The 57,671-nt window shown below is 44.7% G+C and carries 53 protein-coding genes, 7 tRNA genes and 1 riboswitch (2 of these 61 running past the window's edge); of the genes, 24 read left to right on the top strand and 36 right to left on the bottom strand.

Annotation, left to right across the window (positions count from 1 at the left end):
- The 3 genes from IHE35_RS13580 to xerD form a co-directional block, all read right to left on the bottom strand.
- Positions 1–224: the beginning of a homoserine dehydrogenase gene (locus IHE35_RS13580; RefSeq protein WP_242788104.1), read on the bottom strand. 1,081 nt of this gene lie to the left of the window's left edge; 224 of the gene's 1,305 nt are visible here — the first part of the coding sequence; its start codon is at positions 222–224; its stop codon lies off the left edge, out of view.
- A 127-nt stretch (positions 225–351) separates the two neighbouring features.
- Positions 352–1,167, bottom strand: a complete 816-nt coding sequence (locus IHE35_RS13575; RefSeq protein ID WP_242788103.1) for a DsbC family protein — start codon at positions 1,165–1,167, stop codon at positions 352–354.
- 98 nt (positions 1,168–1,265) lie between these two features.
- Positions 1,266–2,183, bottom strand: coding sequence for a site-specific tyrosine recombinase XerD (gene xerD, locus IHE35_RS13570; protein ID WP_099338063.1), 918 nt, complete (start codon positions 2,181–2,183; stop codon positions 1,266–1,268).
- A 172-nt stretch (positions 2,184–2,355) separates the two neighbouring features.
- Between xerD and IHE35_RS13565 the strand changes: the two genes are divergently transcribed.
- The 5 genes from IHE35_RS13565 (at position 2,356) to ftsW (ending at position 7,482) form a co-directional block, all read left to right on the top strand.
- Positions 2,356–2,616, top strand: a complete 261-nt coding sequence (locus IHE35_RS13565; RefSeq protein WP_242788102.1) for a FeoA family protein — start codon at positions 2,356–2,358, stop codon at positions 2,614–2,616.
- Complete coding sequence (locus IHE35_RS13560) at positions 2,613–4,469, top strand: ferrous iron transporter B (RefSeq protein WP_242788101.1); 1,857 nt, start codon at positions 2,613–2,615, stop codon at positions 4,467–4,469. The genes IHE35_RS13565 and IHE35_RS13560 overlap by 4 nt, the downstream gene beginning before the upstream one ends.
- A gap of 36 nt (positions 4,470–4,505) precedes the next feature.
- Positions 4,506–4,757, top strand: a complete 252-nt coding sequence (locus IHE35_RS13555; protein ID WP_242788099.1) for a DUF6587 family protein — start codon at positions 4,506–4,508, stop codon at positions 4,755–4,757.
- Positions 4,758–4,918: 161 nt separating this feature from the next.
- Complete coding sequence (murD, locus tag IHE35_RS13550) at positions 4,919–6,265, top strand: UDP-N-acetylmuramoyl-L-alanine--D-glutamate ligase (protein WP_242788097.1); 1,347 nt, start codon at positions 4,919–4,921, stop codon at positions 6,263–6,265.
- A gap of 20 nt (positions 6,266–6,285) precedes the next feature.
- The gene (ftsW, locus tag IHE35_RS13545) at positions 6,286–7,482 is read left to right on the top strand and encodes a putative lipid II flippase FtsW (RefSeq protein WP_242788096.1); all 1,197 of its coding nucleotides are present in this window, start codon (positions 6,286–6,288) and stop codon (positions 7,480–7,482) included.
- On the opposite strand, the gene IHE35_RS13540 is transcribed toward ftsW, so the two are convergent.
- The 7 genes from IHE35_RS13540 to IHE35_RS13510 form a co-directional block, all read right to left on the bottom strand.
- Positions 7,471–7,731, bottom strand: coding sequence for a zinc ribbon domain-containing protein (locus IHE35_RS13540; RefSeq protein ID WP_242788095.1), 261 nt, complete (start codon positions 7,729–7,731; stop codon positions 7,471–7,473). The genes ftsW and IHE35_RS13540 overlap by 12 nt on opposite strands.
- Before the next feature lie 49 nt (positions 7,732–7,780).
- A complete protein-coding gene (gene gluQRS / locus IHE35_RS13535; protein WP_242788094.1) occupies positions 7,781–8,713 on the bottom strand; it encodes a tRNA glutamyl-Q(34) synthetase GluQRS in 933 nt (310 codons plus the stop codon).
- Positions 8,714–8,715: 2 nt separating this feature from the next.
- Positions 8,716–9,243 carry an RNA polymerase-binding protein DksA gene (gene dksA, locus IHE35_RS13530; RefSeq protein ID WP_004810113.1) on the bottom strand — a complete coding sequence of 176 codons (528 nt, stop codon included), beginning with the start codon at positions 9,241–9,243 and terminating at the stop codon, positions 8,716–8,718.
- A 210-nt stretch (positions 9,244–9,453) separates the two neighbouring features.
- Positions 9,454–10,266 carry a 3',5'-cyclic-AMP phosphodiesterase gene (gene cpdA, locus IHE35_RS13525; protein WP_242788093.1) on the bottom strand — a complete coding sequence of 271 codons (813 nt, stop codon included), beginning with the start codon at positions 10,264–10,266 and terminating at the stop codon, positions 9,454–9,456.
- A 5-nt stretch (positions 10,267–10,271) separates the two neighbouring features.
- Positions 10,272–10,895: an NUDIX domain-containing protein gene (locus IHE35_RS13520; protein ID WP_242788092.1), complete on the bottom strand. Its 624-nt coding sequence runs from the start codon at positions 10,893–10,895 to the stop codon at positions 10,272–10,274.
- Positions 10,896–10,970: 75 nt separating this feature from the next.
- Positions 10,971–12,869 (bottom strand): phosphomethylpyrimidine synthase ThiC, encoded by a 1,899-nt coding sequence (gene thiC / locus IHE35_RS13515; RefSeq protein WP_242788091.1) that lies wholly within the window; start codon positions 12,867–12,869, stop codon positions 10,971–10,973.
- A gap of 86 nt (positions 12,870–12,955) precedes the next feature.
- A riboswitch (TPP riboswitch) is annotated at positions 12,956–13,086 on the bottom strand.
- 92 nt (positions 13,087–13,178) lie between these two features.
- Positions 13,179–14,219: a hypothetical protein gene (locus IHE35_RS13510; RefSeq protein WP_242788090.1), complete on the bottom strand. Its 1,041-nt coding sequence runs from the start codon at positions 14,217–14,219 to the stop codon at positions 13,179–13,181.
- A 293-nt stretch (positions 14,220–14,512) separates the two neighbouring features.
- Between IHE35_RS13510 and IHE35_RS13505 the strand changes: the two genes are divergently transcribed.
- Positions 14,513–15,856 (top strand): TolC family outer membrane protein, encoded by a 1,344-nt coding sequence (locus IHE35_RS13505; RefSeq protein ID WP_242788089.1) that lies wholly within the window; start codon positions 14,513–14,515, stop codon positions 15,854–15,856.
- 301 nt (positions 15,857–16,157) lie between these two features.
- On the opposite strand, the gene IHE35_RS13500 is transcribed toward IHE35_RS13505, so the two are convergent.
- Positions 16,158–17,960 carry an ABC transporter ATP-binding protein gene (locus tag IHE35_RS13500; RefSeq protein ID WP_242788088.1) on the bottom strand — a complete coding sequence of 601 codons (1,803 nt, stop codon included), beginning with the start codon at positions 17,958–17,960 and terminating at the stop codon, positions 16,158–16,160.
- Positions 17,961–18,110: 150 nt separating this feature from the next.
- Between IHE35_RS13500 and IHE35_RS13495 the strand changes: the two genes are divergently transcribed.
- On the top strand, positions 18,111–18,734 hold the full coding sequence (locus IHE35_RS13495) for an alpha-ketoglutarate-dependent dioxygenase AlkB (RefSeq protein ID WP_242788087.1): 624 nt from the start codon (positions 18,111–18,113) through the stop codon (positions 18,732–18,734).
- A 95-nt stretch (positions 18,735–18,829) separates the two neighbouring features.
- Here the strand turns inward: IHE35_RS13495 and ruvX are convergent, their stop codons facing one another.
- From ruvX to recN, 3 genes are all read right to left on the bottom strand, one after another.
- Positions 18,830–19,273, bottom strand: coding sequence for a Holliday junction resolvase RuvX (ruvX, locus tag IHE35_RS13490; RefSeq protein WP_242788086.1), 444 nt, complete (start codon positions 19,271–19,273; stop codon positions 18,830–18,832).
- Positions 19,266–19,820, bottom strand: coding sequence for a YqgE/AlgH family protein (locus IHE35_RS13485; protein WP_242788085.1), 555 nt, complete (start codon positions 19,818–19,820; stop codon positions 19,266–19,268). Before IHE35_RS13485 ends, ruvX begins: the two co-directional genes overlap by 8 nt.
- A gap of 115 nt (positions 19,821–19,935) precedes the next feature.
- A complete protein-coding gene (recN, locus tag IHE35_RS13480) occupies positions 19,936–21,597 on the bottom strand; it encodes a DNA repair protein RecN (protein ID WP_242788084.1) in 1,662 nt (553 codons plus the stop codon).
- A gap of 417 nt (positions 21,598–22,014) precedes the next feature.
- Between recN and IHE35_RS13475 the strand changes: the two genes are divergently transcribed.
- From IHE35_RS13475 to IHE35_RS13465, 3 genes are all read left to right on the top strand, one after another.
- Positions 22,015–22,338 carry a pyrimidine/purine nucleoside phosphorylase gene (locus IHE35_RS13475; protein WP_004810087.1) on the top strand — a complete coding sequence of 108 codons (324 nt, stop codon included), beginning with the start codon at positions 22,015–22,017 and terminating at the stop codon, positions 22,336–22,338.
- 153 nt (positions 22,339–22,491) lie between these two features.
- On the top strand, positions 22,492–23,241 hold the full coding sequence (rlmB, locus tag IHE35_RS13470) for a 23S rRNA (guanosine(2251)-2'-O)-methyltransferase RlmB (protein WP_242788083.1): 750 nt from the start codon (positions 22,492–22,494) through the stop codon (positions 23,239–23,241).
- Positions 23,242–23,247: 6 nt separating this feature from the next.
- Positions 23,248–24,171: a DMT family transporter gene (locus IHE35_RS13465; protein WP_242788081.1), complete on the top strand. Its 924-nt coding sequence runs from the start codon at positions 23,248–23,250 to the stop codon at positions 24,169–24,171.
- Positions 24,172–24,185: 14 nt separating this feature from the next.
- On the opposite strand, the gene coaE is transcribed toward IHE35_RS13465, so the two are convergent.
- Genes coaE through pilB form a run of 4 tightly spaced genes read right to left on the bottom strand, consistent with a single transcriptional unit; the run spans position 24,186 to position 28,617 of the window.
- Entirely contained in the window at positions 24,186–24,785 is a 600-nt protein-coding gene (gene coaE / locus IHE35_RS13460) for a dephospho-CoA kinase (RefSeq protein WP_242788079.1), read from the bottom strand.
- Position 24,786: 1 nt separating this feature from the next.
- Positions 24,787–25,647: an A24 family peptidase gene (locus IHE35_RS14685; RefSeq protein WP_275975171.1), complete on the bottom strand. Its 861-nt coding sequence runs from the start codon at positions 25,645–25,647 to the stop codon at positions 24,787–24,789.
- On the bottom strand, positions 25,647–26,876 hold the full coding sequence (locus IHE35_RS13445) for a type II secretion system F family protein (RefSeq protein WP_242788077.1): 1,230 nt from the start codon (positions 26,874–26,876) through the stop codon (positions 25,647–25,649). The genes IHE35_RS14685 and IHE35_RS13445 overlap by 1 nt, the downstream gene beginning before the upstream one ends.
- Before the next feature lie 31 nt (positions 26,877–26,907).
- The gene (pilB, locus tag IHE35_RS13440; RefSeq protein ID WP_242788075.1) at positions 26,908–28,617 is read right to left on the bottom strand and encodes a type IV-A pilus assembly ATPase PilB; all 1,710 of its coding nucleotides are present in this window, start codon (positions 28,615–28,617) and stop codon (positions 26,908–26,910) included.
- A 282-nt stretch (positions 28,618–28,899) separates the two neighbouring features.
- On the opposite strand from pilB, the gene tpiA reads away from it, so the two are divergent.
- From tpiA to IHE35_RS13385, 11 genes are all read left to right on the top strand, one after another.
- Entirely contained in the window at positions 28,900–29,691 is a 792-nt protein-coding gene (tpiA, locus tag IHE35_RS13435; RefSeq protein ID WP_242788073.1) for a triose-phosphate isomerase, read from the top strand.
- A gap of 13 nt (positions 29,692–29,704) precedes the next feature.
- The gene (gene secG, locus IHE35_RS13430) at positions 29,705–30,034 is read left to right on the top strand and encodes a preprotein translocase subunit SecG (RefSeq protein ID WP_242788072.1); all 330 of its coding nucleotides are present in this window, start codon (positions 29,705–29,707) and stop codon (positions 30,032–30,034) included.
- A 52-nt stretch (positions 30,035–30,086) separates the two neighbouring features.
- Positions 30,087–30,171 (top strand) — tRNA-Leu (locus IHE35_RS13425).
- Positions 30,172–30,223: 52 nt separating this feature from the next.
- Positions 30,224–30,300, top strand: a tRNA-Met gene (locus tag IHE35_RS13420).
- A gap of 82 nt (positions 30,301–30,382) precedes the next feature.
- Positions 30,383–30,459 (top strand) — tRNA-Met (locus IHE35_RS13415).
- A 61-nt stretch (positions 30,460–30,520) separates the two neighbouring features.
- Positions 30,521–30,597, top strand: a tRNA-Met gene (locus IHE35_RS13410).
- 195 nt (positions 30,598–30,792) lie between these two features.
- Positions 30,793–30,869, top strand: a tRNA-Met gene (locus tag IHE35_RS13405).
- 224 nt (positions 30,870–31,093) lie between these two features.
- The gene (gene rimP / locus IHE35_RS13400) at positions 31,094–31,618 is read left to right on the top strand and encodes a ribosome maturation factor RimP (protein ID WP_242788070.1); all 525 of its coding nucleotides are present in this window, start codon (positions 31,094–31,096) and stop codon (positions 31,616–31,618) included.
- Between the two features lie 35 nt (positions 31,619–31,653).
- Positions 31,654–33,138, top strand: a complete 1,485-nt coding sequence (gene nusA / locus IHE35_RS13395; RefSeq protein ID WP_242788068.1) for a transcription termination factor NusA — start codon at positions 31,654–31,656, stop codon at positions 33,136–33,138.
- A 10-nt stretch (positions 33,139–33,148) separates the two neighbouring features.
- A complete protein-coding gene (gene infB / locus IHE35_RS13390) occupies positions 33,149–35,857 on the top strand; it encodes a translation initiation factor IF-2 (RefSeq protein WP_242788066.1) in 2,709 nt (902 codons plus the stop codon).
- Positions 35,857–36,261: a ribosome-binding factor A gene (locus tag IHE35_RS13385; RefSeq protein ID WP_004810065.1), complete on the top strand. Its 405-nt coding sequence runs from the start codon at positions 35,857–35,859 to the stop codon at positions 36,259–36,261. The genes infB and IHE35_RS13385 overlap by 1 nt, the downstream gene beginning before the upstream one ends.
- 90 nt (positions 36,262–36,351) lie before the next feature.
- Here IHE35_RS13385 and IHE35_RS13380 read toward each other — a convergent pair whose 3' ends face one another.
- From IHE35_RS13380 to IHE35_RS13330, 11 genes are all read right to left on the bottom strand, one after another.
- Positions 36,352–36,750: a Na+/H+ antiporter subunit G gene (locus IHE35_RS13380; protein ID WP_004810062.1), complete on the bottom strand. Its 399-nt coding sequence runs from the start codon at positions 36,748–36,750 to the stop codon at positions 36,352–36,354.
- Positions 36,751–36,760: 10 nt separating this feature from the next.
- Positions 36,761–37,036 (bottom strand): monovalent cation/H+ antiporter subunit F, encoded by a 276-nt coding sequence (locus IHE35_RS13375; RefSeq protein ID WP_242788064.1) that lies wholly within the window; start codon positions 37,034–37,036, stop codon positions 36,761–36,763.
- Positions 37,033–37,551 carry a Na+/H+ antiporter subunit E gene (locus IHE35_RS13370; protein WP_242788063.1) on the bottom strand — a complete coding sequence of 173 codons (519 nt, stop codon included), beginning with the start codon at positions 37,549–37,551 and terminating at the stop codon, positions 37,033–37,035. Before IHE35_RS13370 ends, IHE35_RS13375 begins: the two co-directional genes overlap by 4 nt.
- Positions 37,551–39,362 carry a monovalent cation/H+ antiporter subunit D gene (locus tag IHE35_RS13365; RefSeq protein WP_242788061.1) on the bottom strand — a complete coding sequence of 604 codons (1,812 nt, stop codon included), beginning with the start codon at positions 39,360–39,362 and terminating at the stop codon, positions 37,551–37,553. The genes IHE35_RS13370 and IHE35_RS13365 overlap by 1 nt, the downstream gene beginning before the upstream one ends.
- Positions 39,362–39,727, bottom strand: a complete 366-nt coding sequence (locus IHE35_RS13360; protein ID WP_242788059.1) for a Na+/H+ antiporter subunit C — start codon at positions 39,725–39,727, stop codon at positions 39,362–39,364. Before IHE35_RS13360 ends, IHE35_RS13365 begins: the two co-directional genes overlap by 1 nt.
- 4 nt (positions 39,728–39,731) lie before the next feature.
- Complete coding sequence (locus IHE35_RS13355) at positions 39,732–42,569, bottom strand: monovalent cation/H+ antiporter subunit A (RefSeq protein WP_242788057.1); 2,838 nt, start codon at positions 42,567–42,569, stop codon at positions 39,732–39,734.
- A gap of 423 nt (positions 42,570–42,992) precedes the next feature.
- Entirely contained in the window at positions 42,993–44,375 is a 1,383-nt protein-coding gene (locus IHE35_RS13350) for an AAA family ATPase (RefSeq protein WP_242788055.1), read from the bottom strand.
- Between the two features lie 35 nt (positions 44,376–44,410).
- Entirely contained in the window at positions 44,411–45,913 is a 1,503-nt protein-coding gene (locus IHE35_RS13345) for a UvrD-helicase domain-containing protein (protein WP_242788053.1), read from the bottom strand.
- Between the two features lie 14 nt (positions 45,914–45,927).
- Positions 45,928–46,710 (bottom strand): bifunctional phosphoribosyl-AMP cyclohydrolase/phosphoribosyl-ATP diphosphatase HisIE, encoded by a 783-nt coding sequence (gene hisIE, locus IHE35_RS13340; RefSeq protein WP_242788051.1) that lies wholly within the window; start codon positions 46,708–46,710, stop codon positions 45,928–45,930.
- A 217-nt stretch (positions 46,711–46,927) separates the two neighbouring features.
- Positions 46,928–47,815 (bottom strand): SDR family NAD(P)-dependent oxidoreductase, encoded by an 888-nt coding sequence (locus IHE35_RS13335; protein ID WP_242788049.1) that lies wholly within the window; start codon positions 47,813–47,815, stop codon positions 46,928–46,930.
- A 293-nt stretch (positions 47,816–48,108) separates the two neighbouring features.
- The gene (locus IHE35_RS13330; protein ID WP_242788047.1) at positions 48,109–49,386 is read right to left on the bottom strand and encodes an aminotransferase class I/II-fold pyridoxal phosphate-dependent enzyme; all 1,278 of its coding nucleotides are present in this window, start codon (positions 49,384–49,386) and stop codon (positions 48,109–48,111) included.
- Between the two features lie 308 nt (positions 49,387–49,694).
- On the opposite strand from IHE35_RS13330, the gene ettA reads away from it, so the two are divergent.
- Positions 49,695–51,356, top strand: coding sequence for an energy-dependent translational throttle protein EttA (gene ettA / locus IHE35_RS13325; protein ID WP_004810042.1), 1,662 nt, complete (start codon positions 49,695–49,697; stop codon positions 51,354–51,356).
- A 52-nt stretch (positions 51,357–51,408) separates the two neighbouring features.
- Here ettA and IHE35_RS13320 read toward each other — a convergent pair whose 3' ends face one another.
- Positions 51,409–51,804, bottom strand: a complete 396-nt coding sequence (locus IHE35_RS13320) for a sel1 repeat family protein (protein ID WP_346015086.1) — start codon at positions 51,802–51,804, stop codon at positions 51,409–51,411.
- Between the two features lie 350 nt (positions 51,805–52,154).
- Entirely contained in the window at positions 52,155–53,216 is a 1,062-nt protein-coding gene (locus IHE35_RS13315) for a transposase (protein ID WP_242790024.1), read from the bottom strand.
- A gap of 21 nt (positions 53,217–53,237) precedes the next feature.
- Between IHE35_RS13315 and tnpA the strand changes: the two genes are divergently transcribed.
- Positions 53,238–53,651, top strand: a complete 414-nt coding sequence (gene tnpA / locus IHE35_RS13310; protein ID WP_242790023.1) for an IS200/IS605 family transposase — start codon at positions 53,238–53,240, stop codon at positions 53,649–53,651.
- A 105-nt stretch (positions 53,652–53,756) separates the two neighbouring features.
- Here the strand turns inward: tnpA and IHE35_RS13305 are convergent, their stop codons facing one another.
- The 5 genes from IHE35_RS13305 to IHE35_RS13285 form a co-directional block, all read right to left on the bottom strand.
- The gene (locus IHE35_RS13305) at positions 53,757–54,098 is read right to left on the bottom strand and encodes a hypothetical protein (protein WP_004810038.1); all 342 of its coding nucleotides are present in this window, start codon (positions 54,096–54,098) and stop codon (positions 53,757–53,759) included.
- A 151-nt stretch (positions 54,099–54,249) separates the two neighbouring features.
- Positions 54,250–54,325: transfer RNA gene (locus IHE35_RS13300), tRNA-Glu, on the bottom strand.
- Positions 54,326–54,359: 34 nt separating this feature from the next.
- Positions 54,360–54,435 (bottom strand) — tRNA-Ala (locus IHE35_RS13295).
- 57 nt (positions 54,436–54,492) lie between these two features.
- On the bottom strand, positions 54,493–56,001 hold the full coding sequence (gltX, locus tag IHE35_RS13290; RefSeq protein WP_242788044.1) for a glutamate--tRNA ligase: 1,509 nt from the start codon (positions 55,999–56,001) through the stop codon (positions 54,493–54,495).
- Between the two features lie 135 nt (positions 56,002–56,136).
- Positions 56,137–56,466 carry a hypothetical protein gene (locus IHE35_RS13285; protein ID WP_242788043.1) on the bottom strand — a complete coding sequence of 110 codons (330 nt, stop codon included), beginning with the start codon at positions 56,464–56,466 and terminating at the stop codon, positions 56,137–56,139.
- A 389-nt stretch (positions 56,467–56,855) separates the two neighbouring features.
- Between IHE35_RS13285 and IHE35_RS13280 the strand changes: the two genes are divergently transcribed.
- A protein-coding gene (locus tag IHE35_RS13280) for a sulfate ABC transporter substrate-binding protein (RefSeq protein WP_242788042.1) crosses the window boundary here: on the top strand, positions 56,856–57,671 show its 5' portion. 186 nt of this gene lie beyond the right edge of the window; only the first 816 of its 1,002 coding nucleotides appear in the window; it begins with the start codon at positions 56,856–56,858; its stop codon lies off the right edge, out of view.

The raw sequence follows: 57,671 nt of genomic DNA, 5'->3' as shown, positions 1-57,671 counted from the left end.
ACCACATCAACATCTGGCTGACGTACGATCTCGAGCAGGTCAGCGCTTTGCTTGATGCTGTCATCGAGTTCCAGATCAGGACGTGGACGGCGGGTACCCACATAAGTAATTTGAATTTCACGACCGGTGCGACGTTTAATCTCAGCAGCATTTTCTTTTAATAGTTTAAGGGCACCACCACCCACAGTACCAAGACCGAGGATTGCCAGACGAACTGGTTTCACGTCACACTCCAAATATAAACAGTTTTTTACGAGAGCCTAGATCATAGCTAAAAAAACGCGCCGACTCTAGGGCGATCTCAGAATATCTTCATGTATAACATAAAGTAAAATAACTCATTAAAATGAGTTATTTAAGACGGTCCAAAAGTTCAGCAGTCGACATATAACCGCCAAGGTAAACACCTTCTGAACTATAGACACCTGGTGTACCGTTCACACCGATATTCAGACCCATTTGATATTGATCTTTCACAGGATTTTTACAGGTTGCTGGCGTAATTGATCCACCGGCAATTGCGGTATCGAAGGCAGCATGACGGTCTGAATTACACCAGATTGCTTCCATGGCTGGCATATGCTGTTCACCACGTGGCCATGCGATGTAACGTACTTCAATGCCTTTGGCATTCATTTCGTCCATCTGTTCGTGGAATTTATGGCAGTATGGGCAGCTGACATCAGTAAATACGTAGATGACATGCTTGGCTTTGTTGCCTTTCGCCGGGTAAATCAACAGATCTTCGGCTTTCAGTGCCGCAAAGATTTTCTTGTTTACATCGGATTGCAGGGTTTCACTGACATTGTACAGCTGTTTGTCACCCAAACGGATCACATCACCCTGAATGATATATTTACCATCACTGGTCGCATAGACAGACGACATGCCTTCTAAACTCACCCAGAACAGATTTGGTACTTCAGTGGTTTTAACACCAGTGATTTTTGCCTTAATTCCGGCCTTCTTGAAATGACCTTCCAGAGTTGAGATCAGGCGTTGCTGAGCATTACGTTCTGATACGGTAGATGCTTCACCCGTCGCTGGTGCACTTGCAGTTAAAGTATCTGACTTTTTATCGTTTTGATTAGAGTTGGAGCAAGCAGTAAGACTAAAACCTGCAGCAAGCATACATGCGATAAACAGACTGGAGCGGGCAAATGTCATGGATAACCCTTTTTGTTCTTAGATAAAAATAGATGCCTAGCATAACAAAAAAATAGTTTGCAGGTTGAACTTCTCTGTACACGCTGTCGGTTCAGGCTTCAGGCCCGTGGATGATGCGACGCATGCAGCTGCTGCATACGGACTTGTGCGACATGGGTATAAATCTGGGTGGTCGACAGGTCACTATGACCCAGCAGCATCTGAACTACACGCAGGTCTGCACCATGATTCAACAGGTGGGTAGCAAAGGCATGACGCAAGGTATGGGGTGATAACTCTGCCTGGACACCGGCTTGTAATGCGTAACGCTTGATGGCATACCAGAAATTTTGCCGGCTCATAATCCCGCCATGCTGGGTCAGAAACAGATAGTCTGTTGCGGTTTTATACAGTTGTGGCCGCGCTTCATTCAGATATTTTTCGATCCATTCACAGGCGACCTGACCCATCGGTACTAATCGTTCTTTATTACCTTTACCCACAATACGCAAATAGCCCTGTTTTAGATTAATCAGTTCCAGTCGCAGGTTAAGTAATTCTGTCACACGTAACCCGCAGGCATACAGCACTTCCAGCATCGCCCGGTCACGTAAACCCAAGGCAGTATTGATATCCGGGGCATTAATCAGCGCTTCAACGTCGGCTTCGGAAAGGTCTTTGGGCAGGGCACGTCCCAGTTTTGGCGTCTTGTGTGCAGCAACCGGATTGTCATTTCTCAGTTTTTGCTCACGCAAGAATTTATAAAATGAGCGTAAGGCGGATAAACAGCGTGCAATTGAACGTGGACTTTTTTGCTGTTTGGTCAGCTCAATCAATACATCCGACACATCATCATGATTCCATTCTGGTAAAGCTTTATTTAGACAACTACTGCATTGAATTAAATCAGATAAATAAGCATTCCGCGTATGGGGACTCACTGTTTGCGCAATAAGATAGTCACGATAACCGTGTAGAAACTGGGCATTTTCTGGAATCTGGACAGGAGCAGGAATACGGGGCTTTTTATTCAACATGGGCGCAACGCTTAGCAGGCTAAAGCAATCATTTTGATGGACATTCTGCACTGTAGTGTAATTTAGGCGAGATGTCGATCTGCTGAGAAATAAAGCAAAATGAAATTAAACCTTATTTGGTAACTATTCTCATCTGTGTGTATACTGTACAAAAGTCTTAGGAATTTTCACGGTGCGTTTGTCGGATTTGAAAGTGAAGCAAACAGCCATCATTCGAAAGGTTAATCGAACTACTGATGGTGAGGGCGTTCAACACGATGTCGTGGCGAGTCGCCTGGAAACGTTGGGTTTTGTGCCTGGCACAGAAGTGCAGGTCATTACCAAAGGTATTTTTGGTGGGGATCCTATTTTAATTCAGGTTGGTTTTACCCGTTTTGCCCTGCGTAAGTCAGAGGCAGCCAAAATTGAAATTGAAGCTGGAGTATCGGCATGAGTGATGCCTTACGTATTGCCCTTGTCGGTAACCCTAACTGTGGTAAAACCTCCTTATTCAACCATTTAACAGGTACACGTCAAAAAGTCGGTAACTATGCCGGAGTGACCGTAGAGCGTAAAGTTGGTCATTTTACTTTGCCATCGGGCAAGGCTGTGCGTGTACTGGATTTACCGGGGACCTATAGCCTAGATGCGACCAGTCCGGATGAAGCGATTACCCGTGATGTCGTACAGGGTAAGATTGCAGATGAAGGGCAGCAGGATGCATTCCTGTGTGTGGTGGATGCAACGAACCTGAAACTGCATCTTGGTCTGGTTCTGGAAATGATCCAGCTCGGCCGTCCGGTATTACTTGTTCTGAACATGATGGATGAAGCACGTCGTCGTGGTATGCAGATCAATACTCAAAAGTTGTCAGAACGTTTGGGGGTGCCGGTAGTAGAAACCGTAGCCGTGCGCAGTTCAGGGGTTGAAAACCTGATGAATGCCCTGGATCAGGGGAAATATGCTGTTCCACAGACTGAAATGACCGGCTTAAGCGCAGACAGTCATCACCAAGTTGAAAGCATCTTAAAAGATGTGGTGAACTTTGTGGATCAGGAAGACAAGCGTACCGATTTCCTCGATAGAATTTTCCTGCATCCAGTACTCGGTCTGATTAGCCTGGCTGTGATGATGTTCGTGATATTTCAGGCGGTATTTGCCTGGGCGGCGCCATTCATGGATGGGATCGAAACCTTCTTTGGCTGGCTCGGTGAGGTCGTTGGTGACAACATTGCCCATCCTTTGCTGAATAGTCTGATTGTAGATGGGATTATTGCGGGTGCCGGCGGTGTGGTGGTGTTCCTGCCACAGATTCTGATCCTGTTTTTCTTTATCTTGGTATTGGAAGAATCCGGTTATCTGCCACGTGCTGCCTTCCTGCTGGATAAATTGATGTACAAAGCTGGTCTTTCTGGTCGTGCTTTCATTCCATTATTGTCCAGCTTTGCCTGTGCAATTCCGGGCATCATGGCGTCACGTACAATTAGTGATCCACGTGACCGTTTGACCACAATTTTTGTCGCACCCTTAATGACCTGTTCGGCTCGTCTACCGGTGTATGCATTGCTGATTGCCGCATTTATTCCATCACAGTCGGTCTGGGGCATTTTCAACCTGCAAGGTCTGGTGCTGTTTGGTCTCTATATGGCAGGCATTCTCAGTGCGCTAGGTGTGTCTTTTGTATTGAAGTTCTTTAGTAAAGACAAAGCCGGCCACATGTTATTGATGGAACTGCCAAGTTATCGTTTTCCAGATATCAAGAACGTATGGATTGGTCTGTTGGACCGCGGCAAGATCTTCTTAAAGCGTGTTGGTGGCATCATCTTCGCGTTGTCGATTCTGTTGTGGTTTCTGTGTACCTTCCCGCAACCGCCTGAAGGGGCTACGTTGCCAGATATTGATTATTCCTTTGCCGGGATGGTGGGTCATTTTATCCAGCCGATCTTTGCACCATTGGGCTTTAACTGGCAGATTTGTATTGCCCTGATTCCGGCAATGGCGGCACGTGAAGTGGTCGTCGCTGCACTGGGTACAGTCTATGCATTGTCAGCAGTTGATGAAGACGCGATGTCTGAAGGGTTGGCTGCTTTGATTAGTGGTGGCGGTGACTTGGGCTGGACACTGGCAACCGGTTTATCGTTACTGGTCTGGTTCATCTATGCACCGCACTGTCTGGCAACTTTGGCTACGGTAAAGCGTGAAACAGGTTCATGGAAAACTGTGGGCTTTATGACCGTTTATCTGTTTGGTCTGGCATACATCATGTCATTCCTGACTTATCAGATTGCTTCATACTATTTCGGTTAATACTGACTGAAACAGGAGAGTGAAGGAGAGATTGAGATGATTGAAATTCTGATTGTGACAGCACTGGTGCTTTGGAGCACAGTGGTGGTATTTAAGAAGGTATTTCCGAATACTTCACGCTCGGTCTTCCTGAAGCTATCCAATGCTTGTGAAGCCCAAGGTTGGCATAAGCTGGCGAAATGGCTGAAACCTGCCATGGCGAGTGGTTGTGGAGGCAATTGTGCCTGTCCGGCAGCTGAGCAGCCAGCAGAGAAAAAGCCTGCTCAACAAGCAGTGAAGTGGAAATAATTTTCCAGCAAACTTAAAAGTGGAAAAGCCATCATTCTTATGATGGCTTTTTTATGCAATATACAAAAAAATCTGCAGAAAGATGAAACAGAAAAAGCATTCAAAACGGCAAAGTGCTAACATTTCAAAAGTTTCAAATTAGACTAGAACATGAGGCAAAAATGTTAATACAACGTGGTGGACTTAAGGTCGTTGCAGGACTTGGAATTTCAGGTGTTGCAGCAGTCAATTTCTTACATGACAAGGGCTACCGCGTTGCAGTAACAGACTCCAGGGCAAATCCACCGGGACATGACCAGATTCCTGCTGAAGTACAAACCAGCTTTGGCAAATTTGATCAGGAATTATTGCTCTCAGCAGAAGAAATCATCATCAGCCCGGGGCTTGATCCGAAACTTCCTGAAATTCAGGCAGCAATTGCTAAAGGCATTCCGGTGGTGAGTGAAATCCAGATTCTGCGCCGTTCTACGGATAAGCCAATTGTTGCCATTACCGGTTCAAATGCCAAAAGTACAGTCACAACTTTAATTGGTCTGATGGCTGCGGATGCGGGTAAAAAAGTCGCAGTCGGCGGTAACCTTGGCCGTCCTGCGCTCGATCTGACGAAAGATGATCCTGAACTTTATATTTTAGAGCTTTCAAGCTTCCAGCTGGAAACCACGTCGAATCTGAATGCTGAAGTGGCAGTGGTGCTGAATATGAGTGAAGACCATCTGGATCGTCATGGTGACATGATGGGCTACCACACAGCAAAACACCGTATTTTCCAGGGCGTGAAAAAAGTGGTGTATAACCGTGATGATTCCCTGACTCGTCCACTGGTTCCGGATGTAACGCCAATGCAGAGCTTTGGTCTGAATGCTCCGGACATGAATCAGTTTGGTGTTTTAAAAGAGACTGATGGCACGATTTGGTTAGCACGTGGACGCGAACGTTTATTGAAAAGTTCTGAAATGTATATTCAAGGCACACATAATGTCGCGAATGCTTTGGCGTGTTTGGCTTTGGGTGAAGCGATTGGCTTGCCAATAGACAGCATGCTGGAAACACTCAAAACCTTCAAAGGGCTGGAGCATCGTTGTGAATTCGTTAAAGAAGTCAATGGCGTGCGCTATTACAACGACTCGAAAGGTACCAACATCGGCGCGACGCTGGCAGCTTTAGATGGTCTGGGCGCGGCGATCGAAGCACAAGGTGGGAAAGTTGCAATCATTCTCGGTGGCGAGGGCAAAGGTCAGGACTTCACTGCTTTACGTAACTCATTGTCTAAATACGCGAAGGTAGCAGTGTTGATTGGTGTAGATCGTCCAATCATTGAAGCAGCAATTGAAGGCACTACGACACTGGTGCATGCGGAAAGCCTGCAGGAGGCGGTAGAAATCTGTCAGGGGAATACCCAGCCACATGATGTCGTGTTATTGTCTCCGGCATGTGCAAGTTTTGATATGTTCTCAGGCTATCCTGAGCGTGGTCGTCAGTTCGTTGCGTACGTCAACGCACTTAATTAAGAATAACAAGGATTGGTGATATGGCTGAGTTTGCTCAGACTGCGATCAATAAAATTACTCAAATCTATGAGCAGTGGCTACCCAAGTTACCCGCTGAAGTTAATCCACGTAATGTGCTGATTTTCTGTGTACTGGCTTTGCTCTGTATTGGTTCGATTATGGTGGCATCAGCCTCGATGCCTTATGCAGAACGAATAAATGGCAACGCCTTTCACTATATTACCCGACATGCCATCTCGATCGTGGCTGGGGCAGTAGTGGCCTATACTACCTATAAGATTCCCTTAAATCGCTGGTTTAATAGTACCTTCTTTTTATGGTTTGTAACTATCCTGTTGCTATTGGCCGTATTGCTGGTGGGTACTGAAGTGAATGGTTCCAAGCGCTGGATTCGTCTTGCTGGCTTTACCTTGCAGGCTTCGGAAGTGGCGAAGGTGATGATGGCAATCTTTACTGCGGACTATGTGGTACGTCGTGCTGAAGAAGTGCGGAACAAGCTGTCCGGTTTGGGACGTTTAAGTATCATCATGGGGGCAACCATCCTGTTGGTGATGCTGGAGCCGGACTTGGGTGCTACTGTCGTGATTACCTTAACCATGCTTGGAGTATTCTTCCTGGCAGGTGCACCGTGGAACCAGTTTGGTCTGGCCTTCGGCGTCATTATTGGTGCTCTGATCGCTGCAATTGCTTTTGAGCCATATCGTCTACAGCGTTTTCTATCTTTCTCTAATCCTTGGGAAGATCCGCTGGGTACCGGTTATCAGCTATCCAATGCGCTCATGGCTTTTGGTCGCGGAGAATGGGCGGGTGTCGGTCTGGGACACAGTATCCAGAAAATGTCTTATCTACCTGAAGCACATACCGACTTTATGTTAGCAATTCTGGGCGAGGAATTCGGTTTTCTGGGAATTGCAACCGTTCTGATTCTGTCTTTCAGCATGATTGTCTGCTGTATTCGCATAGGTCATCGTGCCCTGAAAAACCACTACTTGCGTGCTGGTTATCTGGCATATGGCATCAGTATCATTTTCCTGTTGCAGGTCTTGGTGAATGCAGGTATGAATATGGGCATGCTGCCAACCAAGGGTTTGACCCTGCCATTTATTAGTTATGGTGGTTCTTCGCTGATTATGTGCGCCATGATGATCAGCCTGATTCTCAAGATTGATGCCACGACACGTGAAAGCAATCCAAGCCGTGAGGAATCAAGCTTCTAGATTGGACTGACGGTTCGGGTCAGGCTGGGCATGGTCGAGTACTGTGCTTGGCATGACCGTACCGCAGTGATTACAGCGCACAAAAGCATCCTTGGCTTTCGACAGGGGAATCAAGGGAATAAAGAATAAGGAAAAATAATTACGCTGCTGTCTGAGTTCATAACCGGCTCGGGTTCGGCATACTGGACATAAGAACTGACTTTTCTCAATGACTTTGGTTTTCGGGCCAATTCCAAAAATAAAAAACATAAACTGACTTCCACCTGAATTTTTCTTTAGCTTAAGCCAAAATCCGGTTCTATAAATAGTAGCCTTGTAGCTCAGTTGTGTGTGGAATCCGTTCGATATTCCATTGCGCTACAGCCTGTTTCAGCATTCTTTCTGGTGTATCCAGTTCAACTTCAGCTTGATGTAGGGCTCGGATTGCCTGTTTCAACAACTGAGGTGCTTGAGTCAGATCGAGCGCTTGAGCCAGGTTCTGTTTAGATAATTTCTGCCCCTGATCATTCATTGCGAGTGGCAGGTGCATATACTGCAAGCGAGGATAGCCAAGAAGCTGCCCCAGATAAATCTGCCGTTCAGTATTATCCAGCAGGTCCGCGCCGCGCACCACATGGGTCATGCCTTGCAGATAATCATCCACCACCACAGCCAGCTGATAGTTGATGATGCCATCACGGCGTTTCAGGACAAAATCCCCAAGATCATGCTTCAGGTTAGAACAGTGATGACCTTGCAGCGGATCATCAAAACAGATTTCAACATCTTCAACTTTTAAGCGAATCGCCTGATGTTCAAAATCTAAGCCTAAATCACGGCAGGTATCTTGATAGATATGATTGGAACCCAGCATCTTGCGCGTGCATTGGCAGGCATAAACCAGACCTTGCTGACGCAGCTGTTCAATCACAGCCTCATAAATATCTAGGCGGTCTTTCTGGAAAATGATCTCGGCATCAGGATCGAAGCCAAAAGTATCCATGGCACGAAGAATGTGATCTTCACTGCCGGGATAAATGCGGGGAATGTCAGTATCTTCAATACGGACCAGCCATTGGCCCTGATGGGCGCGGGCATCGCAGTAGCTGGCGACTGCAGTAATGAGGGAACCAAAATGCAAAGGGCCGGTTGGCGATGGCGCGAACCGGCCTGAGTAGCGAGTCAGCGAAACATCGTTTCGCCGCTGCGCAAGAGCCGAGCTATGCTCGGCTGAGGAATTCTCAACGGACATGATTAACCGTTATTTTGCTTCTCTTTGATTTCAGCAAGTGTTTTACAGTCAATACACAAGGTCGCAGTTGGACGAGCTTCCAGACGACGCAGACCAATTTCAATACCACAAGTTTCACAGAAACCGTAGTCATCATTCTTGATTGCTTCGATAGACTGTTCGATTTTGCGGATCAGTTTACGTTCGCGGTCACGGGTACGTAGTTCAATCGCAAATTCTTCTTCTTGTGTTGCACGGTCGTTTACATCTGGAAGTGCCGTATTTTCGTCTTGCATGGTATTGAGTGTACGGTCAACTTCAGTCATCAGCTCAGCTTTCCAAGCCAGCAGAATCTGGCGGAAGTGTTCAAGCTGACCCTCAGACATGTATTCTTCATTTTTTTTAGGTTGATAAGGTTCAATACCAAATAAGCTAGCAGTAGAACCACCTTCAGTCGTTTTTGGCTTAGATTTGCGCACACGTTTTGTAGCTTTTTCATCTACCACATCAGTTTGTTCATCTAAGACTTGATTTTGGTTGTCATTCGCCATTTAGGGCATTCCTCATCATATGCGTAGGTAACTACGCAAAAAATATGGTGATATGCAAATTTTTATCCACCCTGAAGAAGGATTATCCTCCTATGGGGGTCGTCATCATATAGACTTTTTATGCGTTTTGATAGTCTTTGATGGCGGGATTGTAGATATCACGTTTCCTTTAAGAGCAATAAAGTAAAGCAAAAAAAACAAATTGAAAAGTTAATAACCTGAAATTTCAGTATTAATTTTAGGTTGGTTTAAAGCCACCCTCTGAATGCAGGTTTCATACTCCCCATTGTCTTTTAATTGTAATACGCGATAGCCGGGCTGTGCCTGGTCTAGGGCAAAATTTTCGCTCAAGGGTTTGAACTGTACACTGGTTGAAGGGGTAGACAGATAGCGTACGCCTTGCCATTCATTTTCAGAATCCTGATGCACATGGCCAAACAGCACCATCTTGACATTGCTGTGTCGTGCAATCACATCTTTTAATGCTTCGGAATTTTTCAGCCGATGCTGGTCAATCCAGTGTGACTGCATCGCAAAAGGATGATGATGGCAGGCCACGATCACATGCTGATTGCTATGTTCAAGCAATAATTGTTCCAGTTGTTGCAGCTGTTTCTGTTCTACCCAGCCATCGACCCGACCTTTTACAGCACTGTTAAGCAGGATTAACGTCCAGCAACCAAAGCTAATCGCATGCGCTTCATCACTATTCTTATAGAAAGGGAAAATGGCGAGATTATCATCATGATTACCCGGAATCTGATAATGCGGCACATTCCAGTCCTGCATAAATTGCAGATAACGTTGATAGGTAGACTCAGCTGCAACCTGGGCCAGATCTCCGGTATGTACCACAGCATCAATATGCGGAAAACGCTGTTGAATATCGTGCACGACATCTAAAAAGCTCTGCTCCGGATTCATGCGGGCGAATTCAAGCTCAGGCTGATCCATCAGATGTGTGTCTGAAATCTGGATAAGCGTCCAGACTTTTTCAGCTACAGAAGTAGAGGTCGGTGTCATCTGGTCTACTCCTTTGGATAGGCTGTTGAGATGTGCTGCTGTAACCACTGCAGCGCCATAATAACGGGCGCATTTTTAAGGCGGTTATAGCGGAATAGCTCTGGAAGATGGGTATAATCAAAAATATGCAGCTGGATATTTTCACCTTCATCCGGCATGCCATGTACACCGCCATGTTCAGGCAATTCTGCCTGAGCCACATACAGGTGGAACAGTTCGGAGCAGGCACCCGCTGAAGGATAGAAACTATATAGATGTTGCAGTTCCTGAATTTCACAACCAGATTCTTCTAGTGCTTCGCGACGAATGCAGTGCTCTGGAGACTCATCGCCATCTAAAACCCCAGCGATGATTTCCAGCTGCCAAGGTGAATCGTTGTCATCCAGTGCGCCAATACGGAACTGTTCGATCAGGGCAAATTTTTGTTGTTGATCATTATAAATCAGCACCCCAGCTGTAGGACGGCGTGCAATCAGTTCACGCTGAATCGGAGGAATATAGTCATTGCTATCAAATAAACGATGGCTCAGCTGTACCTTTTCGACTTTCACGAATCCTTGATACAGATATTCGCGCTGTTGCAGGTCGACATCATTATAGTTATAGGACGCTTGCTGAATAATCTTCATAAATCAGAAAAGGATGAAAACATTTGTTTCATCCTATCTGAGTTTTTGCCAAAAACAACTGATTTTCAGCGGGAATTAGACTTTATGATATAAATTTCGACCACTTTCAATGAAGCTGGTTTTCATGCTGTTAAGACCTGCTTCAACCTCTGGATCGAGCTCTGCTGTCTGCTGTGCATTTTTCTGATTATTTGCATAATCCCGCACATTCTGGGTGATCTTCATCGAGCAGAATTTCGGACCGCACATGGAGCAGAAGTGTGCCGATTTATGGGCCTCTTTCGGCATGGTCTCATCATGCATGCTGCGCGCAGTATCCGGGTCCAGACTCAGGTTAAACTGGTCTTCCCAGCGGAATTCAAAACGGGCTTTGGACAGGGCATTGTCACGTGCCTGTGCACCCGGATGGCCTTTAGCGAGATCTGCTGCATGTGCGGCAATCTTGTAGGTGATGATACCGTCTTTAACATCCTTTTTATTTGGCAGACCCAGATGTTCTTTTGGCGTCACATAACACAGCATCGCGGTGCCATACCAGCCAATCATCGCTGCACCAATCGCTGAAGTAATATGGTCGTATCCCGGAGCGATATCGGTAGTCAGTGGTCCCAAGGTATAGAAAGGCGCTTCTTTGCAGACTTCCAGTTGCAGATCCATATTTTCCTTGACCATATGCATTGGCACATGGCCCGGACCTTCAATCATCACCTGCACATCATGTTCCCAGGCACGATGCGTGAGTTCGCCTAGGGTACGCAGTTCAGAGAATTGTGCTTCGTCATTGGCATCCTGAATACAGCCTGGACGCAAACCATCACCCAGACTGAACGATACGTCATAGGCTTTCATGATTTCGCAAATTTCATCGAAATGGGTATACAGGAAGTTTTCCTGATGATGCGCCAGACACCATTGCGCCATGATCGAACCACCACGTGATACGATCCCGGTCAGACGATTGGCAGTCAGTGGAACATAACGTAATAGCACGCCGGCATGGATCGTGAAGTAATCCACGCCCTGTTCTGCCTGTTCAATCAGGGTATCTTTAAAGATTTCCCAGGTCAGGTCTTCGGCAACACCATTCACTTTTTCCAGCGCTTGATAAATTGGTACAGTACCGATTGGCACAGGAGAATTTCGGATAATCCATTCACGAGTTTCATGAATGTTCTGACCCGTCGACAAGTCCATAATGGTGTCAGCACCCCAGCGGGTTGCCCAGGTCATTTTTGAGACTTCTTCTTCAATCGATGAACCGAGTGCTGAGTTACCGATGTTGGCATTAATCTTCACCAGGAAATTCCGGCCTATGATCATCGGCTCACATTCCGGATGGTTAATATTGGCTGGAATGATGGCACGGCCGGCAGCCACTTCCTGACGCACGAATTCTGGTGTGATTTCAGTCAGGTTTTTGGCACCGAAGTTCTGTCCGGCATGCTGGCGCATATCCACACCTTCACGCTGACGCAGGTTTTCACGAATAGCAATGTATTCCATTTCTGGCGTAATGATGCCTTGCTTGGCATAGTGCATCTGGCTGACATTGTGACCACGTTTGGCACGACGGGGTTTTTGGATATGGGCAAAGCGGATGTTGGCGGTACGGATGTCGCGTAGGCGCTGGCGACCGAATTCGGAACTTAAGTCTTCCAGTATTTCGCTATCAGCACGCTGTTCAATCCAGCTTTCGCGTACATGCGGCAGACCTTTATTCAGGTCGATCTTAATTTCAGGATCGGTATAAGCACCAGACGTATCGTAAACCATCAGAGGCAGATTTTTTTCACCACCCAAACCTGTTGGTGTATCTGTGAGTAAGATTTCACGCATCGGCACCTGAATATCAGGGCGAGAACCTTGAATATAGACTTTACGAGAAGCCGGTAAAATACGGGTGAGATCTCGGGCTTCCTGCTCGTGATGAGCGTCGGAAGAAATAGAGCTGGAGAGATTCGTTAATTGGTTCATGCTCATGATCCTTAGAATGACATCAACGAATCAAGCACGACCAAAAACGCGGGCGGATCTATCTTATAGATAGAAAGAGGGCTTTAAGTTTTTAGAGGCTTGATTCCTACGCAGGTCTTAACCTGATCAGGTTCAACGGTACTCACCATCAAATTGCACTCTAAAAGGCTATTTTGGTGATCTCAGCGAGTGATTACTCGCGCTCCGTCAAGCTAAGGCGATCATATAATAGTTAGGGGGTGAAAAGTAGACGTGATCCACTACTTTCTAGCAGAAAAATGCAATAAATATTTCAGGCAGACAAGACAGTTATAAACAGATGGCATCCCTGAAACAGTCTTTTTTATAGTCTTTGTCTGGCATCTGAATGTCCGCATAATGCGCAATCTGTTCCCAAGCTGAATGCTTCTGATATTCGCTGTTCAGCACCTGTCTGCGCTGCTCCTCATCCATATCCAGAAACTGTAGAAAGCGCTGTGCCTTGGAGGTGATGCCACCTTCATTTCCTTTAGACAGGCCAATTATGGTTTCCAGATGACTATGATCCACGGCATAACGATCCCGGTAATCATGGGAAATCGGGGCACTATTTATGCCATGAAACAGGAAGTAGGTATATTGCTGTAGCAGATATTCAGCATCCTTTTGGTAAGGGCTTTGCGGAAAACGCTTGAGGTAAGCTTCCCAGTCCAGAATGCGCGCAGCAATTTCAGCAGGCTCAATCATTAAGCGTTGTTGCGTGAATATTGGTCCAAGATTCTGCTGAGACAGGGTTTCAATAAAAGCGCGTTCCGCTGCGGGAAGATAAGGTGCAAAGATACGAGCCAGATATTCAGGACTACGACGATACGTCAGTTGCTGTTGCCCTTGTTCTACGACTTCGACATACGCTTGTCCCTTATGTTTAAGCAGGTACTGGTCACGTGCCGTCAGTTCAACAAAATGACTTTGCTGAATGGTGGGGTGTTGCGCCATTTCCAGTGCATATTGTTCAAATGCACGTTGCTGGGTCGGTGTTCTTTCAACCTTCAGGAAACGGTTATACATGGCATTGGAATGAAGCATCAGATTTTTTTGCTGTTGATAATCTAACAGTGGTAGACAAACTTTAAGATTCTGATTGATCTGCTCAAGCGCAAAAGTCGTACGCTGGTCATCAATTTCAGCCATCTGTTTTTCGATATTCTGGCACATCAGGCTGAAATCCTGAGGTGCAGTGTTTTTCTTGGCGCTGGTTTCAGCAGCCTCAATTTTGAGCTGCGGCTGTTTGGGCTGCTGACAGGCAAGCATCAGCAACAGCAATAGGGCAAGGCAGCTGGCAACTAAAATTGAGGAAAAACGTGTAGACACTATGACTCGATGCTCTGATCTAAATAATGAATAACAGCTAGGAATGAGCTTATTGTATACATCTCGTGCCAATAGACTGTTTAGTATTGTGAAGCTGTTTGTTAAGCTGTTGTCATCGATTCAAAAATGTGAATCAATATAGGATAAATTCACTAATCTGAATTAAAAAAATTAATAAAAATCATACGTAAGTTCAGGAATATACAAGTAATATTTGTATCACTTTAAGATTCAAGCATTTGGCTATATTTTGTTATGTATGACGATGCAGCAGTTAGGGATTCACATTATAAATGAAGATAAAATTCATCCTTAGTGCCAGCCTATTGTGTTCAAGTTCTGCCGTATGGGCACTGGACTTGGTTGAGGCTTATGAACGTGCCAAACAGAATGATCCGAACTGGCAGGCCAATGTGCTGCAATATGAAGCCGACCAGCTGAATCTTGGCATTGCCAGCGGCAATTTACTTCCAACTGTAAGCCTGTCGGGAAATGTCACGCGTAAAAACCAGTCGACTGATAATTCTGGAACACAAGGCTTGCCTGCGGAATTTGGGGAATTACAGGGTTCGAGTACGACCACCCGACAGATTGCTTTGACTGCCCGCCAACCTCTATTTCGCTGGGATGCCTGGCAGGGCTATAAGCAGGTCAAAACCTCAGTAGAATTGAGTGAAGTCAATTTACGCTTGCAGAAACAACAGCATATTCTGCAGGTGGCAGAAGCTTATTTTAATGTATTGCGTCAGCAATCCCTGACCGGTGCCTATCTGCAGGAAGAACAGGCACTGGCTGAACAGTTGCGCATGATGAATGCCAAACTCAAAGAAGGTCTGGTTGCACGCAGTGATGTCAGCGAAGCCAATGCCCAATACCAGAGTGCACAGGCCAACCGAATCGCCACACAAGTCCAGCTAGTATTGGCACAGGAACAACTGGCGCAGCTAATTGGTCCTTATCAGGATAATCTGGCAGTACTACGCAATGATTTCCAGTTCCAGAAACCATTGCCCGCTAATATCCAGTCCTGGACCGAACTGGCGCAAAGCCAGAACCTGGAGATTCTACAGGCCCGTCTGCAAAAACGTTATTCCGAAGATGCCAAACGTGTCGAAGAAGCGGCGCGCTATCCGCAAGTTGAGGCAGTGGCAACCTATGGTTATCTGAAACAGACACCAGAAACTGTTTTATCTTCCAATGGAGACTTTGATCAGGTCGGGGTGGAGGTGAACTGGAATCTGTTTAGCGGTGGCCGTACCAGCAAGAATATTCAAAAGGCAGGAGTACTAGTGCAGCGTAGCGATGCCCAGCTGGATGCTGCGATGCGTAAAGCCAATACTGATGTAAAACAGTCCTATCTGCAGGTAGAAACAGATGAAGCCAAGCTGAATGCCCGTAAGGCGGCAATGGAATCAGCAGAAATTGTTTCTCAAGCATCTCGGGCACAATATCAGGAAGGCCTTAAGGCCATGGTGGATGTGCTGTTAGCACAGCGTAATGCCTTTTCTGCTAAAACTGATTATCTGAATGCCAAATATGATTATTTGATTCATGTTCTACAGTTGCAGGCTTCAGTCGGGCAACTCAATGAACAGCAACTGGCTGAGATGAATGCCTGGCTGGTGGAATATAACTAAAATCAAGCAGGCTCTATTGGATAGATGGTTATTAAACTGTGAGTTTTCATAATGGGCTGAATTCTTTTCCCATCTGGAAGTAATTAAGCAATGAGTAAAGCATTCATTCACAAAAATCGTATTTCTGATTTTGAAGTATATGATCCCGACTGTTTTCTATGCCGTAGGGATATAGCATAGAAAAACAGAGCAGTTTTACTACTTTTGATGCTTCAAAAGTAGTTTATTTCAGAACTATGAGGGGCTGATTTAAAGGTATTTATAGCTATGATAATAGTTAATTTCTTCTGATAATAACTGCTTAACTATGCGTTTCCTCTTCTGCATCTTCCTCAAAAGTCTTGGCAATCTTTTCAATATTAAGGCTCTTCGCCATCGCATCAAAGCTTTCCTTATACACGCCGTCCTGATGATAAAGCTGATCATGCTCGCCATGTTCAGCTATCGCCCCTTCTTTCATCACGTAGGTGTAATCCGCATCAATAATCTGTGACAGGCTATGCGAGATAATAATTACGGTACGACCTTGCTTGATCTGATCCAGACTCTGCTTGATCTGTTCAGCAGCGATGGCATCCAGGCTGGCAGTTGGTTCATCCAGAAAAATAATCGGCGGATTTTTCAGGAACATGCGTGCCAAGGCAATGCGCTGCTGCTGACCTCCAGAAAGCTGCAAAGCATCGGAATCATAACCATTTGGCAACTGTAAGATCTGTTCATGAATCGAGGCCTTCTGCGCAGCTTCAATGACCTCTTCCATACTTGCCGTGGTCTTGCCATAACGGATATTGTCAAAAATTGTGCCCTGGAAGATATGATTTTTCTGTAGAACCAAGCCAATATGATCACGTAAATATTCGGTCTCATATTCCTGCAGATCGATACCATCCAAGGTGATCTTGCCTTGCTGCGGTTCATAAAATTTGTCCAGCAAGCTAATCAACGTAGATTTACCTGCACCAGATAAACCGACCAGGGCAGTGATTTTGTTGGGGCGGATTTCCATACTGATGTCTTTCAGCGCATGGTGCCCATTTGGATAATAGAAGTCGACATGGCTCAGCTCAAATTTGCCCTGAACTGGTGGCTTCTGCTGTCCACTGGATTCAATTTCATGATCTGCTTCCAGAATATTAAAGAAACTTTCGGAATAGATCATGGCATCATTGACTTCATCATAAATCCGGTGCAGAGAACGGATCGGTGCCGAGACATTATTAAACAGCAGCACATGATACATGATCATGCCGATGCTCATCTGTCCAGCAAGCACGAAATAAGCGGTCAGGATAATAATGAGGACAATACCAATCTGCTCAATAAAGGTTTTCAGCCCATCAAACAGAAAACTGGTTTGACGGGTTTTCATCTGGTTATCAGTCAACTCTCGCTGTAAACTAAGCTGCTTTTCAGATTCAATAGACTCACGGTTAAAGGACTTGATCACCGTAATCGAATTGATGATCCCTAAAATTCCTTGGCTCTTTTTTTCACGGCCATCACGCAGATTTCTCCGCCAGCCTCCAAGTTTCTGTGCCTGTTTATAGGTCAGCCAGAAATAGATCGGTACGATTGCCGTGGCGACCATGCCTACATAAATATTGGCATAGTACATCAGGCCTAAAGCTACAATCGCGCTGGTAAACAGAGGCAGAATATCAATAAAGAAGATTTGCACTAGACGTGTCAGCGAGCCAATGCCTCGGTCAATACGAGTCTGTAATTTGCCGGCCTGATTATTGTCCTGATTAAAAAAAGCCAATCGGTAGGTCAGAAACTTTTCAATAATGCCTTGCGCCAGATCCTGAGACACAAAAATTCGTAACTTTTCTCCATAGAATTTTTGCCCAAACTGCACAAAAGCATTAATCACTTCTTTCGTCAGCAAGATGATGGAAATCGTGATCAGGATATGCCAGCCCTCACTCAGTCCTTCACCTGCTTCAAGCAGGTTATTGATACTGTCGACTGCATATTGCAAAGTGATCGCGTTGACCTGAGCGGTAAAGGAACCGATCAGGGTCAGTATCAGGGTTGCAATCACCAGCAGCCGGTAAGGACGGACAAAGGGACGCAGCTTGTGAAAGAGTTGCCAAAGATCCATACAGCATTATTTTTATTGTGAAAGTTAAAACAAGTCTATGCCTCTAAAAGAGGATTCACAAGGAACTGATTTGTATTGATTTGTGCAATTTTAGTTGTATGCAGATATTGAAGCTGACAGGATAAAAGCTCTAGAGAGAATGAAACTGACATGACCCTGGATTTATTTTCACCCCAGCCTCAAGCTAATTTATTGCACTTTGATGGGGTGGTAGAAGACCACGGCTTGATTTTAAATGCTGAACAAAGCCAGAAATATCTGGACTATTTTTTGCAGTATTTGGCTTGGGAGCAGGATGAGGTTTTCCTGTTTGGTAAGCACCATGTCACTGCCCGGAAAATTGCCTGGTATGGTGATGCAAATTACCAATACCATTATTCGGGTCGTTTGAAGAAAGCCCATATCTGGCAGCCAGCACTACTAAGATTAAAGCAGCATATTGAACAGCAGGTAGGTCATCCTTTTAATTCCTGTCTGGCCAACCTGTATGAACATGGTCAGCAGGGCATGGGCTGGCATAGTGATAATGAAGCCAGTTTAATTTCAAAACGGCATGAAACCGTCATTGCTTCTTTAAGTTTTGGTGCTACCCGTAAAATGCGTTTTAAGCATAATCAAACCGGTGATCTGGTTGAGCTGCTGCTACAAAGTGGACAATTGATCGTGATGCGTGGGCAAACTCAACACTATTGGAAGCATCAAATTAGCAAGACCACCAAAGTCATCACGCCACGAATCAACCTGACCTTCCGCTATTTTTATCCTGAAAATTAGGAATATAGAGGGAGCAAGATGATATGGGGATTTATTTAAGATTTCTTACTTCACTTACGCATTAAAAAAAGCATCCATCTGGATGCTTTTTTATTTTAAGGATTCACTCCGACCGGATATCGATACCAGCTTTCAATAAACAGCGCCGCTGCAATACTGTCAGCCGCTAACTTTTTAGCTCGGCCTTGAGTCTGATAGCTTTCTAATTCATCTCTCGCTTCACGTGTAGTGAGACGTTCATCGACCATCAAGGTTTCAATATTGGTTTGATGACGTAAACGGCGGGCAAATTTGCGTGCACGCGCAGAAAGTTCGGATTCAGTATCATCCATATTCAGCGGTAGGCCGACTAAAAATAAAGTCGGTTGATATTGCTTGACGATTTTCAATAATGTATCCCAGTTTGGGATTCCATCTTTCATCGGGAACAAGGCAAGGGGATTGGCACTTTCAATCAGGGATTGTCCAACCGCCATGCCCATTTTTTGTGTACCAAAGTCAAACGCCATAATCATCTGTGGTGCGTTTACATCAGGCATGTCCAATCTCAGAAGATAACCAGTTTCGGTCCACGCCCATCTTTTTATAGGCAGCATCCCAACGGTCGTCATAAGGTAAATTAAAAATTAAATCCATATCAGATTCACAGATCAGCCAGTTACCTTTGGCGATTTCTTTTTCCAGCTGGCCTTTACCCCAGCTGGCATAGCCAAGTGCAATCTGATAGCGTCCGACACCTTGGTTATGGGCGATGGCATCTAAAATGTCCTTAGACGTGGTAATACAGACATTTTCACCGACGGCAATTGAAGAATGCCAGGTAGGTTGACCAGTATGCAGCACAAAACCGGCTTCAGGTCGCAATGGGCCACCTTGCAACACTTCATGAGGATTGACATTATCTGCTTCGATTTCAAGATCGTTTAATAATTCTTTGATCTGAATTCCTGCAGGTCGATTGATAATGATGCCTTGCGCTCCATCTTCGTCATGTCGTGCGAGATAAATGACCGTGTTGGCAAAAAAATCGTCACGCATTTCTGGTGGAGCAATCAGACAACGATGTGTCAGATATTGTTTGTTCACCGAAAAGCTTCTCCTTAAAATCAATTTCTTGGTAAAGAAATCCTGTGATCTTCAGCTTTAAGTTACTAGAGCTTTGCCAATTCACCAATAGTTTTTTGTGAGCATTGTAATATTTTTAAACATGCTGAAACTTAAGCTGACGTAACTGACGTGCATGTTGTAATGTCGTTTCATTAATTTCCACGCCACCCGTCATTCGTGCAAGTTCCTGAATGCGTTCATCTTCTTCCAGATCGAGAATCGTGCTGCTGGCTGGATCGGTTTGCTGTTTCTTCACCAGCAGATGTTGATCGGACTGTGCTGCAACCTGTGCCTGATGGGTGATACACAGAATTTGTACATGCTGCGCGAGATCGGCCAACAGACGTCCCACAATTTCTGCCGTACCTCCACTGATGCCGACATCAATCTCATCAAAGACCAGAACTTCGGCTTCCGTTTTTTCAGCATTCATCACTTGCATCACCAGCGCGATACGGGATAGTTCACCACCGGATGCCACACGTGCTAGCGGCTGTGCCGGAATACCTTTATTGGCAGTAAATAGCAGCTGAATAAAGCTCAGGCCTTCACTATTTGGTTCATCGAGTGGTTCAAATTTAAATTCAAAATAGGCTTCTGGCAGGGCGAGCTGCTTCACCTGTTCTGTCAGTTGTTTCGCCAATGGACCAGACGCTTCACGGCGAATCTCATCCAGATGCTGGGCTTTGGTCAGAAACTCTTGATAAGACAGTTCAACTTGTTCAGCCAGTGTTTCTGGATCTTCGAGTTGATGCAATTGTTCCAGTTCAGCCTGCCAAGCCTCATATTCTTCTTTCAATAATTCGGGTTGGCTACGATATTTACGTGCTAGACGGTGAAACACTTCAAGCTGTGAATTCAGCTCTTCCATACGTTCAGGATCAAAACTTTGACGATCCATAAAATGACGCAGGTTTGCAGTCGCATCTTCAATTTCACTCTGCGCATTGAGCAAAGAAGTGTAGATTTCAGACAGCTGCTCACTGCGACCAGCATGCGATTCTACACGACGCAGGATAGAGGAAAGCTCCTGATTAATATTCTGTTCCGCTTCATCTAAGCCATTTAGACTATAGATACAGTCCTGCATGATCGCTTCATGATGGGAGAGACGATCAAATTCCTGTTCAATTTCCTGATAATCAATCTGTACTACATCTTCAAGTTCTTCGAGCTGCAGTTCCAGTGTTTCCATGCGCTGTTTACGAGTGGCTTGGGCATCCAGCGCAGCCTGATGCTGGCGGATATTTTTATGCCAGGTACTGTATGCATCGCGAACTGCCTGGGCAGGCTCATAGAAATTATAGTAACGGTCCAACCAGTGTTTCGGGTAAGGCGGCTCCAGTAGCTGCTGCTGGCTATGCTGGCTATACAGTTGTACCAGTAAACGGCCAATTTCTTTCAATTCAGACAGACTGCTTGGACGACCATTGATCCAGGCCTTACTACGACCTGTAGCAAAAATTACCCGACGTAAATGGATTTCACCCGACTCATCATCCAATTCATGCTCTTTTAGCCAAAGTGCTTCTGGACTATGGTCCTGATAGCTGAAGGTTGCTGTCACATCCGCCTTTTCTGAACCATAGCGTACGTAGTTGGTATCGGTGCGTTCACCCAGACAGGCCGAGAGGGCATCCAGCAGTAAAGACTTACCAGCACCGGTCTCACCGGTGAGCACGTTAAAACCTTGATGAATATCAATGGCCAGGTGGTCAGCTAAGGCAAAGTTGATCAGAGTTAAATGTGTCAGCATACACGCATCCAAGCTGCGAAAAGTTTGATTGAAATCAAGCAGGATCTGAAATGGATCAGATCATGTATGTCATTATAAATCAGGATGAAACCCTTTGATTCTATCTTATATTGTAGTCAATGATACAAGCAGATTTTGTAGTATTGTCAGTATGCACGACTAAAGCAGGTTAATCTTCCTGCAGAAGTGATTACTTCATAGAGTCCAGCGATTTTAGATAAATTTGATTCTGAGTCTCAGAATTTCTCACGGCCCTTTAAATCACTTGGTTTTATATATTTTCCTACTAAATATATGTGCAAAATATATACAGAAAATTTTAAGCGAGGTAGGCAAACTCCGATTGATTAGTTAGGAATGCACATTTAAACTACAGCCATTCCAATATTATAAAACCTGTGCTCTGGAGATAAACGGATGTCAGCTCAGTTTGACCATGTTTCAGTACTTAAGAAATCAAATGTATATTTTGGCGGTCTGTGCATCAGCCATGTGGTTCAGTTTGAAGATGGTACCAAGAAAACCCTGGGAGTCATTCTACCGACTGAAACCCCACTTACATTTGAAACACATGTGCCTGAGCGTATGGAAATCATTTCTGGTGAGTGCCGTGTGCAAATTGCGGATAGCGAAGAAAGCGAACTGTTCCGTGCTGGTCAGTCTTTCTATGTGCCAGGCAATAGCCGTTTTAAAATCGAAACTGATGATGTATTAGATTACGTTTGTCATTTTGAAGGCTGATTTCATTATCTCATCTCACTAACCGGACTGAAGCTGATCAGGAAATTTTCTGCCGAATCGGTTAAACTTAATTTATACAGGAATCCTGTGAAGCTGGCTTTGCAGGATTTTTCTTTATGCAGCATATTTCCCAAATTAATTTAGAGGTCGTTCATGGCTAAACCTGAGTATTTTTATGGCGTACATTCAGTTGAGTCATTACTGGAGCTTGAGCCTGAACGCGTCCTGACGCTGTTTACTCTAAAAGGCCGTGATGATCAGCGCTTAAAGCGTGTACTGGAACTCGCTGAGCCGTTTGGGATTAGTGTGCAACAAGCCAGTCGTGACAAACTGGAAAAACTGGCAGGTTTGCCGTTCCACCAAGGGGTAGTGGCAGCAGTACGTCCACATCCGACTTTAAATGAAAAAGATTTAGAAGAGCTTTTAAAGCAAGATTCGCAAGCACTTTTATTGGCACTTGATCAGGTCACCGATCCGCATAATCTGGGTGCCTGTATCCGTACGGCAGCAGCCATGGGTGTTATGGCGGTGATTGTACCACGTGACCGTTCTGCAAGTTTGACACCGACTGCTCGTAAAGTCGCAGCGGGTGGTGCCGAAAAAGTTAAATTTATTCAGGTCACCAATCTGGCGCGTACTTTAGGTCAAATCAAAGAAGACTTTAATGTCCGTGTTGTGGGGACTATGCTGGATGAGAAAGCATTACCAATTCAGCAATTTGATTTTACTGGTACTGGTGTTTGTGTAGTAATGGGTGCAGAAGATACCGGCCTGCGTCCTATTACTCAAAGCCAGTGTGATCAAACGGTTTATATTCCTATGGCAGGCAACTTGCAAAGTTTAAATGTAAGTGTGGCAACGGGTATGGCTTTGTATGAAGCTTGCCGTCAGCGTAAAGCTTAAGCACTGATGAGATTATCTACGCGTGCACAGGGTTATTTTTTTCTTTTAACTACCATGTGTATCTGGGGCGGTTTTACCTTAACAGCTCGCCTGAATGCAATCTGGCAGATCAGTGCCTGGGATATCGTCGCACTACGCTTCTCTCTGGCTTTTCTGATTCTTATGCCGATTTTACTCTATCGTAAAGAGGCTTCTTTTTTACTGAAAAAAGAATCTTTTATCCTGGCCATGATCGGTGGTGTGGTGTATTGCCTGTTTGCTTATAGCGCATTTCATTACGCACCGACTGCCCATGCCGCCATTTTTTTGAATGGCTGTATACCGTTGTGTACCGCGGTGATGGCTTACTTTCTGATGAATCAGGGCTTTGATAAACATACCTGGATCAGTCTGATCATTATGATCGGAGTGCTGTGTCTGATGAGTGTGCTGATGTATCAGGAAACAGGTGTAGCATTTGGGTCAGGCGATGTCCTGTTTTTCATCAGTGCGATTTTATGGGGAATATTTACGGTCTTATTACGTAAATACCAACTGTCTGCCTGGCAAGCCATGTGTGGTGTGGCAATTTGGTCTGCTGTTGTTTATGTACCGATTTATCTACTGTTTTTACCTAAACATTTAACAGTGCCTGAGCCACAACATTTACTGTTTCAAACGCTTTTTCATGGGGTGTTTGTGGTCATCATTGCAACCTTAACCTATGTGGAAGCGATTAAGCGGCTTGGCGCATTTAAGGCAGGCAGTATTACCAATCTGGCGCCGTTTATTGCTGCTATCCTGGCAGTGCCATTGTTGAATGAAACGCTGAGTCTGGCGATGGTCTGTGGTTTGGTCGGGATGGCGATAGGTGCTTTGCAGCCATGGCGCTGGCTGCAGCATCAGGACAGTTTGACTATCAAGCTTGAAGAACAAAAAAAGCAGTCTTGATGACTGCTTTTTTATTAGTTCAGAGCTCTTTGCAAATACTGTTCATGTAGAGGCTGTAGATGGGCATATAAGTGTTCCAGATGACCATCATTTAAGACGATATCATCAGCCAGTTGCTGTTTTTGTTCACGCGGCATTTGGGCAGCAATGATGCGATGAATCTGCTCAATATTTTGACCATCACGCTGTGAAGCACGCTGGATCTGCAATTCAATCGAAGCATCAATCAGTAGGGTATGGTCAGTCAGTTCATGCTGATTGGTTTCAAACAGCAGGGGAGACACCAGAATCACATAAGGACTTTGTGCATTCTGTAATTGCTGAATAATCGATTGGCGAATTGCGGGATGAGTAATGCTTTCTAAGATTCTACGGGCATCATTGGATTGGAAAATATGTTCGCGTAAAGCACGACGGTTTAAGGTACCATCTTCCTGTAATACCCAGTCACCAAAAGCTTGCTGAATTTCTAGCAGTGCTGGCTGACCGACTTCGACAATCTCGCGAGCCACAACATCAGCATCAACAACCACAATGCCATGCTGTTCAAACCATTGACTGGCAGCAGACTTGCCGCTACCAATACCACCGGTCAGACCTAGTATAAATTTCAAATTATTGACCTAAATAAACTTTCATAATCTGCTCACCCCACAGGAAAGCGATCCAGCCAGCAATGGCAATATAAGGACCAAAAGCAAAAGGCTGGTTTTCCTTACGTACTTTTAGCAGAATAATGCCAATAATTGCACCGACGAGTGATGATAATAATACAATGAGTGGTAAGAGAAGAGGTCCCATCCAGGCACCTAAGGCTGCCAGCAATTTAAAGTCACCATAGCCCATGCCTTCTTTACCCGTCACTATTTTGAACAGGTAGTACACGATCCATAGGCACAGGAAACCAATGATATAACCCCAGATGGCTGAAGTTGGTGAGGTATAAATTGCATAGCTATTTATACCCAAACCTAAAGCTGCAAGGGGAAGGGTATAACGATCTGGAAGCAGCTGGGTATCAAAATCTATAAATGTAAGGGCAATGAGGATATATGTGAGCACCAGACCGAATAACATTTGTAATGTAGGACCAAATACAGCCAAAACGGTCAATGCACAAAATGCTGTTAGCATTTCAATGAATGGATAACGGGCACTAATTGGGTTTTGACAGTTCGCACATTTACCATGCAAGGCTAACCAGCTGATCACGGGGATATTCTGATACCAGCGAATTGGTGTATGACATTTTGGACAGGTCGATGCAGGTTTACTTAATGTGAGCTTGCTTTCATCAATGATCGGTTGATCAGGGTGTAAAAACAGCTGGCAGTCGTTACGCCATTCCTGTTCCATCATTTTAGGGGTGCGGTAAATTACGACATTTAGGAAACTACCGATACAGAGACTAAAAAGCCCGACTGCAATATAGAGCGCAGTCGGGTTTTGAGTGAAATATAAAATAAGATCTTGCATTAAACCACGGAACCCATCTGGAAAATCGGCAGGTACATTGCAATAACAAGACCACCTACAAGCACACCAAGAACGGCCATAATCAATGGCTCCATCATGGAGGTCAAACCATCAACGGCATTGTCGACTTCATTTTCATAATGGGTCGCAACTTTATCCAGCATGGCATCTAGTGCACCAGATTCTTCACCAATCGAGACCATTTGCACGGCCATAGAAGGAAACTTATTGGTAACACGCATGGCGAATTGCAGTTGTTGGCCAGTAGCAACATCCTCACGAATTTTCATTACCGCATCTTCATAAACTACATTATTTGTAGCGCCTGCAGTTGATTCCAGTGCATCAATTAATGGAACACCAGCAGCAAAAGTCGTTGCCAGAGTACGACTATAACGAGCAATAATCGCTTTATAAACCAGATCACCAAAGATAGGTGCCTTTAATGCAGCTTTATCAAGGAAATCACGGAATTTTTTACTGCGTTTTTTTGCTTCAAGGAAAGCAGTAATGACGACCCCAATTCCGATGATCAGCAGGAACCAGTATTTCTGCATCCATTCAGACATATTGACGACCATCTTTGTAAATGCTGGCAAATCCGCACCAAATGATGAGAATAGATCCTGGAAGACCGGAACCACCTTAACCATCAAAATAATGGTTACCACGACTGCAACAACAATGACCGTTGCTGGATATTTCATGGCTTTTTTAATTTTCTGCTTTAAAAGTTCACTTTTTTCTTTATAAATTGCCACACGATCCAGCATGGTCTCTAAAGCACCAGATTGCTCACCAGATTCAACTAAAGAACAGAACAGTTTATCAAAGTATTGCGGATACTTACGCAGTGCACCCGCAAAAGTATTACCACCTTCGACTTCGCCTTTAATCCCGAGTACCACTTCGCGCATAGAAGGGTTTTCAAGACCTTCTGCCACAATTTCAAAGCCTTGTACGAGTGGTACGCCGGCTTTCATCATGGTGGCGAGCTGACGGGTAAAAATGGTGATATCTAGCGTAGTCACTTTTTTCTTCATCAAGCCTTCAAGGATATTCTTCTTTTTCTCGCGAATACTCTTGATGGTGATACCCTGCTTACGCAACGTGACCTTGGCCAAGGCGAGGTTACGTGCAGGCAGTTCCCCTTTAATTTTTACACCTTTACGGTCTACCCCTTCATAGGCGAAGGTCGGCATCATTTGACCTTTTTTCACTGAAGCCATGAGTTTATCCTTATTTTATATCAGCACCTGATCATTCGCTGGTAACACGATTGACTTCCTGAAGAGAAGTCACCCCCTGCATTACCTTTAATAACCCTGATCGGCGTAAATTGTTAAAACCTGCGCGTGCGGAAGCTTCGGCAATCTCAATTGCATTGCCATCCTCCATAATAATACGTGAAATCTCCGGTGTCACTTTCATGACTTCATAAATGCCGACCCGACCTTTATACCCTTCACGACATTCATTACATCCGACAGGTTCAAAAATCTGAAATTCCGGATTTTGTAAATCATCATCGTTAAAGCCCATTTCGAGTAAGCTCTGACGTGGAATATCTGCCGGCTTTTTGCAATGAGGACAGAGGCGGCGGGCCAAACGCTGAGCAATCACCAAATTAACCGAGGTGGCAATGTTGAATGATGGCACACCCATATTACGTAAACGGGTTAGAGTCTCAGGTGCACTGTTGGTGTGTAGCGTTGACATCACCATATGACCTGTTTGTGCTGCCTTGATTGCAATCTCAGCAGTTTCCAGGTCACGAATCTCACCGACCATGACAATGTCGGGGTCCTGACGCAGGAATGACTTCAAAGCAGCAGAGAAGGTTAAACCCACTTTATTATTGACGTTAACCTGGTTAATCCCTTGCAGGTTAATTTCGACTGGATCCTCGGCAGTTGAAATATTGGTGTCTTCACGGTTCAAAATATTTAAACCGGTATATAGGGATACGGTTTTACCAGAGCCTGTCGGGCCGGTGATCAAGAGCATGCCCTGTGGCTTGTCTAATGCTTCCATAAACAAGGCTTTTTGATCAGGTTCATAACCGAGTGCATCAATCCCCAGCATGGCACTCGATGGATCTAGAATACGCAACACCAGTTTTTCCCCAAACAGGGTGGGTAGGGAGTTGACACGGAAATCAATGGCCTTGCTTTTAGAGAGCTTTAACTTGATACGACCGTCTTGAGGTATACGCTTCTCGGAAATATCCATTTGTGACATAACCTTAAGACGTGAAGCCAAACGTGTTGCGAGCTGTAAAGGCGGCGTGGCGATTTGACGCAAGACTCCATCGACACGGTAACGCACCCGGTACATTTTTTCATAGGGTTCAAAATGTAAATCCGATGCACCCATACGAATTGCGTCGATCAGTAACTTATTAATATATTTAACAATTGGTGCTTCATCACCTTTATTTTCTTCTTCAGTATCTTGATTGGTATTTGGGCCTTCAATATCAACATCTAGATCAAAATCATCATCAAAGGCAAAAGTGCTTTCTTCAGTAAAATTCTGCTCGATCAGTTTTTCAAGCTTATTGTGTTCAACAATAATGGTTTCAATATTCAGTTTGGTCGCAAAACGGACTGCATCAATCGCTTCTATATTGGTTGGGTTGCTGGTCGCGATAAACAGAATACTAGTATTTTTAAAGATCGGCAGCACGCGGTGTTTGGTAATGATCTTTTCATCAAAATCTTCGCGTACGATCAGGGCGGGATCATAGGCACTGATATCAAATAGTGGTTCACCGAATTCAAGAGAAATAGTTTCTGCAATTTTGGTTGGAGAAAGACGATGATGTTCAATCAGATAAGGAACAATATCGATTTTATCTTTTTTGGCACTGCTTAAAGCCCCCTGCATATCTTCTGCAGATATCACCCCTTCATCGACAAGTCGACGAATAAACCCCGTAAATCTTGGAGATCCTTGAATTGCTGTCATGCTCTAATATGCCCGTGAATCAAAATTGTTTTAATTGCTTTATCAAGATTATACGTTGCTTGCGTAAAATTACCATAGCGTAAAATGCTGCCTTCTTCCCATTAATATTCAAAATACTGAATTAATCGTAAGAAGTTCTCCCCATAATCTTAAGTGATAACAAAAAATGAGCAGTTTGAACAGACCTGGCACTGAAAATGCCGCAAGAAAACTCTTCTTCAATTTTTCTAATTCCGTGTAGAATGTGCCCAATTAAAGATAGGTATTCAGAATAGGTTGTTTATGTCGTTGTCGACGATTACCCCATGGGTAGTGGGTAACTGGAAGATGAACCCGCTGCAGACAGATGCGCAGACATTGCTTCGTGGGGTGAAAGATTTACTTGAATCTACACCGATTTCAGCAGAAAAGTGTCATTTAGGTATAGCACCTATAGCAATTGCACTGACTCAGGTTCAGGCTGAAATGGCTGCTGCCGTTCGTCCGGTTTATACCGTCGCTCAGGATGTATCTCGTATTGCAGGCATGGGCGCTTATACGGGTGAAGTGAGTGCAGAACTGTTGGCAGACAGTGGCATTGGTTATGTTCTGGTAGGACATTCTGAGCGTCGTGAAATCTTCGATGAGTCACGGGAGATTCTCAATGCTAAAATCAAAAATGCTTTAAATGCAGGTTTGACTGTGATCTATTGTGTAGGTGAAAGTCTGGAACAGCGTGAAGCAGGACAGGCGGAAGCTGTGGTGTTGCAGCAGATCTGTGATATCGCGACTGTAGTTGAAGCAGCGCAATGGAAGAATATTGTGATTGCCTATGAACCGATCTGGGCGATTGGTACTGGTAAGACTGCTTCTCCGGAAGATGCACAGGCCATGCATGCCCAGATTCGTCAAGGTCTAAAACAGATTACTGGCTATGGTGAAACCACGGCAATTTTGTACGGTGGTAGTGTAAAACCTGAAAATGCAGTAGAGTTAGCAGCCTGCCCTGATATCAATGGGGCACTGGTGGGTGGTGCATCACTCAATGCCGAGTCATTCCATAAAATTGCTCAGGCATTTGCAAATACACAATAATTAGGAGTTCAGCATGCAAACTTTTGTGCTGGTAGTACATATTATCTTAGCGATTTTGATGATTGTCTTGATTTTAGTTCAGCATGGTAAAGGTGCAGATGCTGGTGCTTCTTTCGGTGGTGGCGGTGCGGCAACTGTATTTGGTGCTTCAGGTTCAGGGAATTTCCTGACCCGTTTGACTGCAGTATTTACGGCATTGTTCTTTATTACCAGCTTGACTTTAGCGGTATTTGCCAAAAAGCAAACCACAGATGCTTACACGCTGAATAGCGTTCCAGCGACTCAGACTGCACCCGCTCAATCGACTGAAACTTCACCAACTGCACCAAAAACTGGTGAATAATTTCGCCAAAGGCTTTCTTTTTGTGCATGATGCGAATAGAATGCGTGCAGCTGCGGTGGTGGTGGAATTGGTAGACACGCTACCTTGAGGTGGTAGTGCTTTCGGGCGTGGGGGTTCAAGTCCCCCCTTCCGCACCAACTTATAATCCAGAACATAAGTTGGTGTATGCAGCTAAAAAACTTCTGTTGTTGCGGGATGGAGCAGTCTGGTAGCTCGTCGGGCTCATAACCCGAAGGTCGTTGGTTCAAATCCAGCTCCCGCTACCAATCAATCCTTTTATAAAGACGCAAACTTTAAAGAGGCAACTTGAAACCCGTTTTAAGTTGAGAAGAGTTATTTGCATGTTGTTGCGGGATGGAGCAGTCTGGTAGCTCGTCGGGCTCATAACCCGAAGGTCGTTGGTTCAAATCCAGCTCCCGCTACCAATCCTTTAAAGATGCAAACTTTAAAGGCAGTTCTCTGAGCTGAAAGTTTTTTGTACGCTGATGCGGGATGGAGCAGTCTGGTAGCTCGTCGGGCTCATAACCCGAAGGTCGTTGGTTCAAATCCAGCTCCCGCTACCACTTTTGGAAAGTGTAGATTCGTTATTTTAATTAGTTGCCAGCTCGTCGGGCTCAACGCTTTATAAAATCTCGAAGATCGTTGGAGCAAAGTCCAGTGAACGCTCCCAATTTTGAAGCGACAAAAGACCAACATATCGATAGAGATAGTTTTGATTGAAAACTTATCGTCTTTTGTATATAATTTTTGCACGTTGATGCGGGATGGAGCAGTCTGGTAGCTCGTCGGGCTCATAACCCGAAGGTCGTTGGTTCAAATCCAGCTCCCGCTACCAAGTTTCTTAAAAGAGGCTCACAACTATGGTGGGCCTTTTTGCACAGTGGGATTTGAAAAAATCTGAAATTGTGCATTAATTGGGGCGATTTACGCCCTTTTTTATTGGCTATCGTGTAGTGTCGACAAAATTTGGTCATATCTCCATGTTTCACTACTACTATAGTTTGTATTGGTTTGTAGTGGTCAAATAGATCATAAAATCGCACCAGATGACGAGAGTAAATGAAGCTATCAAATAAAACTCAAGCACTTCAGGACTTGATTGCCCCTGCAGTTGAAGCCTGTGATGTAGATCTTTGGGGAATCGAATTTGTTCCTCAGGGTAAACGTTCTCTATTACGTATTTATATCGACAAGCCAGTCGATGAAACTGCTGAGCCGGTCATCAATGAAGACGGTGAAGTGGAGCAGGGTCGCGGAATTGGTGTACAGGACTGCGTACGCGTTACTCAACAGGTGGGCGCAATGCTGGACGTACATGATCCGATTTCAGGCGAATATGCACTTGAAGTGTCGTCTCCAGGCTGGGACCGTCCATTCTTCCAGCTTCAGCAAATGGCAGATTATATCGGTCAGACCGTTGCGTTACGTCTGATCAGTGCGGTGGACAACCGTCGTAAATTCCAGGCAAAACTGGTTGCAGTCGATCTTGAAAATGAAATGATTCAGGTGGAAGTAGAAAAGCAGCAGGTTCTGGACATCGACAGTCACAATATCGATAAAGCAAATTTGATCTATCAAGATTAACTAAATCAATAAGAATCTGAACGAATAGGTGACATATGGCACGTGAAATTCTTACCGTCGTTGAAACGGTTAGTAACGAAAAAGGTGTACCTCGTGAAGCAATTTTTGAAGCACTAGAACAAGCTTTAGTTGCAGCGACCAAGAAAAAGTTCTATGAAGGAACACATTCGGAAGAAGCACGCCTACGTGTGGAAATCGACCGTAAAACTGGTGACTACCGTACTTTCCGTCAATGGGAAGTGGTTGCGGATGAAGATCATGAAATGCCAGCTTGCCAGGATGCCATCTCTGATGTTGATCCGGCAAAATGGTCAATTGGTGACATTCGTGAGCTAGAAGTTGAGTCAATTGATTTCGGTCGTATTGCTGCACAAATTGCTAAACAGGTAATTGTACAGAAGATTCGTGAAGCAGAACGTGCACTGGTTGCTGATGCTTATGAATCTAAAGTCGGTGAGCTGATCTACGGTGAAGTGAAAAAACAAACCAAAGACGGTTTCATTATTGACTTAGGGGACAATGCTGAAGCATATCTTGCACGTGAAGAAATGATTCCGAAGGAAATCCTTCGTCCGAAACAACGCGTTAATGCGATTCTTTTCAATGTGAACCGTGAAGGTCGTGGCGCTCAGTTACAGCTTTCTCGTGCTAAACCTGAAATGCTGATCGCATTAATGAAAAAAGAGATTCCAGAAATCTCGGAAGAAATCATTGAAATCAAGGCAGCCGCACGCCAGCCAGGTGTACGTGCCAAAATTGCAGTGAAAACAAATGACCACCGTATTGATCCGGTTGGTGCTTGTATTGGTATGCGTGGTACACGTATCCAGGCAGTGCAACAGGAACTCAATGGTGAGCGTATTGATGTCGTAGTATGGTCAGATGATCCTGCTCAGTACATCGCAAGCGCACTGGAACCAGCAGATGTATCAAGTATTGTCATCGATGAAGATGCACGTACTGCAGACATCATTTTCGCAGCGAGTGATCAGCTTGCTCGTGCGATTGGTTCACAGGGTCAAAACGTTCGTCTGGCATCTGAATTGACTGGCTACAAGCTGGACATGATGCTGGAAGAAGAATACTACGCACGTCAGCAAAGCGAAGCGCAAAAATACCTGGATATGTTCGTAACACGTCTGGATATTGCTGAAGACTTGGCTATGGCATTGGTAGAAATGGGCTTCACCTCGCTTGAAGAAATTGCATACGTACCTGCGGAAACGTTTGATGAAATCGAACTGGATGCGGAACTGGTTGAACTACTGCAAAGCCGTGCAAAAGAAGTTGCACTTGCTGATGCATTACAACAGCAAGAAAACGTACAAGCGCCAAGTGAAGAACTTGTTGCAATGGATGGCATGACAGCAGAGATCGCGCAAGCTCTAGCAGCTCGTGGTGTGGTAACAGTGGATGACCTGGCAGATCAGGCAACTGACGATATCGCAGATATTGAAGGTTTAGGCGCTGAAAAAGCGGGTCAGTTCATTATGAAAGCGCGCGAATCATGGTTTAACTAGGAGGTAGTATATGACGGACAAGTCGATTAAAGAGTTAGCCCTCAAATTGGGTCGCCCAGTTGAGAAGCTCCTGGAACAGGTTCGTGAGGCAGGTTTACCACAGCGCAAATCTGACGAAATTATTACCGCCGAACAACAAGATCACCTGACGAGCCATGTGAAAAAATCACAAGGTTCGGATGGTCATGCAGGACAAATCACGTTGAAACGTAAAACGACCAGTACGGCTAAAGTAGCCAGTACTTCGGGTAAGGCAAAGACCATTAATGTAGAAGTTCGCAAGAAGCATACATTTACTAAGCCTGATCCAGAACAGATCAAAGCAGAAGCACTGGCAAAAGCCAAGGCTGAACAGCAAGCAAAAGCTGAAGCTGAGCAAAAAACAGCAGCGCAGAAGCCAGCTGATGCACCAAAATCAGGTGCAAACAATGCCAGCAAAGCATTAGAAGCAATGCGTGCTGCGGCGAAACAAACCAGCGACAAGCAAGAAGTTTCTAAAGCGGCTGTAGTTGTAAAACGCAAATCTACAAACAAACCAATTGTGAAGCAGGTTGTTAAACCGACTGAAACTGCTGAACAGAAAAAAGCACGTGAAGCGCAAGCAGCGCAACTCAAAGCTGTTGAAGAAGCAGCTCGTCGTAAGGCTGCTGAAGAAGCACAACAACGTACGCTTGAACAAATGCGTCAAATGGCGTCTAAGTACACAGCGGAAGATACAACAGCAACGATTCGTGTTGTTGATGATTCTCCTCTTGCTGCGGGTCTGGTTGGTCAAGCATACGAAGATTCTTTTGCGAAAGAAGACCGTGATATTAAACGTGGTACCAACACTGCAGGTGCTCGCGCACCGAAGAAAGGTGGTCGTCGTGGTCAGGAAGAGCAAAGCTTCAGTAAACAGCCTAAACGTGGTCTGAAAACCAGCCAAGCAAACAAACATGGTTTTGAAAAACCTGTTAAAAAACAAGTTTATGACGTTGAAATCGGTGAAACGATTGTCGTTGCGGACCTGGCTGCGAAAATGGCAGTTAAGGTTCGTGAAGTTATCAAATCACTGATGAAAATGGGTGAACTGGTTACTCAGAACCAGGCCATTGACCAGGAAGTTGCTGCGCTGATCGTTGAAGAAATGGGCCATAATCCGGTACTGGTTTCTGAAACTGCAGCAGAAGACACGCTGATGGAACAAGCTGAAGAAGCGCGTGGTGTGCAATCTACACGTGCGCCTGTTGTTACCATCATGGGTCACGTTGACCATGGTAAAACATCGCTTCTTGACCGTATTCGCCGTGCCAAAGTGGCTCAAGGTGAAGCGGGCGGTATCACACAGCATATCGGTGCTTACCACGTAACAACCGACAAAGGCATCATCACTTTCCTGGATACTCCGGGACACGCAGCATTTACTGCAATGCGTTCACGTGGTGCGAAAGCGACTGATATCGTGGTTCTTGTTGTGGCTGCAGATGATGGTGTAATGCCACAAACTGCTGAAGCAATCGACCATGCGCGTGCTGCGGGTACGCCAATTATCGTTGCGATCAACAAAATGGATAAAGAATCAGCTGATCCAGATCGCGTATTGAATGAATTGACCACGAAAGAAATCGTGCCTGAACAATGGGGCGGTGACGTTCCTGTAGCAATGGTTTCTGCGCATACAGGTGCAGGTATCGATGAACTTCTTGACTTGATCTCAATTCAAGCTGAACTTCTAGAGCTTAAAGCATCTGAAGAAGGTGCTGCACAAGGTGTTGTAATCGAAGCACGTGTTGATAACAGCCGTGGTGCGGTAACATCAATTCTTGTTCAAAACGGTACATTGAAAGTAGGTGATCTTGTTCTTGCAGGTTCATCATACGGTCGCGTTCGTGCCATGACAGATGAAAACGGTCAACGTATTAAATCTGCAGGTCCGTCGATTCCAGTTGAAATCTTAGGTCTTCCAGAAGCGCCGATGGCGGGTGACGAAGTTCTTGTTGTTAATGACGAGAAGAAAGCACGTGAAGTTGCTGATGCGCGTATGGATCGTGAACGTCAAAAACGTCTTGAGCGTCAATCTGCAATGCGTCTTGAGAACATCATGGCGTCAATGGGCAAGAAAGATGTGCCGATTGTCAACGTTGTGCTGAAAACTGATGTACGTGGTACATTGGAAGCTCTACACGTTGCGCTTGCTGACCTTGCGACTGACGAAGTTAAAGTACGTATTATTGGTTCAGGTGTAGGTGCAATCACTGAGTCTGACGTAACACTTGCTGAATCTTCTGAAGCTGTACTTCTTGGCTTTAACGTTCGTGCCGACAACACTGCACGTCAAAAAGCAGATGCTGACAGTATCGATATTCGTTACTACTCAGTAATCTACCAATTGATCGACGATGTTAAAGCGGCAATGAGCGGTAAGCTTGCACCTGAACACCGTGAAACGATTCTGGGTGTTGCGCAAGTACGTGAAGTATTCCACTCAAGCAAGTTCGGTGCGGCTGCAGGCTGTATGGTACTTGAAGGTGTATTACATCGTAACAAACCAATCCGTGTCCTTCGTGATGACGTGGTTGTATTCCAAGGTGAGCTTGAATCACTTCGCCGCTATAAAGAAGTGGTTGAAGAAGTTCGTGCCGGTATGGAATGTGGTCTTGCAGTCAAAGGCTATAAAGACATCAAACCTCTCGACAAGATCGAAGTGTATGATGTTCAACTGATTAAACGGAGTCTTTAATGGCGGGTAGTCAGCGTCTTAAGCGTATGGCTGATACAGTTCAGAGAGAACTCTCTGAACTGATTCGTCAGGAGCTTAAAGATCCACGTCTGGGTGGTCTGGTGACCATCTCGGCGGTGAAAGTCAGCCCTGATTTAGGCTATGCCGAAGTTTACGTGACTGTAATGGGTCGTGAACTTGGTGATGAGCAAAGTGAAGCGGCAAATAAAGAAACGCTGGATGTGTTAAACAAAGCATCGGGTTTCTTGCGCCATGAACTGAGCCGTCGTATCAAAACACGTATTACGCCACGTCTGCGTTTCCATTACGACAAAACCAATGCATATGGTAACTATATGTTTGGTCTGATTGCTGAAGCTGTGAAGGATTTACCTCCAGCTGAAGACAAGAAAGATGAAGAATAAGCACTGATCAAGTGTAATAAAAAAGCCACCTTCGGGTGGCTTTTTTATTGAGCATTAGAAATAAAAGAAAAGGGGAAATGAAAGCCTTTTCTATTTTAAATCATCATCGCAGTTTTTCTTTTCAAAGAAAGCACGACGACGGGTTTTCTGCCAGGGTAGGGGGCGTTCCAGTGCTTCTGGCACTTCACCACTCATCGAGCGTAAACGTAGATGTAATGCTGCCTGAGCCATCAGGTTGGCTGAAACTGGTGCTGTAATAAAAGCAAACAGGGTAATTAGCACTTCAGCAAAACCAAAACGGCCAAAGCTTGCAGAATAGATCATGGCAGCAATCAGGAAGCTACCAAGTCCCAAGGTACTGGACTTGGTTGGTGCATGCAGACGCATAAACAGGTCTGGTAATCGAACCATGCCAATTCCACCGACCAGCATAAAGAATGAACCAATCAGCAGGAAAATCGAGATCAGAATTTCTAGGTATAATTGCATCTAAGAACTCCTAATCGATCACATGGCCAGTGGTAAAGTAGCGTGCCAGCGCAGCAGTAGAGACAAAACCTAACATTGCCACGAGTAATGCACCTTCAAACATAAAGGTGCTGGCCCAGTAAATACCAAGAATGACGACCAGACAGGTGGCATTCAGGAACAGGGTATCCAGAGCCAATAATCGGTCCACTATTGAGGGTCCTATGATCAGACGTGTCAGACACAGGAACATGGAAATGGTCACGGCACCCAGACAAATCAGTAAGGCATAAGGCAAAATCGTCATGCATTTTCTCCAGTCTGAGCGCTAAAAATCTCAATCAGTGGACGTTCATAGCGCTGTTTGATGACTTCAATCTCAGCGGCTTCATCATCGGTACTTAAGGCATGCACCAGAATATCACCACGATCCTGATCTATTCCGGCAGATACCGTACCTGGAGTCGTGGTGATAATCATTGCCAGCAGGGCATTCACTTCTTCATGTTCAGTGTCTAGGGGGACACGGAACCATTTTGGATGTAAATTCCTGGTTGGCCCCAATACCAGAGTAGCGACTTTAATATTGGCGACAATAATGTCCCAGATCACTACAAAGAACAGACGAATGGCAGGTAGCCAGTGAATATTCGGGGTGTAGTCAATAAACCGGAATACCATTCGTGGAATCAGCACTGCAAGAATGAATGCGGTGATGAGTGTACCTGCATCCAGACTATGATTGAGTAAAGCCCAACTCACTCCGACGATGACGGAAACCAGTGGATGAGGGAGCCAGCGGCGTAAGAACGATTCTTTCATTATGGTCCCTCCTGTGGTTTAAGCTGGTTATCACTTGGCGCACTTTTCTGTTCAACGTACTGTTCATTGATCTGACGCTGTTTGAATTCAGAAATATTTTCACCTTCCAGAGTTGCCGGTGAAATTACATATGGAATCAGATGTGCATTTGGATCTGGATTTTCCCCACCATATTTGGTTTCAGGCAGATATTCCGGATCAAATGGCTGCACGCTAATGACCTTGCCTTCAGCATCACGTTTCAATAATGCCGCTTCATAGACTGGATTATCTTTAATCTGTACAGCAGTGCGATACACATAATTATAGACAGGTGAAGCAAATACCACATAGGCTGTCAGTCCGGCTAGCAACAGGTAAATGACCTTATCATTACGCAAAGGTGCCCGGCTTGGCAGGGTTTCATATTGGGTAAAGGCTTCAGAATGGACATTATCCTCCGGCTTGCTGGCGCGCCAGAACAGGATAAAACCAACCCGGGTAAAGGCTAGAATACTGAGCAAGCTGACCAGTAGAACCGTAATGATGATGATCATCTGATAAGGCGAGCCCGCCGTAGCTTGCAAGATGAAGACCTTACCGAAGAAACCACTAAATGGTGGCAAACCCGCCATCATTAAGGCAATGATAAAGTAGACAATCGATACCAGGGTATTCTGCTTCATCTGTGGCGCAATTTTAAAGTGATCTTTAAATTCACCACGTTGAGAGGTGATCCAGCCGCTGAGCATATAGAGAGCGGCAGCAATCACGGTACTGTGAACCATATAGTACAGACCGCCTGCCCAAGCTGCTGAATTATTCAAGGCAATTGCAATCAGAATAGTCCCGACTGAAGACAGCAGCATAAAACCAATAAAGCGACGCAAACGATCTGTGCCGATAGCTGCTACAGCACCATACAGAGAGGTGACTAGACCAATCACCATCAGACAGTTCATCAGAATTTGATGACTGTATTCATCATCAAAGACCGTACCATTAACCCTCAGGATGGAATAAATGCCGACCTTGGTCATGATGGTAAACAGGGCTGCTACTGGCGTCGTTGCTACAGCATACGTTTTCGGGAGCCAGAATCCGACAGGTAGCATGGCAGCCTTGATCCCAAACACCACAAATAATAGTAGTGCACCAGCGACCGCAATTTTATGCTGATCATTTTCTAAAGTTGGCATCAGGCGGGCAACGTCGGCCATATTCAGGCTACCGACACTGCCATAGATCATGCCTAAGCCAATCAGGAACAGGGCAGAAGCCAGCAGGTTAATCGTTACATAGTGAATACCCAGCTGGAAACGTGCCTTGCCTTGACCATGCAGAAGCAGGACATAAGACGCCATTAACAGGATTTCAAAGAATACGAACAGGTTGAACAAGTCACCTGTCAGGAAAGCACCACTGAGCCCCATCAAAAGGAAATGCATCATGGCATGGAAATAACGCCCGCGCATGTCCCAGTCACGACTGGCATACCAGATAATCGGCACAGCCAGTGCATAGGTGAGTACCAGCATCAGCGCAGACAGCTGATCCAGAACCAGCACAATCCCGAATGGAGCAGACCATTCGCCCAGGGTATAAACACTGATTTGTCCCGTACTGGTGCTTATCAAGTAACTGATTGAAACTACCAGCCCGAGTAGCGTCGAGACATGGCTGATGCCACGACGCCAAGGCTGACGCCAGTCCGTTGCCAGTGAACCTGCACCAGGATTGCCTAATAGCAGCAAAATGAATGCAGTGAATGCCGGCAGGAGAATACTGAAAATAGGTGTATGTTGAACCCAGAAATTATGAAGATCAGTCATTAAGGCTCATCCTCACGTGGGTCATGATTTGGTATTTCTTCTTTGGAATCAACGTGGTCTGTCCCTGATTCATAACGGCTGCGAAGTGCCAGCTGTACAATAAATGCCGTAGTGGCAAATCCGATGACAATAGCAGTCAGTACCAGTGCCTGTGGCAGTGGATCCGTAACTCTGGTCGTTTCTGTGAGGACTGCGGGTGCATTGAGCTGGATGCGTCCCATAGCAAACAAAAACAGGTTAACGGCATAGCCGATCATGGCTAAACCTAATACCACGGGGAAGGTACGGGCACGCAGGATCAGATAGATCCCGGTTGCTGTTAGTAGCCCAATTGCAGAGACCAATAAAAATTCGAGACTGATCATTGCATTATCCTCTTGGTACCGGGCCAGTCATGGTTGAGTGACGTGAATCCCCAAGCACAGAAATCATTAACATGGTTGCACCGACCACTGTGACATACACCCCGACATCGAACAGTGCTGCAGAAGCCAGATGCATATCCCCCAGTATTGGTGGATGGACATGAATATGTGCACTGGTCAGGAATGGACGTGACCAGAACCAGGCAGCAACACCAGTTAGGCCAGCAAACATCAAACCGCTGCCAATCCAGATTTCATAGAGGCGACCAGATTTGGCACCGAGCATTTTTTCTGCCTGATCCTGACCGATGGCGATGTACTGAATAATCAAGGCTAAAGAGGTCACCAGACCTGCGATAAAGCCACCGCCAGGCTGATTATGGCCACGCATGAATATATACAGGCTCACCACCAGGGCGACTGGCAAAATCCAGGAAGCGGTAATTCGCAGCATAAGCGGGGAGGGGTTAAAGCGATAAGTCAGGCCTTGAGTAATGCTAGTACCATGGGCACGCATACCGTCCATCAGGCTCAATACGCCAATCGCAGCAATACCAAGTACGGTGATTTCACCGAAAGTATCGAAACCACGGAAATCAACCAGAATCACGTTCACCACATTGGTGCCGCCGCCAAGTGGAATCGACTGCTGGGCAAAGAACCAGGAAATCGAATTATGATCTCGAGTCATCACTAGCCAGGCTACCCAGGCAATACTCAGACCACCACTAATTGCAATAATGGCATCGCGCCAGCGTCGGGTCGGACTCGATTCATACGGTGTTAACTGAGGCAGTAGAGATAAACTCATCAGTAGCAGAACTGTGGTCACCACATCGACGGTAATCTGGGTCAGAGCCAAATCTGGTGCTGAGAAACCGATAAAGATCATGGTCACGACCAGACCGACTGCACCACTGATCAGCACAGCTTTAATCCGCTCATGATGGAACCACAGCATCATCCAGCAGGCTGAGAATAACAGCAGCCATAAAATGATCGCTAATGCCGGTGCATGAGTCAGTTCACGTGCGCCAGTACCAATCTGATGGGTTACCAACGGTACAGCAACCAGACCTATGGTAAAGATCACAATCCACAGCAAATAGCTTTGCAGTTTGCCATTTTCAGTAGCGCGGCGGAAACGACGTGCATTCAATAATAAAGATTTTAAGAACAGATCAAATAGAATCCGGCCCTGAAATTTACCCAAACTCGGATCAAGATCAATTTCACGAATCAAGCCACCTTTGGCCAGTGAGAAATAGAACAGGATCCCACCCATCAGGGCGATGACACTCATTAATAGTGGTGCGTTAAAACCATGCCAGATGGCAAGGTGCGTACCTTCAAACGCCAGGTTTTGTGTCGCAGCACGGGTCGTGCTATTAACGATTTTTTCAACCAGCAAGGCAGGCAAAATACCGACCAGAATACATAAAGTTGCCAGCAAAGTTGCTGGTGCGCGCATGCCAAATGCTGGTTCATGCGCATTTTTATTCGGTACGTGGCGTCCAATTGGACCATCGAAGAAGATGCCGTGGACCATACGAATTGAATAGGCTACCGCAAAGATACCGGCTAAAGTTGCAACAATGGCAGAGCCAATCATCACTGGACCACTTAGGTTGGCCAGCAGTTCAGTAAAGAACATTTCCTTGGACAGGAAGCCATTGGTCAATGGTACACCCGCCATGGAGGCAGCGGTGATCATGGTCAGGGTTGCAGTAAAAGGCAGTAATTGCCATAAACCCGACAACTTGCGTAAGTCACGGGTACCAGATTCATGGTCAATAATTCCGGCAATCATAAACAGTGCAGCTTTAAAGGTTGCATGGTTAATGATATGGAAAATTGCCGCAGCTACTGCGAGTGGTGAGCCAATTCCCAGCAGACACATGATCAGGCCAAGATGACTGATGGTTGAATAAGCCAGCAAACCTTTCAGGTCTTCCTTAAAGATGGCAAAGAAGGCTGCCATACATAAGGTAAACAGACCGATAAAGGTGACAATATTATGGAAGAGTGTCGCACCGGCAAAAATCGGCAGCAAGCGTGCGACCAGAAATAAGCCAGCTTTTACCATCGTGGCAGAATGCAGATAAGCCGATACCGGTGTCGGTGCTGCCATGGCATTTGGTAACCAGAAATGGAAAGGGAATTGCGCACTTTTGGTAAAGGCACCGAGCAAAATCAGCAGCAAAGTGGGTACAAACAGACTATGCGATTGAATCAGCTCGGTCATACCCAGAATCTGATCAATCTGATAAGTTCCTGTGATTTCACCCAGTAGAACGAAACCACCGAGCATTGCCAGACCACCCATACCAGTAATGGTCAGCGCCATGCGTGAGCCACGTTGCGCTACTTCATAATTGCTCCAGTAACCGACCAGCAAGAAAGAAGAGATACTGGTCAGTTCCCAGAAAATTAATAGAATAATCAGGTTATTCGACAAGGAAATGCCGAGCATGGCTGCCATGAACAGCATCAGCAGGATATAAAGTTTGCTGAGGGAGTTCTTGGGACTTAAATAATAGTAGGCATAAATATAAATCAGGGTACCGATGCCACTGATCAGCAGGGCAAATAACAGCCCCAGAGAATCCAGGCGGAAACTGAAATCAATACCAAGTTGAGGCAGCCATGACCAGCTTTCGCTAATGACTGCGCCATCTAGCACCGCAGGCGCCTGGCTGAGTAATAATATAAAACTGCTGAGGCTGACACCAATGGCCCCTAAGGCCGTTACCCCGCGCGAAAATCTTTTCAGCCACGAGACAAGGGTTGTGCCTAATACTAACGGTAACAATATAATAATCGGCAGCACACTCGTATCCATTGTCGTGAATTAGGTCATCATGAACCTAGGGTGAATCTTTATCTTTCAAGGATTACAGGAATGCAAGGAGCAGCCCAAATTTCTCAATCTTGAAAGCCAAATCGTATTCAAAGAATAAAAACAGTTGTATTGCGCAACTTATAAACGATAGCAAATTCCGATTTTACAATGAAAAATGCAAGTAATTCCGATCATATTACAGGATAACAACAACATCAATCTTTTTGTGTACGACTTAACAATTATACGGTGACCCCATGGAAACATGGGGTGCATGCTTGAGCACATCGACCGGATTGAACTGAAAATAAAGATCAAACTTGAAGATTCTATTGAAAAAAATGGACAGTCTTGAAGGTCTGCTTCGATGAGGAGCCATTCAGAAAAATTAAATCAGGTTAATTCAAGAGCCGGCTTATTCGCTTAAAACGGAATTTGGGGAATTTTCCGGTCATTCTGATTCAGTAAACGTAGCAACTCCTGTTGCTGTTCTTGATTTAAATCCTGCTGAATGAGCTGCAAGATTGAAAGTGGTGTGATCTGTTCAGGCTCTGGCTCGATCAGCGCAATTTCTTCAGTATTCAGGGTTTCTTGACCCAGACCTAAATCGGCATAGAGTTGATCAAATTGCGCTGGCATTGTGTCGACTTGAACTGGGTAGAGTTGTTTATCTTCAAGACGCAGACATTGAAAATCCGCTGCCTGTTCCAGTAACTCAGGACGGTTACCAGTCACAATGATTTGCAGTTCAGGAAAGGCTTGATGCAGACGAGACAGAATGACTGCCGCCATGTCCTGATCCAGCTGATGATCAATAGCATCAATTAATAGAATGCCACTGCCTTCCTTGCATGGAAACAGACTTTTCGGATTGAGTAGACACAGGCGACGTACAATATCTCCGACCAAGGCAATCCAGTTGCGGATGCTATTCGGTAATTGTTGTAAAGTCTGGGTTTGTCCTTGATAAGTCACCATCAGTTGCATTTTGGGTTGGTACTGCAAATAGATATTGCTGACTTCAGGCAGAACGATCGACAAAGCTTCACGCAGGCTATTTAAACTCGGCGTATTCACCTGAATCTGGGCATGTTGAATATGTTTGACCAGTTCATCCATATTGTGTTTTTTATCTTGCGGTGAAGTGCGGCTCAGGATCTGCTCCAGAATCTGCGCACTCTGGGCATTTTCAATATCGCTGATTTCCCGGAACCATTCAAAAAAACGGGCAAAAGTCGTGAAGGGAATAGCCGCAATTTCATAGGCATACACCGTCTGGAAAATCGCCGGATTATTTTTACTGAGCAGATTGATTTCATTCACAAAGCGCTCAGCCGGATAATAGGCAATCAGCGGTAATCCTAGCATCGGATCTTTGGCGAGGGCTTTCTGATACAGGGTGACCATCGCTTCGAGTTGCGATGTTTCCACCTTGCTCAGCCCTACACTCTGACTATTTAAAGTTTTATAAAGCTGCCAGCTACATTGCTGGGTAGAAGATTGCTGTTGATCACTGCTTTCTGGGAAAGAGCCAATTTCCTCTGGAAAACGGACCTGAATATTGATCTTGGATTGCAGACGATGTTGCATGATGTCCTGATCCAGCATTACCATGCCGGCAGTACGCAAGTCACGATAGCGTGCAGCGAACCAGGTCAGGGCCTGATAGGTACTGCGCAGCAGCGCCGTTTTACCAGAACCCTGATCACCCAGAATTAAGGTAACAGGCCGTTTGTGATATTTAAATTCAAGCTGGATATCAGAAAAGTGCAGGGTATGTTTGAGTTGTATGGATTCGACTTGCATAGACCACCTATCGTGATGCCTACATCCATGCCGTACTAGCCTGCTGCCTGCCGTAATGATAGAGGCATTTTAATTTTCAGCTGTTGAATCAGGTCATAAATGTGGTGAATATTTAAGCTTACTTTAGCACGTGTACAGGCCACGTAAAGCAGTCTTAACTCTTCATCACTAATCTTGTGATCTTTTTCATTCAACTTGAACTGATAGTCATCTTCAATATGTACCCGATCCCATTCCAGACCTTTGGCTTTATGCGCAGTCGAAATGATGTAGTCGGCCTGTCCGATTGGCGTGATCTTGGCCAGTGCAGTTTTCAGTGGATCCGTACCATGCTCATCGACCAGTTTCACCAAAGGTTTAATATCGCTGCCTTCATTGGTCTCGCAATATTCATGCACATCGTGCCAGGAGTTAAACCAGGCGAGTTCAGGCACATCCACCACGCGCTTTCCCTGTTTCAGCATGGCAGCCGCTTCGACAAAACGGTTCAGTTTGACATGATCGGCCTGCAGGCTGACCTTTTCGCCACGAACAAGTCCAGCAAGCAGCAGTTCCATGGCTCGGGCATTGGTTCGGCATAAAATTGCATCACGCATTTTGGTATGTGGTTTATTCACCACTTTAGAGTTTAGATGCGGATTACCGAGTAAAGGCACAGTTTCATTTAAGGCTCCCAAAATTGCATTGGCATTTAGGGCAATTTCAGGACCAAAACGGAATGAAGTCGTCAGGCGGGATTCAGGCAAGGGCAGTTGCTGCATGGCATTTACCGCACCACGCCAGGCATAAATCTGTTGATGCGCATCACCGACATAGATCACCTGGGTGCTGCGCTGTTTTAGTAAAATGCCCAGCATCAGGGGATCAGCATCCTGCGCTTCATCAAACAGCACATAATCCGCTGGAATATTCGGTTCTGATAATGCCCAGAGTTTCAGATAAATATCATGTCCGATTCCGGCCTGATGATTGGGATCAATCGATTCCAGCCAGCGACGCTCAACCGCAGGGTAGAGTTTCTTCTGCAGGGCTTCGATATCATCCGGATGCAACCAGCTTGGTGCCTGAATATGCCGTGGAGCAGGGTATTGTGAACTGGTTGAACAGAAATAGCCGACTGCATTGGCGACCAGACTGGCCAGACGCGAGGGCATCATGACATATTTTTCATAACGGCCACCCATCATGCGGCGTAAGGTCATCGGCTCAAGGCGATATTCTTTGGCCAGAAAGCTCGGGCTGAGGCGGGGCAGGCGCAGTTTATCGGTGACTCCACGTGGAACACTGCGATAGGCCAGTGAGTGGAAGGTACGGCAATCCACGCCACGATGGAATTTATTCTGTGCTTCAGCAGCAATGGATTTATTAAATGCCAGATACATGCCACGCCGCTGTGGCATGGCATCACTGATCATTTGTAAAGTTGTGGTTTTACCTGTGCCGGCATAGGCAATGACCTTAAAGGATTTGCCCAGACGTGCGTTATCAATGGCAGTGGCCTGCTCATAGGTCGCGGTCGGTTTATTTTGCTCAGACACGGGTAAATTCAAACTTAGTGTGTACGGTTGGCTTTTTCAACCAGACCAGATAATCCCTGACGACGTGCCAGTTCATTCAAAACCAGTTGTGGATCAAGATCGAAATAACCCAGCATCACGATGGTATGGAACCATAGATCTGCAACTTCATAGATCAGGTCATTTTTGTTGTCTTCGGTTGCTGCAACTTTAAAGTCTTTGGCAGCAATCACGGTCTCAAAGCTTTCTTCACCGACTTTTTCCAGAATTTTGTTTAAGCCTTTGTGATAAAGCTTGGCAACATAAGACGAATCTGGATCAGCTTTCTTGCGCTCCGCCATCATTTCGCCCAGGTAAGACAGAACTTCAACCTGCTCTGATTGTGCATTTGATGCATTCATAGCAAGCGTATGTGGATTAGCAGATTTTTCACCATAGATCGCTGCTGGATCTTTGATTTGTGCATCCACAATTTCCCAACCATTCGGCGTCAGCTTGCGATAGAAGCAAGATTCACGACCGGTATGACAGGCAATCCCACCATGCTGTTCAATTTGCAGCACAATCACGTCAGCATCACAGTCCAGACGAATTTCATGCACAGTCTGGAAATGACCAGATTCTTCGCCCTTATGCCATAACTTGTTGCGGGAACGAGAGAAATACACGGCCTGATTTTTTTCAGCTGTTAGTGCCAGTGCTTCACGGTTCATCCACGCCACCATCAATACACGACCGGTTTGATGATGCTGGGCAATGGCAGGTACGAGTCCTTGTTCGTTAAATTTTACTTCATCGAGCCATTGCAGGTTATTCATAAGGGTGTCCATCTGTTGAATCAATATCTAAATGTTTAATATACGCGGATCAAATATCCGTCCAATAGTGTACGTGATCTGAGATCATTTGCGGCAAAAATCTGCATCTGAAATGACAGGATCTGTCGTGACAAATCAGGGTATCTTTATTGATGACCGATCAAAATAACAAAGCCGCCAGCAGGCGGCTTTGTTCAAATTGCATTCTCGCTTGATCTTACCAGTGCTCGCCCGGGAAGATGCGTGCATATGCTTTCTGTACCCAGTTCAGTTTCTGTTGCTGACCTACAGAGGCAGATGAGCTTGGGAACAGGTTGTAGCCGATCGACATCAGTTTATTGTTAATGTCTGGTGCAATTGCATAAGTAATTGAAGCCAAACGGCCCAAACCGGTAGCAACTTTTTTCGGTCGTTTCACAATTGCATGTGCAATCAGGTCAGATGCTTCTTCAGGAGAAAGCGTCGGTACATATTTATAGATTTTGGTCGGTGCAATCATTGGTGTGCGTACCAATGGCATATAGATAGAAGTAATCGCGATCTTATGCGAATTCACTTCTGCAGACAGACAGCGGCTAAACGCATCTAAGGCTGCTTTCGATGCCACATAAGCAGAGAAGCGGGTTGCATTCGCCAATACCCCAATCGAACTGATGTTGATGATGTGCCCCTGACGACGAATCATCATATGTGGCAGGATGTTCATCACCAGACGTACAGCGCCAAAATAGTTCAGCTGCATGGTGCGTTCAAAGTCGTGGAAGCGATCCACGGATTCATGTACTGCACGACGGATCGAACGTCCGGCGTTATTGATCAGAATATCAATATGATCGACAGAAGCCAGAATCTGTTTAGATACTTCATCAATGGCTTCAAGATTATTCAGGTCACAAGGAAAGACTGTTGCCATGCCGCCTTTCGCTTCAATTTCTTCTTTTACCTGATCTAGTGTCTCTTGGGTACGTGCTACTAGCAGGACATGTGCACCTGCATCTGCCAGACGGTGTGCTGCTGTCAGGCCAATACCGCTGGATGCACCAGTAATGAGAATAGTTTTGCCTTGAACTCGTTTCTGTAGATGTTTCTGTAGTCTGGATTTCACGTTTGTTATTCCTGAAATATGCTGTAGGTTTACGTTTTTTCTTATTTAGTTTGTACGTAGGTATGCACGAAAGTTCGTACACAATGGAGTCTGTATATGATAACGAATTATGCAGGAAAATCCAGAGATTAAGTTGTTGAAAATAGGAGAGTTTTTAGAGTAATTGCTCTATTTTTAAACTACGTTTCAATTGATTTTTATTGTGATCTAACCATAAGATAAAGCTCATAAAAAGTAAAGCGAGATAAAAAAACTCCATCAAAAATGATGGAGTTTTTGCTTCAAAAGAGGGCTTAAACGGCTGCGAGCGACTGTTCCAGATCGGCAATCAGGTCATCAATATGTTCAATACCGATGGAAAGACGAACCATATCTTCACTCACACCAGCGGATTTGAGTTCTTCTGGATTGAGCTGGCGATGGGTCGTGGTTGCAGGATGGCAGGCCAGACTCTTGGCATCTCCAATATTAACCAGACGGGTGAACAGTTGCAGTGCATCAATAAAACGAGCACCGCCTTCACGTCCACCTTCAACACCAAAGGTTAGGATTGCAGACGGTTTCCCTTTCACATATTTTTGCGCCAAGGCATGTTGAGGATGATCTTTCAGACCAGCGTAATTGACCCATTTTACTTTCGGATGCTGTTGCAAATATTCCGCAACTTTAAGTGCATTTTCAGTATGACGTTCCATACGCAGGCTTAAAGTTTCCAGTCCTTGCAGAATTAAAAATACATTTTGCGGGCTAATCGCAGCACCGGTATTACGCAGTGGCACCACACGTGCACGTGCAATATAAGCCGCAGCACCTAAAGCTTCAACATAGTTGACACCGTGGTAGCTTGGGTCAGGCGTGTTTAACACAGGGAAACGTTCAGGGTATTTGCCCCACGGGAATTTACCGCTATCGACAATAATGCCGCCAATCGAAGTACCATGCCCGCCAATATATTTGGTCAGTGAATGCACCACGATATCTGCACCGAAGTCGAATGATTTTTGCAGCACAGGTGTTGCTACGGTGTTGTCTACAATCACCGGCACCCCATATTCATGCGCAATCTTTGCAATCGCTTCTAAGTCGATAATATTGCCAAGTGGGTTACCAATTGATTCAACAAAAACCAGTTTGGTTTTTTCATCGATTAAGCCGCGTAAGCTCTCCGGATTTTGATAATCGAAGAAACGCACTTCAATGCCTTGTTTTGGCAATGTGTGGGCAAAGAGGTTATAGGTGCCGCCATATAGGGTCGATACTGAAGCAATATTGTCGCCTGCTTCAGTAATGGTCTGAATTGCGTAAGTAATCGCGGCCATACCTGACGCTAGCGCAAGAGCACCAATACCGCCTTCGAGTGCTGCAACACGTTGCTCAAGCACCGCTGTGGTTGGATTCATAATGCGAGTATAGATGTTACCTTGTACTTTCAGGTCAAATAGATCTGCACCATGCTGGGTATTGTCAAAGGCATAAGAGGTGGTCTGATAAATTGGAACCGCTACAGCTTTGGTGGTTGGTTCCGGGCTATAACCTGCGTGAATTGCTAAAGTTTCTGCTTTATAACTCATGATGTGTGATCTTCTTAGGTTTTTAAATTTAAAAAAGGTTAGCATAAAAGCATATGAATAAAAGCGCATATTTATTCAAATACATATTAGCTTTATTCATATCTTGTGTAAAAACAAAAGGACGGCTGTAGCTAAAGTACTGTTTGAAAAATAAACAGATGGAAACTTGTAACAATGCATTGAAGTTCTGGGGAATGGCTTATGTTTTTGGTTCTTTCTGCGTATAATAGCCGATTATTTTTTCGCTCATGATTGAGCAGGGGAAATTCATTTCTTCCCCATCTGGTTTTTCAATTGAGGAGTCCTACGTGGCCCAATATATTTATACGATGAACCGAGTGTCGAAGATGGTTCCGCCGAAACGCGAAATCCTCAAAGATATCTCCTTATCATTTTTCCCAGGTGCAAAAATTGGTGTACTTGGTCTAAACGGTGCAGGTAAGTCGACCTTGCTTCGTATTATGGCGGGCGTAGACAAAGATTTCTCTGGTGAAGCTCGTGCACAACCGGGTATCAAGATCGGCTACCTTGAGCAAGAACCACCTTTAGACGAAACCAAAGATGTTCGTGGTAACGTTGAAGATGGCGTTCGTGAGGCTCTTGATGCCTTAGCACGTTTAGACGAAGTATTCGCTGAATATGCAGCTGAAGATGCTGACTTCGATGCACTTGCAAAAGAGCAAGAAAAGCTGGAAGCAATCATTCAGACTTGGGATGCGCACAACCTGAACAACCAGCTTGAACAGGCTGCAGCAGCATTAAACCTGCCAGCTTGGGATGCTGATGTAACTAAACTGTCTGGTGGTGAGCGCCGTCGTGTTGCACTTTGCCGTCTGCTTCTGTCTAAACCAGACATGTTGCTTCTAGACGAACCGACGAACCATTTGGATGCATCATCTGTATCTTGGTTAGAGCGTTTCTTGAAAGACTTCCCGGGCACCATCGTTGCGATTACGCACGACCGTTACTTCCTGGATAACGTAGCAGAGTGGATTCTTGAACTTGACCGTGGCATGGGCATTCCATACCAAGGTAACTACTCTTCTTGGTTAGAACAGAAAAATGCCCGTTTAGAGCAGGAACAGAAGCAAGAAGAATCTTTTGCTAAAGCGCTTAAGAAAGAACTTGAATGGGTTCGTTCAAATGCCAAAGGTCAGCAAAAGAAAAACAAAGCACGTATGGAACGCTTTGAAGAGCTTAACTCACGCGAATTCCAGCAACGTAATGAAACTTCTGAAATCTACATTCCACCTGGTCCACGTCTAGGGAACAAGGTTGTAGAGGTTGAAGGTATCAGCAAATCGTTTGGTGATCGTACGCTTTATAAAGATTTATCGTTTGTTGTACCACCAGCTGCGATTGTGGGTATTGTTGGTGAAAACGGTGCGGGTAAAACCACACTATTCCGTATGATGACAGGCGAATTACAACCTGACACTGGTACAGTAACTTTAGGTGATTCAGTTAAGGTTGCTTACGTGGGTCAGATTCGTGACACCTTAGATAACAACAAAACTGTTTGGGAAGAAGTTTCTGGCGGTTTAGATATCTTACGTATTGGTGAATACGAAATCGCATCGCGTGCCTATATCGGTCGCTTTAACTTTAAAGGCCAAGATCAGCAAAAACGTGTCGGTCAATTGTCAGGTGGTGAGCGTAACCGTTTACAGCTTGCAAAAATTCTGCAAATGGGCGCTAACGTAATCTTACTCGATGAACCGTCAAACGACTTGGACATCGAAACTTTACGTGCACTTGAGGATGCAATTCTTGTATTCCCAGGTACTGTGATGGTGATCTCGCATGACCGTTGGTTCCTAGACCGTATTGCAACACACATCTTGTCATTCGAAGGTGAAACACCTGAATTCTTCACTGGTAACTATGCTGAGTTCGAAGAATACCGTCGCAAACGTGATGGTGATGACTTAGTTGCGAAGCGTCAGAAATACCGCAAAATTGGTGCTTAATCCCATCTAGATAAAAAAACCAGCCTGAGGGCTGGTTTTTTATTATATATTCTTAAGTTATTCGGCTTTCAATTTCTGATAAAAGCTGTGCCGCTTTACGATGAGCTTGCTGTTTGGCTTTACCTAACCATAATCTGGCCTGTTCATCATTTTGATCTAGACCTAGTTTTCCATCTAAATAATACATACCCAGTCGATATTGTGCTTCTACATGTCCTCTTAACCCTGCACTGAGATAATTCCAGACCGCATTACGTTGGTAGATGTGCTTTGGAGTGAGGCGTTGGCTAATCTCTGGTACAGCCTGTAATTGTTGTAGGGTCATGCAAAGTGACTCATATTGCAAAGCCTGCAAATAATAAGTATCTGCTTCACTCGGCTGCTCCTCAATTAACGGAAGAGGCGGATCATTACAAGAAAATAGAAAATTTATAATTTTTTTAAGCATTTTTATTATTCCTTTATGCTGCATCCCTGCAATAAATTGGAATCCTTTTTTTATAAGAATAAATTACACTAGTTTGTTTGATGATGTTTTTAAATTTTCAAATAATCCGATAAAACTAATCTAATAGATTTCTTTCATAAATCAAAAAATGATCGTTATATTCATATTTAAATGGATATTGAAAGTTCCTTCTCCCTCTGGGAGAAGGTTAGGATGAGGGGGCTTATAAAAAACCTCTCCCTGAGGAGCATGCTCCGCAAGTCTCCTACAAGGAGAGGGAATTTCCTTTGCAGTGATTCAAAAATGATTTATGAAAGAACCCTAATGAAAGCTTTGACATCCTCACCTCCCTAAACGGAGGTGATTCCTACTGCTAGACGCTTATGCCCAAGCGCAAGAATGTTTAGAGCAGAGTTCTTATCTCTATAGTGAACTGTACCGCAGTTCACACACCCCCATTCTCTTATTCCAAGTCCTGTTCTACCTTTCGGACTGCTTGTAGTGATCTCACCACAGCACGAACAAATTTGGGTGGTATAGGCTTCATTAACTTCCTCAAACAATACCCCTGCGTTCTCGCATTTATACTTGAGCATTGTTTTTAATGCTGAGAATCCTGTATCTAAAACAGACTTAGCCATTTTAGTCTTTACAAGCTTTTTAGCACTTAGATCACCAACAACAATGAGTGCATTTTCCTTAACAAGTTTTGTGCTTGCTTTATGCAAATGGTCTTTACGACAGTTTGCAATCTTGGCGTGTAATGCACGTACACGCTTTTTATTCTTTGCTCTTTGAGCAATACCTAATTTCTGCTCATATTTACGATAGAATTTTGGATTTGAAATCACAGTGCCATCAGAACAGGTGGCAATATCTTTTAAGCCTAGATCAATACCGATGGATTGAGTTGAACTTGATTGATCTTGTTTGAATGAATCAACAACAAGACATACATACCAACGCCCACGACTGTCCTCAACGAATGAACCTGTTCTCACCTTGTATTTCGATAGTCCATAACTATCCCATAGCTTGAACTGGTGCTTACCATACTGCACATATCCATCGGCATACTTGATTGCTACTTTTTTAAATGGTATCCACCCAAGCGATCTACGTGCTGATTTTTTATTACTCACACGCCACTTGAGTTTTGCTTTTTTGAACTGCTTTCTTCGAGTAATTAATTCTTCGGTGACAGCCTGAATAGTTTGGCTATGTAGATTACATTCTTTAGATGCGCCTTTTGTGTATTTTGCAACATCATAAGCTGAAAGAAATTCACCTTTTCTTTTAAGGTGCTTAAACCCTAAATCATTGACATAATTCCAGACAAAATTCACCTCCGATGCTAATTGGTCTAGCATCTTGCAATGTTTGTCTTTTATGCGTAATTTAAGGGTTTTCATGCTTTTTATTTTAATTGGTCTATTATGGTAAATCAAGAGATAAGATCGGGGCGTCACTGTGTTTTCAATATGCACGTTCATTTGGTCTTTGTAACCAAATACCGAAAAAATGTTTTCACCAAAGACATGCTTAACGCAATGAAAAGCATGTTTGAAAAAGTATGTTTGGATTTTGATGCGGTATTGATTGAATTTAATGGGGAGGATGATCATGTTCATTTATTAATTAATTACCCACCAAAAGTTGCTATTTCAAATTTAGTGAATAGCTTAAAAGGTGTATCTAGTCGCCACCTTAGAAAAGACTTTCCTGAAATTAAAAACAAACTTTGGGGTGGTTCTTTATGGTCGCCAAGTTACTTTGCTTCAAGTTGCGGTGGTGCGCCATTAGAAATTATTAAACAATACATCGAGCAACAACAATCACCTCATTAGAATTAAAAATCGAGCCTTATATCACCCCCATAAATGAGGGTGATATAAGGCTCATTGGATAAAAAAGACTGCCGAAGCAGCCTTAAATATGAAAGAGGAGAAAAATCAGATTTCCCATTCGTGATTACATTCACGGCATTTCCATTTTTTCTGGCTTTGCATGAATGCTTGCATGGAAATTTTAAAGTCAGGCAAGTCTTTGTAGAACATAAAGCCTGCAATCAGACAGATCACGAATACAATTACTGTCGCGGTCTGTAGGGTAGTGCCTGCACCATCACCAAAAATCCACATACCAATACTGATGATTACCAGTAGAAGTAAAACAAATAGGGCAGGTACAAGAAGTACCAGGCTTTTTGGCACGACTGGACGTGCTGCTGGCTGACCTGGTTGTGCAAGCGGCATGATTTTAGGACTTTGACATTTCGGGCAACGGTATTGCATTGCAACTCCAGAATTTTTCAATTTTGTCTATTTTAATCTTAATCATACAGAAAGCCAAAAGTGGCTCAAAGTTATCGTAATGAATTTCAGACAATAAAAAACCCAAGTCACAATGCTTGGGTTTTTTATTAAGATGTTGCCATCTTGAATGTGGCGTCCCTACGGGGATTCGAACCCCGGTTACCGCCGTGAAAGGGCGATGTCCTAGGCCTCTAGACGATAGGGACAAATGAGGCAAATACACAAGTAAAGCAAGACTTTTGGTGGAGTCAAGGAGGATCGAACTCCTGACCTCTACAATGCCATTGTAGCGCTCTACCAACTGAGCTATGACCCCAGTCTGTGTGAGCGCTATATTATGGATATAACGTTCACACGTCAACTAAAAATTCAATTAAGCTTCATCAACTGCATCATTTTTCGGCAATTTCAGGCTTTCATTGAGTTTTTCCCAGACTTTTAGTTCTTTTTTGCTTGGACCACCGACAATTTCCAGGGCATGACGCAGACGGGCAAAGGTCAGGTCCGGTCCAATAGTGACCATAGTTTGCATCACAGGCGTCGATGCAGTAGAACCAGCAATGGCAATAAAGAACGCAGGCATAAAGTCACGCAGCTTGATACCCATCTGGTTGGCAAGATCCATCAAGGTTTGGCTGACAGTATCATTATTCCAGCTAAACAGGCTTTCCAGACGCCAGATCGCAAATTGCAGGCTTTGACGCACCTGTTCTTCGGTCAGCTTTTTGCTTTCAAACTGTTCTTTGGTCAGAGTCGGGAAGTGGTTGAAATAATGTGCAGACCAGTTCACCGCTTCTGATAATAGGTTGATACGCGGTTGAATCGCAGCAGCGATTTCTTCTAGCTTGGCACGATCAGCTTTCCATGCCAGTAAAGTATCTAGAAGCTCGGCTGGAGAAAGTGCTTTGATCCACTGACCATTCAACCAGTTTAATTTCTCCACATCAAAGATCGGACCACCAAGAGAAACACGGTTAATGTCAAAGTGTTCGATCATCTCCGCCAGCGTGAATTTTTCACGCTCGTCTGGCATTGACCAGCCCATACGACCCAAGTAGTTCAATAAGGCCTCTGGCAATACACCGATGTCTTTATAGTAGTTAATTGATGTTGGGTTTTTACGTTTAGACAGTTTTGATTTGTCCGGGTTACGCAGTAGTGGCATGTGGCACAGGACTGGCATGTCCCAACCAAAATATTTGTAAAGCAACTGATGTTTAGGCGCAGAAGGAATCCACTCTTCACCACGAATCACATGCGTGATTTGCATTAAATGGTCATCAACCACGTTTGCCAAGTGGTACGTTGGCAGACCGTCAGTTTTAAGCAGAATTTGCATGTCGACTTGTGCCCATGGAATTTCCACTTCGCCACGAAGCATGTCATTGAAGGTACATACACCTTCAGTTGGCACTTTCATACGAATCACGTGCGGTTCGCCAGCTGCTAAACGACGTGCGACTTCTTCTTTAGAAAGTTTCAAACCACGACCATCGTAACGTGGTGATTCACCACGTGCCTGCTGTTCAGCACGCATTTCATCTAATTCTTGTGCAGTGGCGAAGCAGTAGAAGGCATGACCTTTATCTACCAGTTCTTCAGCATATTTTTTATAGATGCTCATACGTTCTGACTGACGGTATGGCGCATGTGGACCACCGATATCAGGACCTTCAGACCAGTTCAGGCCTAACCAGCGCAATGAATCCAGAATCATTTTTTCAGATTCAGGTGTAGAACGCAGCTGGTCAGTATCTTCAATGCGAAGAATGAATTCACCACCGTGTTGCTTGGCAAAACATAAGTTAAACAACGCGATATAGGCAGTACCTACGTGCGGAAAACCGGTAGGAGAAGGGGCAATACGAGTACGAACAGTCATAGTCGGATGGAATCTAAATATAAATTTCTGGCTATTATAACGAAAAAGCCACATCACTTAATGCTTAATTCAACATTGAATGATATGGCTTTAAATCAGAAGCAGCTTTGAACGATGCGAGCAGTCAGCTGATCATTAAGAATTGCTGCTAAAGAAGAAATTTTGCAGAAAACGGGTAAAACTTTGGTTTTGATCGGCAAAAAAGTTTTGTGATGGACGTACTTTAATTGCAGTCAAAACTTTCAGGTTTTCTTCAGGGTGCAGTGACTTTTCAGTTTTTTGCTGCTGAATTGCTTTTTCAATCGGAGATGACTTTGTCACTGTTACTGCTGGTTTAGACACAGCAGCTGTGAGTGGAGCACGGTTATTAACGAGCTCAGGATGCGCAACAACAGCATGGCTAAGTTGTGCGGTAAATAAAATAGATAGGCTCAGGATGCCGGTCTTGAACGTTGTAAATTTCATGTCCAAACTCCCTCTGTTGTTGTGGTGCTGGATTTATAGTCTTAAGGGTTTTTGTTGTGTTGAATACAATTCAATCACATTTAACCCTTAAAAAGTAGAACCAAGTCACAAAATTTACAAAAAAAATAAATATGACAATGGAAAATCGAAAGAAATCAGAGATTACCTCATAGCGGCGCTATTTTTAACATAGGACTGTGAAGAGACTATGAAGATTATATCCTAAAGTAATCATTTGATAGGCGGTAAGTATAAAAAATGCAGAGATTTGTCATTTTTGAGATATCTGAAAATCAGAAAACCTTTAAAATTATTGTTATAAGCACATGATTGTTAAATATATTTCAAGTTTATATAGTGCTTGTTAAATAAACAAAAGAGCTATTGTAATGAAAAAAATAATTGTATCTGCATTTTTCGCAGTGCTTTCAGGGACCACTGCACAGTCGGCAATAGCCAAAGATTTCCTGAATGTCTCCTACGACCCAACCCGTGAGTTCTATCAGGAATATAATGAAGAATTCGGCAAATTCTGGAAACAAAGAACCGGACAGGCGGTTAACTTTAAACAGTCTCATGGTGGCTCAGGTAAACAGGCCCGTTCCGTTGTGGATGGTTTACAGGCAGATGTCGTCACACTGGCACTGGCCAATGACATTGAAGAAATCGTCAAAGCTGGTCTGATTGATAAAGGCTGGCAAAAAGAGTTTCCAAATAACTCTGCACCTTATACTTCGACCATTGTCTTCTTGGTGCGTAAGGGCAATCCGAAACAGATCAAAGACTGGAATGATCTTACTAAGCCAGGGGTGGAAATTATTACCCCAAACCCGAAAACTGGTGGCGCACCACGCTGGATTTATCTGTCTGCCTGGGGTTATGCGCTGAAACAGCCGGGTGGTAATGATGTCAAAGCCAAAGAACTGGTGAAAAAGTTATATGGCAATGTCAAAGTGCTGGATTCAGGTGCGCGTGGCTCTTTAACCACTTTTGCTGAGCGTGGCATCGGTGACGTGCTGTTATCTTGGGAAAATGAAGCCCTGTTAGCCACTCAAGGTTTAGGCAAAGATAAATACGAGATTGTTTATCCTTCTATCTCAATCCTGGCTGAACCATCGGTGGCGATTGTCGACAAAACTGTCGCAAAAAATGGCAATGCCAATCTGGCAAAAGGTTATTTGAACTATTTATATTCACCAAAGGGA

This window comes from Acinetobacter sp. ASP199, from assembly GCF_022700675.1.
Lineage (GTDB): Bacteria > Pseudomonadota > Gammaproteobacteria > Pseudomonadales > Moraxellaceae > Acinetobacter.
This window is presented reverse-complemented; position numbering and strand designations above follow the sequence as displayed.

Excerpts from the sequence above, each read along its gene's own strand:
- IHE35_RS13575 (WP_242788103.1), bottom strand. The coding sequence starts at position 1,167 with ATGACATTTGCCCGCTCCAGTCTGTTTATCGCATGTATGCTTGCTGCA.
- xerD (WP_099338063.1), bottom strand. The coding sequence starts at position 2,183 with ATGTTGAATAAAAAGCCCCGTATTCCTGCTCCTGTCCAGATTCCAGAA.
- IHE35_RS13560 (WP_242788101.1), top strand. The coding sequence starts at position 2,613 with ATGAGTGATGCCTTACGTATTGCCCTTGTCGGTAACCCTAACTGTGGT.
- IHE35_RS13555 (WP_242788099.1), top strand. The coding sequence starts at position 4,506 with ATGATTGAAATTCTGATTGTGACAGCACTGGTGCTTTGGAGCACAGTG.
- murD (WP_242788097.1), top strand. The coding sequence starts at position 4,919 with ATGTTAATACAACGTGGTGGACTTAAGGTCGTTGCAGGACTTGGAATT.
- ftsW (WP_242788096.1), top strand. The coding sequence starts at position 6,286 with ATGGCTGAGTTTGCTCAGACTGCGATCAATAAAATTACTCAAATCTAT.
- IHE35_RS13540 (WP_242788095.1), bottom strand. The coding sequence starts at position 7,731 with ATGTTTTTTATTTTTGGAATTGGCCCGAAAACCAAAGTCATTGAGAAA.
- gluQRS (WP_242788094.1), bottom strand. The coding sequence starts at position 8,713 with ATGTCCGTTGAGAATTCCTCAGCCGAGCATAGCTCGGCTCTTGCGCAG.
- dksA (WP_004810113.1), bottom strand. The coding sequence starts at position 9,243 with ATGGCGAATGACAACCAAAATCAAGTCTTAGATGAACAAACTGATGTG.
- cpdA (WP_242788093.1), bottom strand. The coding sequence starts at position 10,266 with ATGACACCGACCTCTACTTCTGTAGCTGAAAAAGTCTGGACGCTTATC.
- IHE35_RS13520 (WP_242788092.1), bottom strand. The coding sequence starts at position 10,895 with ATGAAGATTATTCAGCAAGCGTCCTATAACTATAATGATGTCGACCTG.
- thiC (WP_242788091.1), bottom strand. The coding sequence starts at position 12,869 with ATGAACCAATTAACGAATCTCTCCAGCTCTATTTCTTCCGACGCTCAT.
- IHE35_RS13505 (WP_242788089.1), top strand. The coding sequence starts at position 14,513 with ATGAAGATAAAATTCATCCTTAGTGCCAGCCTATTGTGTTCAAGTTCT.
- IHE35_RS13500 (WP_242788088.1), bottom strand. The coding sequence starts at position 17,960 with ATGGATCTTTGGCAACTCTTTCACAAGCTGCGTCCCTTTGTCCGTCCT.
- IHE35_RS13495 (WP_242788087.1), top strand. The coding sequence starts at position 18,111 with ATGACCCTGGATTTATTTTCACCCCAGCCTCAAGCTAATTTATTGCAC.
- ruvX (WP_242788086.1), bottom strand. The coding sequence starts at position 19,273 with ATGCCTGATGTAAACGCACCACAGATGATTATGGCGTTTGACTTTGGT.
- recN (WP_242788084.1), bottom strand. The coding sequence starts at position 21,597 with ATGCTGACACATTTAACTCTGATCAACTTTGCCTTAGCTGACCACCTG.
- IHE35_RS13475 (WP_004810087.1), top strand. The coding sequence starts at position 22,015 with ATGTCAGCTCAGTTTGACCATGTTTCAGTACTTAAGAAATCAAATGTA.
- rlmB (WP_242788083.1), top strand. The coding sequence starts at position 22,492 with ATGGCTAAACCTGAGTATTTTTATGGCGTACATTCAGTTGAGTCATTA.
- IHE35_RS13465 (WP_242788081.1), top strand. The coding sequence starts at position 23,248 with ATGAGATTATCTACGCGTGCACAGGGTTATTTTTTTCTTTTAACTACC.
- IHE35_RS14685 (WP_275975171.1), bottom strand. The coding sequence starts at position 25,647 with ATGCAAGATCTTATTTTATATTTCACTCAAAACCCGACTGCGCTCTAT.
- IHE35_RS13445 (WP_242788077.1), bottom strand. The coding sequence starts at position 26,876 with ATGGCTTCAGTGAAAAAAGGTCAAATGATGCCGACCTTCGCCTATGAA.
- pilB (WP_242788075.1), bottom strand. The coding sequence starts at position 28,617 with ATGACAGCAATTCAAGGATCTCCAAGATTTACGGGGTTTATTCGTCGA.
- tpiA (WP_242788073.1), top strand. The coding sequence starts at position 28,900 with ATGTCGTTGTCGACGATTACCCCATGGGTAGTGGGTAACTGGAAGATG.
- secG (WP_242788072.1), top strand. The coding sequence starts at position 29,705 with ATGCAAACTTTTGTGCTGGTAGTACATATTATCTTAGCGATTTTGATG.
- rimP (WP_242788070.1), top strand. The coding sequence starts at position 31,094 with ATGAAGCTATCAAATAAAACTCAAGCACTTCAGGACTTGATTGCCCCT.
- nusA (WP_242788068.1), top strand. The coding sequence starts at position 31,654 with ATGGCACGTGAAATTCTTACCGTCGTTGAAACGGTTAGTAACGAAAAA.
- infB (WP_242788066.1), top strand. The coding sequence starts at position 33,149 with ATGACGGACAAGTCGATTAAAGAGTTAGCCCTCAAATTGGGTCGCCCA.
- IHE35_RS13385 (WP_004810065.1), top strand. The coding sequence starts at position 35,857 with ATGGCGGGTAGTCAGCGTCTTAAGCGTATGGCTGATACAGTTCAGAGA.
- IHE35_RS13380 (WP_004810062.1), bottom strand. The coding sequence starts at position 36,750 with ATGCAATTATACCTAGAAATTCTGATCTCGATTTTCCTGCTGATTGGT.
- IHE35_RS13375 (WP_242788064.1), bottom strand. The coding sequence starts at position 37,036 with ATGACGATTTTGCCTTATGCCTTACTGATTTGTCTGGGTGCCGTGACC.
- IHE35_RS13370 (WP_242788063.1), bottom strand. The coding sequence starts at position 37,551 with ATGAAAGAATCGTTCTTACGCCGCTGGCTCCCTCATCCACTGGTTTCC.
- IHE35_RS13365 (WP_242788061.1), bottom strand. The coding sequence starts at position 39,362 with ATGACTGATCTTCATAATTTCTGGGTTCAACATACACCTATTTTCAGT.
- IHE35_RS13360 (WP_242788059.1), bottom strand. The coding sequence starts at position 39,727 with ATGATCAGTCTCGAATTTTTATTGGTCTCTGCAATTGGGCTACTAACA.
- IHE35_RS13355 (WP_242788057.1), bottom strand. The coding sequence starts at position 42,569 with ATGGATACGAGTGTGCTGCCGATTATTATATTGTTACCGTTAGTATTA.
- IHE35_RS13350 (WP_242788055.1), bottom strand. The coding sequence starts at position 44,375 with ATGCAAGTCGAATCCATACAACTCAAACATACCCTGCACTTTTCTGAT.
- hisIE (WP_242788051.1), bottom strand. The coding sequence starts at position 46,710 with ATGAATAACCTGCAATGGCTCGATGAAGTAAAATTTAACGAACAAGGA.
- IHE35_RS13330 (WP_242788047.1), bottom strand. The coding sequence starts at position 49,386 with ATGAGTTATAAAGCAGAAACTTTAGCAATTCACGCAGGTTATAGCCCG.
- IHE35_RS13320 (WP_346015086.1), bottom strand. The coding sequence starts at position 51,804 with ATGCTTAAAAAAATTATAAATTTTCTATTTTCTTGTAATGATCCGCCT.
- IHE35_RS13315 (WP_242790024.1), bottom strand. The coding sequence starts at position 53,216 with ATGAAAACCCTTAAATTACGCATAAAAGACAAACATTGCAAGATGCTA.
- IHE35_RS13305 (WP_004810038.1), bottom strand. The coding sequence starts at position 54,098 with ATGCAATACCGTTGCCCGAAATGTCAAAGTCCTAAAATCATGCCGCTT.
- gltX (WP_242788044.1), bottom strand. The coding sequence starts at position 56,001 with ATGACTGTTCGTACTCGTATTGCCCCTTCTCCTACCGGTTTTCCGCAC.
- IHE35_RS13285 (WP_242788043.1), bottom strand. The coding sequence starts at position 56,466 with ATGAAATTTACAACGTTCAAGACCGGCATCCTGAGCCTATCTATTTTA.